The 54,937-nt window shown below is 71.2% G+C and carries 57 protein-coding genes (1 of these 57 only partly in view); 32 read left to right on the top strand and 25 right to left on the bottom strand.

The window, feature by feature from the left end:
• On the top strand, positions 1-485 hold the final stretch of the coding sequence (mycP, locus tag ACZ4N5_RS09580; RefSeq protein WP_467756534.1) for a type VII secretion-associated serine protease mycosin. It extends 913 nt beyond the left edge of the window; only the last 485 of its 1,398 coding nucleotides appear in the window; its start codon lies beyond the left edge, outside the window; it ends in the stop codon at positions 483-485.
• A gap of 152 nt (positions 486-637) precedes the next feature.
• Here the strand turns inward: mycP and ACZ4N5_RS09575 are convergent, their stop codons facing one another.
• On the bottom strand, positions 638-1,600 hold the full coding sequence (locus tag ACZ4N5_RS09575; RefSeq protein ID WP_467756533.1) for a serine hydrolase: 963 nt from the start codon (positions 1,598-1,600) through the stop codon (positions 638-640).
• Between the two features lie 149 nt (positions 1,601-1,749).
• Here ACZ4N5_RS09575 and ACZ4N5_RS09570 point away from each other — a divergent pair, with 149 nt between their 5' ends.
• Positions 1,750-2,481, top strand: coding sequence for an SseB family protein (locus ACZ4N5_RS09570; protein WP_467756532.1), 732 nt, complete (start codon positions 1,750-1,752; stop codon positions 2,479-2,481).
• Positions 2,482-2,551: 70 nt separating this feature from the next.
• On the opposite strand, the gene ACZ4N5_RS09565 is transcribed toward ACZ4N5_RS09570, so the two are convergent.
• Entirely contained in the window at positions 2,552-2,908 is a 357-nt protein-coding gene (locus tag ACZ4N5_RS09565; protein ID WP_261702877.1) for a DUF1844 domain-containing protein, read from the bottom strand.
• 413 nt (positions 2,909-3,321) lie between these two features.
• On the opposite strand from ACZ4N5_RS09565, the gene infC reads away from it, so the two are divergent.
• The 10 genes from infC to ACZ4N5_RS09515 all read left to right on the top strand — a co-directional run bounded on the left by infC (position 3,322) and on the right by ACZ4N5_RS09515 (position 14,935).
• A complete protein-coding gene (infC, locus tag ACZ4N5_RS09560; protein WP_467756728.1) occupies positions 3,322-4,068 on the top strand; it encodes a translation initiation factor IF-3 in 747 nt (248 codons plus the stop codon).
• A gap of 106 nt (positions 4,069-4,174) precedes the next feature.
• Positions 4,175-4,369 carry a 50S ribosomal protein L35 gene (rpmI, locus tag ACZ4N5_RS09555; protein WP_003947156.1) on the top strand — a complete coding sequence of 65 codons (195 nt, stop codon included), beginning with the start codon at positions 4,175-4,177 and terminating at the stop codon, positions 4,367-4,369.
• Positions 4,370-4,463: 94 nt separating this feature from the next.
• On the top strand, positions 4,464-4,847 hold the full coding sequence (gene rplT / locus ACZ4N5_RS09550; protein WP_003970214.1) for a 50S ribosomal protein L20: 384 nt from the start codon (positions 4,464-4,466) through the stop codon (positions 4,845-4,847).
• Between the two features lie 205 nt (positions 4,848-5,052).
• Complete coding sequence (locus ACZ4N5_RS09545; RefSeq protein WP_467756531.1) at positions 5,053-5,904, top strand: TrmH family RNA methyltransferase; 852 nt, start codon at positions 5,053-5,055, stop codon at positions 5,902-5,904.
• Between the two features lie 53 nt (positions 5,905-5,957).
• Entirely contained in the window at positions 5,958-7,130 is a 1,173-nt protein-coding gene (locus tag ACZ4N5_RS09540; RefSeq protein WP_467756530.1) for a sensor histidine kinase, read from the top strand.
• A 182-nt stretch (positions 7,131-7,312) separates the two neighbouring features.
• Positions 7,313-8,440, top strand: coding sequence for a phenylalanine--tRNA ligase subunit alpha (pheS, locus tag ACZ4N5_RS09535; protein ID WP_356781535.1), 1,128 nt, complete (start codon positions 7,313-7,315; stop codon positions 8,438-8,440).
• Positions 8,440-10,944, top strand: coding sequence for a phenylalanine--tRNA ligase subunit beta (gene pheT / locus ACZ4N5_RS09530; RefSeq protein WP_467756529.1), 2,505 nt, complete (start codon positions 8,440-8,442; stop codon positions 10,942-10,944). The genes pheS and pheT overlap by 1 nt, the downstream gene beginning before the upstream one ends.
• Positions 10,945-11,226: 282 nt before the next feature.
• On the top strand, positions 11,227-12,474 hold the full coding sequence (locus ACZ4N5_RS09525; protein ID WP_467756528.1) for a PP2C family protein-serine/threonine phosphatase: 1,248 nt from the start codon (positions 11,227-11,229) through the stop codon (positions 12,472-12,474).
• 386 nt (positions 12,475-12,860) lie between these two features.
• Positions 12,861-14,201 carry a transcriptional regulator gene (locus tag ACZ4N5_RS09520; RefSeq protein WP_467756527.1) on the top strand — a complete coding sequence of 447 codons (1,341 nt, stop codon included), beginning with the start codon at positions 12,861-12,863 and terminating at the stop codon, positions 14,199-14,201.
• Between the two features lie 188 nt (positions 14,202-14,389).
• On the top strand, positions 14,390-14,935 hold the full coding sequence (locus tag ACZ4N5_RS09515; RefSeq protein ID WP_467756526.1) for an NUDIX hydrolase: 546 nt from the start codon (positions 14,390-14,392) through the stop codon (positions 14,933-14,935).
• A gap of 22 nt (positions 14,936-14,957) precedes the next feature.
• Here the strand turns inward: ACZ4N5_RS09515 and ACZ4N5_RS09510 are convergent, their stop codons facing one another.
• Both ACZ4N5_RS09510 and ACZ4N5_RS09505 read right to left on the bottom strand, forming a co-directional pair.
• Entirely contained in the window at positions 14,958-15,215 is a 258-nt protein-coding gene (locus ACZ4N5_RS09510) for a hypothetical protein (RefSeq protein WP_355839733.1), read from the bottom strand.
• A gap of 203 nt (positions 15,216-15,418) precedes the next feature.
• Complete coding sequence (locus ACZ4N5_RS09505) at positions 15,419-16,321, bottom strand: 3-hydroxybutyryl-CoA dehydrogenase (protein ID WP_467756525.1); 903 nt, start codon at positions 16,319-16,321, stop codon at positions 15,419-15,421.
• Between the two features lie 130 nt (positions 16,322-16,451).
• Here ACZ4N5_RS09505 and ACZ4N5_RS09500 point away from each other — a divergent pair, with 130 nt between their 5' ends.
• Positions 16,452-17,699: a glycoside hydrolase family 10-like protein gene (locus ACZ4N5_RS09500; RefSeq protein WP_467756524.1), complete on the top strand. Its 1,248-nt coding sequence runs from the start codon at positions 16,452-16,454 to the stop codon at positions 17,697-17,699.
• A gap of 36 nt (positions 17,700-17,735) precedes the next feature.
• Here the strand turns inward: ACZ4N5_RS09500 and ACZ4N5_RS09495 are convergent, their stop codons facing one another.
• Together ACZ4N5_RS09495 and ACZ4N5_RS09490 are read right to left on the bottom strand one after the other, a co-directional pair.
• On the bottom strand, positions 17,736-17,930 hold the full coding sequence (locus tag ACZ4N5_RS09495) for a DUF1918 domain-containing protein (RefSeq protein ID WP_355978392.1): 195 nt from the start codon (positions 17,928-17,930) through the stop codon (positions 17,736-17,738).
• Between the two features lie 92 nt (positions 17,931-18,022).
• A complete protein-coding gene (locus ACZ4N5_RS09490; RefSeq protein ID WP_467756523.1) occupies positions 18,023-18,973 on the bottom strand; it encodes a DMT family transporter in 951 nt (316 codons plus the stop codon).
• Between ACZ4N5_RS09490 and ACZ4N5_RS09485 the strand changes: the two genes are divergently transcribed.
• Together ACZ4N5_RS09485 and ACZ4N5_RS09480 are read left to right on the top strand one after the other, a co-directional pair.
• Positions 18,972-20,408, top strand: a complete 1,437-nt coding sequence (locus ACZ4N5_RS09485; protein WP_467756522.1) for an aminotransferase-like domain-containing protein — start codon at positions 18,972-18,974, stop codon at positions 20,406-20,408. The two genes, ACZ4N5_RS09490 and ACZ4N5_RS09485, sit on opposite strands and share 2 nt — an antisense overlap.
• A gap of 400 nt (positions 20,409-20,808) precedes the next feature.
• Positions 20,809-21,402, top strand: a complete 594-nt coding sequence (locus ACZ4N5_RS09480; RefSeq protein WP_467756521.1) for a histidine phosphatase family protein — start codon at positions 20,809-20,811, stop codon at positions 21,400-21,402.
• Here the strand turns inward: ACZ4N5_RS09480 and ACZ4N5_RS09475 are convergent.
• The 4 genes from ACZ4N5_RS09475 to ACZ4N5_RS09460 form a co-directional block, all read right to left on the bottom strand.
• Positions 21,384-21,827: a DUF6314 family protein gene (locus tag ACZ4N5_RS09475; protein WP_467756727.1), complete on the bottom strand. Its 444-nt coding sequence runs from the start codon at positions 21,825-21,827 to the stop codon at positions 21,384-21,386. The genes ACZ4N5_RS09480 and ACZ4N5_RS09475 overlap by 19 nt on opposite strands.
• A gap of 155 nt (positions 21,828-21,982) precedes the next feature.
• Positions 21,983-22,435 carry a carboxymuconolactone decarboxylase family protein gene (locus ACZ4N5_RS09470; RefSeq protein WP_467756520.1) on the bottom strand — a complete coding sequence of 151 codons (453 nt, stop codon included), beginning with the start codon at positions 22,433-22,435 and terminating at the stop codon, positions 21,983-21,985.
• Positions 22,432-22,851: a MerR family transcriptional regulator gene (locus ACZ4N5_RS09465; protein ID WP_467756519.1), complete on the bottom strand. Its 420-nt coding sequence runs from the start codon at positions 22,849-22,851 to the stop codon at positions 22,432-22,434. The genes ACZ4N5_RS09470 and ACZ4N5_RS09465 overlap by 4 nt, the downstream gene beginning before the upstream one ends.
• A gap of 198 nt (positions 22,852-23,049) precedes the next feature.
• Positions 23,050-23,874 (bottom strand): LysR family transcriptional regulator substrate-binding protein, encoded by an 825-nt coding sequence (locus ACZ4N5_RS09460; RefSeq protein WP_467756518.1) that lies wholly within the window; start codon positions 23,872-23,874, stop codon positions 23,050-23,052.
• Positions 23,875-23,989: 115 nt separating this feature from the next.
• Here ACZ4N5_RS09460 and ACZ4N5_RS09455 point away from each other — a divergent pair, with 115 nt between their 5' ends.
• Positions 23,990-24,382, top strand: coding sequence for a DUF5997 family protein (locus ACZ4N5_RS09455; protein ID WP_467756517.1), 393 nt, complete (start codon positions 23,990-23,992; stop codon positions 24,380-24,382).
• Positions 24,383-24,405: 23 nt separating this feature from the next.
• Here the strand turns inward: ACZ4N5_RS09455 and ACZ4N5_RS09450 are convergent, their stop codons facing one another.
• The 4 genes from ACZ4N5_RS09450 to ACZ4N5_RS09435 form a co-directional block, all read right to left on the bottom strand.
• A complete protein-coding gene (locus ACZ4N5_RS09450) occupies positions 24,406-24,732 on the bottom strand; it encodes a hypothetical protein (RefSeq protein WP_467756516.1) in 327 nt (108 codons plus the stop codon).
• 126 nt (positions 24,733-24,858) lie between these two features.
• Positions 24,859-25,806, bottom strand: a complete 948-nt coding sequence (locus ACZ4N5_RS09445) for a SecDF P1 head subdomain-containing protein (protein WP_467756515.1) — start codon at positions 25,804-25,806, stop codon at positions 24,859-24,861.
• A 268-nt stretch (positions 25,807-26,074) separates the two neighbouring features.
• Positions 26,075-26,596 (bottom strand): P-loop nucleotide/nucleoside kinase family protein, encoded by a 522-nt coding sequence (locus ACZ4N5_RS09440; RefSeq protein WP_467756514.1) that lies wholly within the window; start codon positions 26,594-26,596, stop codon positions 26,075-26,077.
• A 79-nt stretch (positions 26,597-26,675) separates the two neighbouring features.
• Positions 26,676-27,059 carry a VOC family protein gene (locus tag ACZ4N5_RS09435; protein WP_467756513.1) on the bottom strand — a complete coding sequence of 128 codons (384 nt, stop codon included), beginning with the start codon at positions 27,057-27,059 and terminating at the stop codon, positions 26,676-26,678.
• A 391-nt stretch (positions 27,060-27,450) separates the two neighbouring features.
• On the opposite strand from ACZ4N5_RS09435, the gene argC reads away from it, so the two are divergent.
• From argC to ACZ4N5_RS09410, 5 genes are read left to right on the top strand one after another with little or no spacing between them, the layout of a single operon-like run.
• Positions 27,451-28,479: an N-acetyl-gamma-glutamyl-phosphate reductase gene (gene argC, locus ACZ4N5_RS09430; RefSeq protein ID WP_467756512.1), complete on the top strand. Its 1,029-nt coding sequence runs from the start codon at positions 27,451-27,453 to the stop codon at positions 28,477-28,479.
• Entirely contained in the window at positions 28,476-29,630 is a 1,155-nt protein-coding gene (argJ, locus tag ACZ4N5_RS09425) for a bifunctional glutamate N-acetyltransferase/amino-acid acetyltransferase ArgJ (RefSeq protein ID WP_467756511.1), read from the top strand. The genes argC and argJ overlap by 4 nt, the downstream gene beginning before the upstream one ends.
• Entirely contained in the window at positions 29,627-30,541 is a 915-nt protein-coding gene (gene argB, locus ACZ4N5_RS09420; RefSeq protein WP_467756510.1) for an acetylglutamate kinase, read from the top strand. Before argJ ends, argB begins: the two co-directional genes overlap by 4 nt.
• Positions 30,538-31,737: an acetylornithine transaminase gene (locus ACZ4N5_RS09415; RefSeq protein WP_467756509.1), complete on the top strand. Its 1,200-nt coding sequence runs from the start codon at positions 30,538-30,540 to the stop codon at positions 31,735-31,737. Before argB ends, ACZ4N5_RS09415 begins: the two co-directional genes overlap by 4 nt.
• A gap of 22 nt (positions 31,738-31,759) precedes the next feature.
• Positions 31,760-32,296 carry an arginine repressor gene (locus tag ACZ4N5_RS09410; RefSeq protein ID WP_261702846.1) on the top strand — a complete coding sequence of 179 codons (537 nt, stop codon included), beginning with the start codon at positions 31,760-31,762 and terminating at the stop codon, positions 32,294-32,296.
• Between the two features lie 133 nt (positions 32,297-32,429).
• Here ACZ4N5_RS09410 and ACZ4N5_RS09405 read toward each other — a convergent pair whose 3' ends face one another.
• The 5 genes from ACZ4N5_RS09405 to ACZ4N5_RS09385 all read right to left on the bottom strand — a co-directional run bounded on the left by ACZ4N5_RS09405 (position 32,430) and on the right by ACZ4N5_RS09385 (position 37,354).
• The gene (locus tag ACZ4N5_RS09405; protein ID WP_467756508.1) at positions 32,430-33,221 is read right to left on the bottom strand and encodes an FAD:protein FMN transferase; all 792 of its coding nucleotides are present in this window, start codon (positions 33,219-33,221) and stop codon (positions 32,430-32,432) included.
• Entirely contained in the window at positions 33,214-34,014 is an 801-nt protein-coding gene (locus ACZ4N5_RS09400; RefSeq protein ID WP_467756507.1) for an FMN-binding protein, read from the bottom strand. Before ACZ4N5_RS09400 ends, ACZ4N5_RS09405 begins: the two co-directional genes overlap by 8 nt.
• Before the next feature lie 19 nt (positions 34,015-34,033).
• The gene (locus ACZ4N5_RS09395) at positions 34,034-35,371 is read right to left on the bottom strand and encodes a ferredoxin reductase family protein (RefSeq protein ID WP_467756726.1); all 1,338 of its coding nucleotides are present in this window, start codon (positions 35,369-35,371) and stop codon (positions 34,034-34,036) included.
• Positions 35,372-35,496: 125 nt separating this feature from the next.
• Positions 35,497-35,985: an FMN-binding protein gene (locus tag ACZ4N5_RS09390; protein WP_467756506.1), complete on the bottom strand. Its 489-nt coding sequence runs from the start codon at positions 35,983-35,985 to the stop codon at positions 35,497-35,499.
• 7 nt (positions 35,986-35,992) lie between these two features.
• Positions 35,993-37,354 (bottom strand): ferredoxin reductase family protein, encoded by a 1,362-nt coding sequence (locus ACZ4N5_RS09385; RefSeq protein ID WP_467756505.1) that lies wholly within the window; start codon positions 37,352-37,354, stop codon positions 35,993-35,995.
• Positions 37,355-38,158: 804 nt separating this feature from the next.
• Here ACZ4N5_RS09385 and ACZ4N5_RS09380 point away from each other — a divergent pair.
• Both ACZ4N5_RS09380 and ACZ4N5_RS09375 read left to right on the top strand, forming a co-directional pair.
• Positions 38,159-38,848: a response regulator transcription factor gene (locus ACZ4N5_RS09380; RefSeq protein ID WP_467756504.1), complete on the top strand. Its 690-nt coding sequence runs from the start codon at positions 38,159-38,161 to the stop codon at positions 38,846-38,848.
• Between the two features lie 8 nt (positions 38,849-38,856).
• Positions 38,857-40,368 carry a sensor histidine kinase gene (locus ACZ4N5_RS09375; RefSeq protein WP_467756503.1) on the top strand — a complete coding sequence of 504 codons (1,512 nt, stop codon included), beginning with the start codon at positions 38,857-38,859 and terminating at the stop codon, positions 40,366-40,368.
• A gap of 125 nt (positions 40,369-40,493) precedes the next feature.
• On the opposite strand, the gene ACZ4N5_RS09370 is transcribed toward ACZ4N5_RS09375, so the two are convergent.
• From ACZ4N5_RS09370 to ACZ4N5_RS09360, 3 genes are all read right to left on the bottom strand, one after another.
• A complete protein-coding gene (locus ACZ4N5_RS09370) occupies positions 40,494-41,192 on the bottom strand; it encodes a L,D-transpeptidase family protein (RefSeq protein ID WP_467756502.1) in 699 nt (232 codons plus the stop codon).
• Positions 41,193-41,195: 3 nt separating this feature from the next.
• Positions 41,196-41,783, bottom strand: coding sequence for a pyridoxamine 5'-phosphate oxidase family protein (locus ACZ4N5_RS09365; RefSeq protein ID WP_467756501.1), 588 nt, complete (start codon positions 41,781-41,783; stop codon positions 41,196-41,198).
• A gap of 136 nt (positions 41,784-41,919) precedes the next feature.
• Positions 41,920-42,768, bottom strand: coding sequence for a hypothetical protein (locus ACZ4N5_RS09360; RefSeq protein ID WP_467756500.1), 849 nt, complete (start codon positions 42,766-42,768; stop codon positions 41,920-41,922).
• 284 nt (positions 42,769-43,052) lie between these two features.
• Here ACZ4N5_RS09360 and ACZ4N5_RS09355 point away from each other — a divergent pair, with 284 nt between their 5' ends.
• The 5 genes from ACZ4N5_RS09355 (at position 43,053) to ACZ4N5_RS09335 (ending at position 49,169) form a co-directional block, all read left to right on the top strand.
• Positions 43,053-44,246 (top strand): argininosuccinate synthase, encoded by a 1,194-nt coding sequence (locus tag ACZ4N5_RS09355; RefSeq protein WP_467756499.1) that lies wholly within the window; start codon positions 43,053-43,055, stop codon positions 44,244-44,246.
• A gap of 133 nt (positions 44,247-44,379) precedes the next feature.
• Positions 44,380-45,813, top strand: coding sequence for an argininosuccinate lyase (argH, locus tag ACZ4N5_RS09350; protein ID WP_467756498.1), 1,434 nt, complete (start codon positions 44,380-44,382; stop codon positions 45,811-45,813).
• 208 nt (positions 45,814-46,021) lie between these two features.
• Positions 46,022-46,993 carry an aldo/keto reductase gene (locus ACZ4N5_RS09345; RefSeq protein WP_467756497.1) on the top strand — a complete coding sequence of 324 codons (972 nt, stop codon included), beginning with the start codon at positions 46,022-46,024 and terminating at the stop codon, positions 46,991-46,993.
• Positions 46,994-47,103: 110 nt separating this feature from the next.
• Complete coding sequence (locus ACZ4N5_RS09340; RefSeq protein ID WP_467756496.1) at positions 47,104-47,655, top strand: TetR/AcrR family transcriptional regulator; 552 nt, start codon at positions 47,104-47,106, stop codon at positions 47,653-47,655.
• A complete protein-coding gene (locus ACZ4N5_RS09335; protein ID WP_467756495.1) occupies positions 47,652-49,169 on the top strand; it encodes an MFS transporter in 1,518 nt (505 codons plus the stop codon). The genes ACZ4N5_RS09340 and ACZ4N5_RS09335 overlap by 4 nt, the downstream gene beginning before the upstream one ends.
• 501 nt (positions 49,170-49,670) lie before the next feature.
• Here ACZ4N5_RS09335 and ACZ4N5_RS09330 read toward each other — a convergent pair.
• On the bottom strand, positions 49,671-50,342 hold the full coding sequence (locus ACZ4N5_RS09330; RefSeq protein ID WP_467756494.1) for a lysophospholipid acyltransferase family protein: 672 nt from the start codon (positions 50,340-50,342) through the stop codon (positions 49,671-49,673).
• A 408-nt stretch (positions 50,343-50,750) separates the two neighbouring features.
• Here ACZ4N5_RS09330 and ACZ4N5_RS09325 point away from each other — a divergent pair, with 408 nt between their 5' ends.
• The 3 genes from ACZ4N5_RS09325 to ACZ4N5_RS09315 all read left to right on the top strand — a co-directional run bounded on the left by ACZ4N5_RS09325 (position 50,751) and on the right by ACZ4N5_RS09315 (position 53,112).
• The gene (locus ACZ4N5_RS09325) at positions 50,751-51,914 is read left to right on the top strand and encodes a glycerophosphodiester phosphodiesterase (protein ID WP_467756493.1); all 1,164 of its coding nucleotides are present in this window, start codon (positions 50,751-50,753) and stop codon (positions 51,912-51,914) included.
• 144 nt (positions 51,915-52,058) lie between these two features.
• Positions 52,059-52,553 (top strand): sigma-70 family RNA polymerase sigma factor, encoded by a 495-nt coding sequence (locus tag ACZ4N5_RS09320; RefSeq protein ID WP_467756492.1) that lies wholly within the window; start codon positions 52,059-52,061, stop codon positions 52,551-52,553.
• Positions 52,554-52,608: 55 nt separating this feature from the next.
• On the top strand, positions 52,609-53,112 hold the full coding sequence (locus tag ACZ4N5_RS09315) for a GNAT family N-acetyltransferase (protein WP_467756491.1): 504 nt from the start codon (positions 52,609-52,611) through the stop codon (positions 53,110-53,112).
• Positions 53,113-53,137: 25 nt separating this feature from the next.
• Here ACZ4N5_RS09315 and ACZ4N5_RS09310 read toward each other — a convergent pair whose 3' ends face one another.
• Entirely contained in the window at positions 53,138-53,647 is a 510-nt protein-coding gene (locus ACZ4N5_RS09310) for a hypothetical protein (RefSeq protein ID WP_467756490.1), read from the bottom strand.
• Position 53,648: 1 nt separating this feature from the next.
• Positions 53,649-54,008 carry a hypothetical protein gene (locus tag ACZ4N5_RS09305; RefSeq protein ID WP_467756489.1) on the bottom strand — a complete coding sequence of 120 codons (360 nt, stop codon included), beginning with the start codon at positions 54,006-54,008 and terminating at the stop codon, positions 53,649-53,651.
• 69 nt (positions 54,009-54,077) lie between these two features.
• On the opposite strand from ACZ4N5_RS09305, the gene ACZ4N5_RS09300 reads away from it, so the two are divergent.
• Entirely contained in the window at positions 54,078-54,725 is a 648-nt protein-coding gene (locus tag ACZ4N5_RS09300; protein ID WP_467756488.1) for an HAD family hydrolase, read from the top strand.
• Positions 54,726-54,937 lie beyond the last annotated feature (212 nt).

Genomic DNA, 54,937 nt, shown 5'->3' with positions numbered 1-54,937 from the left:
ACGCCTCCTTCTCCACCCGCCGCTGGTACGCCACCGTCAGCGCCCCGGGCGTCGACGTCGTCATCGCCGACCCGGACGACCGGTACTACGAGGGCTGGGGCACCAGCGCGGCGTCCGCGTTCGTCTCCGGCGCGGTCGCGCTCATCAAGGCCGCCCACCCGGGTCTTTCCCCGGCCCAGATCAAGCAGCTCCTCGAGGACACCGCCCGCAACGTGCCCTCAGCGGGTCGCGACGACTCCCGTGGCTTCGGCTTCATCGACCCCGCCGCCGCCATCAAGGCGGCCGGCCGGCTCAAGCCACAGGGCCTCAAGGCGGCGGCGTACGGCCAGAAGTACTTCGGCGCCGGCCCCGACGCCCCTGACAACGGCGGCAGTTCGGCCGACTGGGCCGGTCCCCTCGCGGGTGCTCTGGGCCTGGCCCTGCTCGGGGCAGCGGTGTTCCTGTGGCGCGGCCGCAGAAACCCGCACCCGTTCGACCGGCCTTAGCCGCAAACACCGTTCGCAGCACGCCCTCGCACTCCCCGGTACGCACAACCCGGTGAGCCCTCGGGCGCTCAGCCTTCGATCCTCGGCCTTCGATCCTCGGCCTTCGATCCTCGGCCTTCGATTCTCGGCCTTCGATTCTCGGCCTTCGGCCCTCAGCCCTCGGCCGTGTCCTGGAACGCGGACAGTGCGGCCTTCGACACCGCTTCCACCAGCGAAATGCCCTTCGCCTGCGTGGAGTTCCCGTTCGACAGCGTCGCCACGAGATAGTCGTGGCCGTCGACCGAGATCCGCCCGATGCTGTTGACGTCCCACAGCCCCGTGGTGCTGCGCGCCAACCACCCGTTCTTCAGGGCCCATTGGGAGCCGTCGGCCGCGGCCGACACTCCCCACTGCTGGTCGGTCTCGATCTTGCCCATGAGTCCCTGGAGGTAGGACCGGGAGGCTTTGCTCAGTTTCGAGTCGTCCCCGAACACCTGGCGCAGCAAGGTCAGTTGGTCGCTCGCCGTGGTCTGGGTCAGGCCCCACAGCTCGCCGTCGCCGCCCTGCGTGTCCGTCAGGCCGAAGCGCTTGTTCGCGGTGTCGAGTCCGTCGGCCCGGCCCATCGCGGCCCACAGCGCGGTCGCCGACGCGTTGTCGCTGTTCTCGATCATCGCGGTGGCGTACGTCTTCTCCTGCGCGGTGAGATGCCGGTCGGCGTCCTGCGCCTGGAGGAGCAGCGTGGCCAGGATGTTCACCTTGACGATGCTCGCGGTGTCGAAGGCGGCGTCACCGTGGGCGACGCTCTCACCGGAGTCGAGGTCGAGGACGGCCACCGCCGTCTTCACGCCGTCCGCCACCGGGACCGCCTTCAGCGCCTTCGCGAGCAGCGCGTCCCGGTCCACCGAGGGCTCCGCGACGGGTTCCACCGATGCCTCCTCGCTCACGGCCGGCGACGAAGAGGGCGATGCCGACGCCGCCGACGATACGACGGCCGGGCCGTCGTGCGCCTGTGCCTTCATGTACACCGTCCCGGCCGCCGTGGCACCGACGAGGACGACGGAGGCCACCGCGGTGGAGAGGAGAGGCTTGCGTCGGGAGGGCCGGGCGCGACGCCCGCGTGCTCTGTGACGGTCCATTCGGCGATGCTGGACGGCCGGGCTGTGTCCGCGGTTAGACGCGTGTTAGAGGTGTGTCAGGGAAGGCTGAGAAACACATGAGTTCCGTCAACTCCGGGTTTCAGGGGCCGCACAGGCGCAGCAGCATCCCCCCGATAGGGTCGGGGACCGTGGCGAACAAGAACATTCCCGACTCCGGCTTCTCCGACGACGACGGCTCCGCCGACCCCCGGCTGAGCGCGGCGCTCGCCGCCTGGTCCGCGGACCGCACCGCCGTGCCGCCGGTCCTGGAGGCACTCACGGGTGCCCGGCTGCTCGTACCCGTCGTGGCAATTCTCGGCGAGGTCGAGGAGGACGAGAACGGGCTGCGCCGCGAGAAGACCAGCGACATGGCGGTCCCGACGCTCAAGGCGGGGAACCGTACGGCCCTGCCCGCCTTCACCTCCACGGACTCGCTGGCCCGCTGGGACCCCGAGGCCCGCCCCGTCGCCGTACGTCTGCCTCAGGTCCTGGAGGCCGCGGCGCACGAGAAGGCCGACACGATCGTGCTGGACCTGGCCGGGCCCGTGTCCTACGAGCTCACGGGTTCCGCCCTGCTGGCGCTCGCCGAGGGACGTACGACCGCCGACCCGCTCGCCGATCCCGCCGTGGTCGAGGCGGTACGGGCCGCGGTCGCCGCCGAGCCCCTGGTGGTCCGCGCCCATCTCGGCCCCGGGTCGGCGGACGGCACCCTCGCCCTCGTGCTCGACCCGTCGGCCGCCCCCGCCGAGACCGCTCGCGCGGTGGCACAGCGGCTCGCGGCCGACGAAACACTGAGGGCCCGCCTGGTGCGCGGCCTCGACCTGGCACTTCTGCCGGCCGAGGCGACGCCTCCGGGCGAGCCCCTGTACGTACGCGGGTAGTACGCGGGTGTACGGACGCGGACAGGTCCGTACCCGACGCGTCCGTACCCGTACGACGTGAGGACGCGGGTCAGCCGTAGACGGGGCCCGTGTACTTCTCGCCGGGGCCCTGGCCCGGCTCGTCCGGGACGAGCGACGCCTCGCGGAAGGCGAGCTGGAGCGACTTCAGACCGTCGCGCAGCGGCGCCGCGTGGAAGGAGCTGATCTCGGTCGCGCTCGCGTCGAGCAGCCCGGCGAGCGCCGTGACCAGCTTGCGCGCCTCGTCCAGGTCCTTGTAAGCGTCGCCCTCCTCGGTGAGACCGAGCTTCACGGCGGCGGCGCTCATCAGGTTCACGGCGACCGTCACGATGACCTCGACCGCGGGGACCTCGGCGATGTCGCGGGTCATGGTGTCGTAGTCGGGGTTCTGGGGAGGGGTGTCACTCATGCCTCACACGATAGGCCCCGGCGCGCGCGCCCCCGCCCGCGGGAGCCTTCCGCCGGGACCGCGGCAGCCTTCCGCCGGGTGAGCGGCGGCGAGGAGGCCGCCGGTTAGCGCGTACCCGGCGGAACTGCTAACCTTGTGTAACGACCGGTCGGACACGTATGTGCTCGGCCCACAAGTGGAGGCTCCGATCTCCCACCCGACTGTCCTCCGGGACGGCGGGTCACCCGGTCAGGCGGCCCCCACCGTTCCGTACGGACGGTGGAGTCGCCCGAATGTGCGCCCCGCGGTTGACCGCGGCGGTGCTCCGGTTACCCATGGAGCCCCGCCTGTGTCCCGTCCGGGGCATTTTTCATGTGCCACGGCGGTTGGTCCCATTGTCATCAGAGACATACGCGGCTGTCCGCCAGACCGCCGTGTGGTGCTACCGAGGAGGATCCATCAGCACCGAGCCCCGCATCAACGACCGGATTCGCGTTCCCGAAGTGCGACTTGTCGGTCCCAGCGGCGAGCAGGTCGGGATTGTTCCGCTTGCCAAGGCCCTTGAGCTTGCTCAGGAGTACGACCTCGACCTGGTCGAGGTGGCGGCGAGCGCTCGCCCGCCCGTCTGCAAGCTCATGGACTACGGGAAGTTCAAGTACGAGTCGGCCATGAAGGCCCGTGAGGCGCGCAAGAACCAGGCGCACACGGTCATCAAGGAAATGAAGCTCCGGCCGAAGATCGACCCGCACGACTACGACACCAAAAAGGGTCACGTCGTCCGGTTCCTCAAGCAGGGCGACAAGGTCAAGATCACGATCATGTTCCGTGGTCGCGAGCAGTCCAGGCCGGAGCTCGGCTACCGACTGCTGCAGCGTCTCGCCACGGACGTCGAGGACCTCGGGTTCATCGAGTCGAACCCGAAGCAGGACGGCCGAAACATGATCATGGTTCTCGGTCCGCACAAGAAGAAGACCGAGGCGATGGCCGAAGCCCGTGAGGCTCAGGCGGCTCGCAAGGCGGAAGCGAAGGCCAACCCGGGTCGCTCGCAGAACGCCGCCGATGACGACATCGCCGAAGGTGAGATCGCCGACGGTGAGGTCACCGAAGACGAGGTCGCCGAGGGCGAGTCCACCGAGGCCGAGTCCGCCGAGGCCCCGGCCGAGGCATCAGCCGAGGCCTGATCCCAGGGCTGCTGCCCCGGGATGTCAATCGATACATATGACGTTCCACCGTGCCCGGTCCAGCGACCGGGCACCGGAACGCCACTGACGAGGAGAGAACGGCGCTATGCCGAAGAACAAGTCGCACAGCGGTGCCAGCAAGCGCTTCAAGATCACCGGCTCCGGCAAGGTGCTCCGTGAGCGTGCCGGCAAGCGCCACCTGCTCGAGCACAAGTCGTCTCGTCTGACGCGTCGTCTCACCGGCAACGCCGAGATGGCCCCGGGCGACGCCAAGAAGATCAAGAAGCTTCTCGGCAAGTGATGTACCGGCGCCCAGCGCCGCACGTCTGAACCGGGACCCAATCGATTTCGGGTCGTGTGAGTCCAACCACGGCCCCGCTACAAGGAGTTAAAAAGTGGCACGCGTCAAGCGGGCAGTCAACGCCCACAAGAAGCGCCGGGCAATCCTCGAGGCGGCCTCCGGCTACCGCGGTCAGCGTTCGCGCCTGTACCGCAAGGCCAAGGAGCAGGTCACCCACTCGCTGGTCTACAACTACAACGACCGCAAGAAGCGCAAGGGCGACTTCCGTCAGCTGTGGATCCAGCGCATCAACGCTGCGGCCCGCCAGAACGGCATGACGTACAACCGCCTCATCCAGGGTCTGAAGGCCGCCAACATCGAGGTGGACCGCAAGATCCTCGCGGAGCTGGCCGTCAACGACGCCAACGCGTTCGCCGCGCTCGTCGAGGTCGCGCAGAAGGCGCTGCCGTCGGACGTCAACGCGCCGAAGGCCGCGTGACGCTGCGCTGGCTTTAGCCGACGTGACTGAAGGACCCGCAGGTTTTAGCCTGCGGGTCCTTTGCTGCAGAAGCCCGCGGAGGCCGTCCGTTCAGGTGCCGACCGTGGGGGGCCGATCGCGCCCACGCGGCGGAGCCGCAGATCGACACGGGCCCGCGCCCCCAGGGGGTTGCAGTCGTCCCCAGATATCGAAGGTGAACCAGAACATGCCCCCCGCCAGCCCCGAGCTGATCTCGCCCCGTTCCCCCCGTGTCTCCGCCGCGCGGCGGCTGGCCCGGCGGAACTTCCGCGGGAAGGAGCGGCTGTTCCTCGCGGAGGGGCCGCAGGCCGTGCGGGAGGCGGCGGCGTACGGCGGCGACACGCTCGTCGAGCTGTTCGCCACCGTGGAGGCCGCTGAGCGGTACGCCGACCTCGTCGCGGAGGCCCGCACCGCCGGAGCCCGGGTCCACCTGGCCGACGAGCAGGTCATCGCGGACATCTCCACCACCGTGACCCCGCAGGGAATCGTCGGCGTCTGCCGGTTCGTCGACACGCCCTTCGAGGAGATCCTCAAGGCCGGACCCAAACTCGTCGCCGTGCTCGCGCACGTCCGCGACCCAGGGAACGCCGGGACCGTGCTGCGCTGCGCGGACGCCGCGGGCGCCGACGCCGTCGTCCTCACCGACGCCTCCGTCGACCTCTACAACCCCAAGGCCGTACGGGCCTCCGTCGGGTCCCTGTTCCATCTGCCCGTCGCCGTCGGCGTGCCCGTCGAGCAGGCCGTCGCGGGACTCAAGGACGCGGGCGTCCGCATCCTCGCCGCCGACGGCGCGGGCGAGGACGACCTCGACGACGAACTCGACAAGGGGACCATGGGCGGCCCCACCGCCTGGGTGTTCGGCAACGAGGCCTGGGGGCTTCCGGAGGAGACCCGTGCGCTGGCCGATGCCGTCGTGCGCGTTCCGATCCACGGAAGGGCCGAGAGCCTGAACCTGGCCACGGCCGCGGCCGTATGTCTCTACGCGTCAGCCCGTGCACAGCGCGCCTCCACAGGGTGCCGTTCCGTGACCGGCAGCTAGTAGGGTGACGGGCTCGGGGGCCCTCTGCGCCAGACGAGAGGTGGGGTACGGGGATGAGTGTCGGCACGGGCGGTGGGCAGAGCGCGCTGCGAGCACGAGACGTGCGTGGCACATCCGCGTCCCGGCACGATGACACCGCCGGAGCCGGTCCCGGTCTCGGCATAGACCCCGACGACCTGCCCGACGGGATCGTGGTCGCCGACGAACACGGCCGGGTGATCTGCTTCAACGCCGCCGCCGCCCGGATCACCGCGGTCCCCGCCGCCGAGGCACTCGGCCGTCGGCTCGAATCGGCGCTCCCCCTGGAGGACCTGGAAGGCCGCCGCTGGTGGCAGCTGACCGACCCGTACGGCGGTCTCGCCATCCGCAACAGCCAGCCCGAGCGGAATCTGCTGTTGCCCGGTGGCCGTGAGGTCCTCGTCTCCGCGCGCTATGTGCGGACCCGGCCCACCGGACCGGTCCGCCGGGTCGTCGTCTGCCTGCGCGACACCGAGGCCCGCCGCCGCACCGAGCGCAGCCACGCCGAGCTGATCGCCACGGTCGCCCACGAACTGCGGTCGCCGCTCACCTCCGTCAAGGGCTTCACCGCGACCCTGCTCGCCAAGTGGGAACGCTTCACCGACGACCAGAAGAAGCTGATGCTGGAGACCGTCGACGCCGACGCGAACCGCGTCACCCGGCTCATCGCCGAGCTCCTCGACATCTCACGCATCGACTCCGGACGACTCGAGGTGCGCCGTCAGCCCGTCGACATAGGCGCCGCCGTCGGCCGGCACATCCAGGCGTACGTCGCCTCGGGCCAGCCCGCCGACCGTTTCCTGCTGCGCATCGAGCAGCCCCTCCCCGCCCTCTGGGCCGACCCCGACAAGGTCGACCAGGTGCTCAGCAATCTGATCGAAAATGCGGTGCGGCACGGCGAGGGAACCGTCACCATTGACGTGGCACCCTCGGCCTCCCCGCGTGAGCGGGACGACGAGGGCACGGCGAACGCCGTCACGTCGGTCACCGTGAGCGACGAGGGCACCGGAATCCCGGAGGAGTCCATGAACCGCGTCTTCACCCGCTTCTGGCGGGGCAGCAAGCGCGGCGGCACCGGCCTCGGGCTCTACATCGTCAAGGGCATCGTCGAAGCCCACGGCGGCACCATCACGGTCGGCCGCGCCCCCGGCGGGGGAGCGGAGTTCCGATTTACGTTGCCCGTGGGCACCCCGGCGTATCTTCTGTAACGCCGCAGCGGCCCCCACGGGCTCATCCGCACGGGAGCACCGCGAGGACGCCCAGTCCTGGGCAGGCCCCCACCCCCGTTAGACTCGGCCTTTGGCACCTTTGCGTCCACTCATCTGCGGACGATTCGTCTCCGAGTCGATGACGGGGACCCTCAGCCAGCCAACCGGAAGCACGGGAAGAGATGTCGGCACCTAATAAGTCGTACGACCCTGTAGAGGTCGAGGCCTTGAAACCGGAAGAGATCGAGCGCATGCGGGACGAGGCGCTCGCCGCCTTCGCGGCCGCCGGTGACCTCGACGCGCTCCAGGAGGCCAAGGTCGCCCACACCGGCGGCACCTCTCCGCTGGCCCTCGCCAACCGCGAGATCGGCGCACTGCCCCCGCAGGCCAAGGCCGCGGCCGGCAAGCTCGTCGGTCAGGCCCGCGGCGCCGTGAACAAGGCCCTCGCAGCCCGCCAGACCGAGCTGGAGGCCGACCGTGACGCCCGCGTACTGGTCGAGGAGGCGGTGGACGTCACACTGCCGTACGACCGCGTACCGGCCGGCGCCCGGCATCCGCTGACCACCATGATGGAGCGGGTCGCGGACGTCTTCGTGTCCATGGGATACGAGGTCGCCGAGGGCCCCGAGGTCGAGGCGGAGTGGTTCAACTTCGACGCCCTCAACTTCACGCCCGACCACCCGGCCCGGCAGATGCAGGACACCTTCTTCGTCCAGGGCCCCAAGGGCACCGAGGGCGACGAGTCCGGTGTCGTGCTGCGCACCCACACCTCGCCGGTGCAGGCCCGCGCCCTGCTCGACCGGGAGCCGCCCGTCTACGTCGTGTGCCCCGGCCGCGTCTACCGCACGGACGAGCTCGACGCCACGCACACCCCGGTCTTCCACCAGATCGAGCTGCTGGCCGTCGACGAGGGCCTGACCATGGCCGACCTCAAGGGCACCCTGGACCACATGGTCCAGTCGCTCTTCGGCTCGGACATGAAGACCCGGCTGCGCCCGAACTACTTCCCCTTCACCGAGCCGTCCGCCGAGATGGACATGCTCTGCTACGTCTGCAAGGGCGAGTCCGTCGGCAACCCCGACCGCCCCTGCCGGACCTGCTCCTCCGAGGGGTGGATCGAGCTCGGCGGCTGCGGCATGGTCAACCCGCGGGTGCTGGTCGCCTGTGGCGTCGACCCGGAGAAGTACAGCGGATTCGCCTTCGGGTTCGGCATCGAACGGATGCTGATGTTCCGTCACAACGTAGAAGACATGCGAGACATGGTCGAGGGTGACGTCCGGTTCACCCGGCCGTTCGGGATGGAGATCTGATGCGGGTCCCGCTTTCTTGGCTGCGGGAGTACGTCGACCTGCCGGCGACGGAGACCGGGCGCGACGTCCAGGCCAAGCTCATTTCGGCAGGCCTCGAGGTCGAGACCGTCGAGCCGCTCGGCGCCGACCTCAAGGGCCCCCTGGTCGTCGGCCAGGTGCTCACCATCGAGGAACTGACGGAGTTCAAGAAGCCCATCCGCTTCTGCACCGTCGACGTCGGCACCGCCAACGGCACCGGTGAGCCCCAGGAGATCGTCTGCGGCGCACGCAACTTCGCCGTCGGCGACAAGGTCGTCGTGGTGCTGCCCGGCGCCGTGCTGCCCGGCAACTTCGCGATCGCCGCGCGCAAGACGTACGGCAAGACCTCGCACGGCATGATCTGCTCCGGCGACGAGCTGGGCATGGGCGACGACGGCAGCGGCGGCATCATCGTGCTGCCGCCCGAGGTCGAGGTCGGCACCGACGCGATCGAGCTGCTCCAGCTCGTCGACGAGGTCCTCGACATCGCCGTCACGCCCGACCGCGGCTACGCCCTGTCGATGCGCGGTGTGGCCCGCGAGGCCGCCATCGCGTACGGCCTGCCGCTCCGCGACCCCGCGCTGCTCGACGTACCGGCCCCCAACGCGTTCGGTTACCCGGTGCAGATCTCCGACCCGATGGGCTGCGACCGCTTCACCGCCCGTACGGTGACCGGCCTCGACCCCGACGCCAAGTCCCCGATCTGGCTGCGCCGCCGGCTGCAGAAGGCCGGCATGCGCCCGGTCTCGCTCGCCGTCGACATCACGAACTACGTGATGCTGGAGCTCGGCCAGCCCCTGCACGCCTACGACCGCAGCCGGGTCGAGGGCACGATCGGCGTGCGCCGGGCCGAGCAGGGCGAGAAGCTCACCACCCTCGACGGCGTCAAGCGCACGCTGGACGCCGGAGACCTGGTGATCACCGACGACCGCGGCCCCATCGGCCTCGCGGGCGTCATGGGCGGTGCCCACACCGAGATCGACGACACCGAGGGCACCACCACCGAGGTCGTCATCGAGGCCGCGCACTTCGACGCGATCTCGATCGCGCGCACGGCCCGCCGCCACAAGCTGGCCTCCGAGGCGTCCAAGCGCTTCGAGCGCGGCGCCGACCCCGAGGCCGCGTCCGCCGCGGCCCAGCGGACCGTCGACCTGCTCGTGCTCCTCGCGGGCGGCACCGCCGACGCCGGGGTCACCGAGGTGATCGCGCCGTCCGCGCCGCACACCATCACCATCCCGGCGAACCACCCGGACAAGGTGGCCGGTGTCGACTACGGCCGCGAGACCGTCGTCCGCCGTCTCCAGCAGGTCGGCTGCGACGTCTACGGACAGGACGAGCTGATCGTCACCGTGCCGTCCTGGCGGCCCGACCTGACGGACCCGAACGACCTCGCGGAAGAGGTCATCCGCCTCGAGGGCTACGAGAACCTGCCCTCCACGCTGCCCAAGCCGCCGGCGGGCCTCGGCCTCACGGACCGGCAGCGGCTGCACCGCAGGATCGGCCGCGCGCTGGCCGGCGCCGGATACGTCGAGGCGCTGAACTACCCGTTCATCGGCGAGCACGTCTTCGACCAGTTCGGCCTCGCCGACGACGACCCGAAGCGCAAGGTCGTCAAGCTGGTCAACCCGCTCTCCGACGAGGAGCCCGCGCTCCGTACGACGCTGCTGCCGGGCCTGCTGCACGCCCTGCGCCGCAACGACGGACGCGGCAGCCACGACCTGGCGCTCTTCGAGACCGGCCTGGTCTTCCACCCGCAGGAGGAACTGCGCGTCGCCGGGCGGCTGCCCGTCGACCGCCGTCCCACCGACGAGGAGATCGCGTCCCTGACGGCCGCGCTTCCCGTCCAGCCCCGACACGCAGCCGTCGTCCTCGCGGGCGCCCGCGAGCAGGCCGGCTGGTGGGGCAAGGGCCGCCCGGCCGACTGGGCCGACGCGATCGAGGCCGCGCGCACGCTGGCCCGCGAGTCCGGGACCGAACTCCTCGTCCGCTCCGGCCAGTACGGGCCGTGGCACCCGGGCCGCTGCGCCGAGCTCGCGGTCGTCGTGGACGGTGCGGAGCAGATCATCGGGTACGCCGGTGAGCTGCACCCCGGTGTTCTGAAGACGCTGGGCCTGCCCGCGCGCACCTGCGCGATGGAGCTGGACCTGGACGCGCTGGAGCGGGCGAGCTCGGGCCACCCCAAGGGCCCGAAGATCTCGACCTTCCCGGTCGCCACGCAGGACGTCGCGCTGGTCGTCGACAAGACCGTCCCGCACGCGGACGTCGAGGCGGCGCTGCACGAGGGCGCGGGTGAACTCCTCGAGTCCATCCGGCTCTTCGACGAGTACGAGAGCGAGCAGCTCGGCGAGGACAAGAAGTCCCTCGCCTACGCGCTGCGGTTCCGTGCCGCCGACCGCACGCTGACCGTCGACGAGGCCTCCGCGGCCCGCGACGCGGCGGTGGCGCTGGCGGCCGAGCGCACGGGAGCCGTGTTGCGCGGAGCCTAGAAGCTCCACCGGTTGTGCCGGGGAACTGTGCGCCGTTCGGTGGCCGCGGATCGTTCGCGGCCGGGCGCGCGGTTCCCCGCCCCCTTTTCCCGGGGGTTCCCGGCCCCCGCCCAGGGGTTTCCCCGGCCGCTGCCTGCATAAATGCGGGAGTCCGAACATGCCTCACTCATTCGGGTGACATGTCCGGGCGATCCGACCCGGCCGGGCCGGGCGGTCGACAGAATCGGACCGGTCTCTCCGAGGCCGGTTGCGCTGTCAGTGCCTATTGGGGGGCCAATCGGCATGATCCGTATCAAGGCTGGGGCTCCCCGCAGGGCGACGCTCCGCACGCATTCGCGGAACCCGGCCAGAGCGGCCCTCGGGCCGCGGCGCCGGGGTGAGCGGCTGAGGGCCGGCTTCGACCGGGCGGTGCGCGGCCGCAGACCCCGCATCGGGTTCACCCGTGAGGAGTGCGGACCCGGCACACACGGCCGCCTCGGACACCGGGTCCGCCGCACCCCCGACCGGCTGCCGCTGCGCCGGGCGGTGAACCTGGGGTTGCCCGCGGTCTGGGGCGCGCTGGCGATCTCGTACAAGATGGCCTGTCCGCTCGCACAGCAGAACGGGCTCGGTGCCCGCGTCGTCACCAGCGCCGTCTTCCTCGCGGTCGGCGCCGGTCTGATACTCCAGGTCAGAAGAGCGCTGCTGCGCGAACTCCGGCAGATCCGCAAGGTCGCGGGGGCCGCGCAGAACGTCCTGCTGCGCCCCCTGCCACCGCGCATCGACGGGCTGAACATCGCCGCGGCCCAGCTCTCCGCGGACCACGGCGCGACCATCGGCGGCGATCTGTACGAGGCGATCGCCACCGAACACGGAGTGCGGGTCGTGATGGGGGACGTCCGCGGGCACGGACTCGGCGCCATCGGGACCGTCGCCGCCGTCCTCGGCAGCTTCCGCGAGGCCGCGCACGACGAACCCGAACTCGGCGGCGTCCTCAGAAGACTCGAGCGGGCACTGGCCCGGCATCTGCGCGAGCGGGACCGGGCCGAACATCTCTCGGCCGGGCTCGATCCCGACAGCCCGGCCGCCGAGGAGTTCGTGACCGTTCTGCTGCTGGAGATCCGCAGCGACGGCGAGGTGCACGCCCTCAACTGCGGCCATCCCTGGCCGTATCTGCTCGGCAGGGGCCGCGTCCGGCCCCTCGTCCGTGCCGAACCGCTGCCCCCGCTCGGGCCGTTCCCGCTCCCGGCCGCTCTCCCGGCCGAGCCCTGCGGCCGACTCCGGCCCGGCGAGGGTCTCTTCCTGCACACCGACGGTGTCGAGGACGCGCGGGACACCCGGGGGCGGTTCTTTCCGCTGCTCCCGGCACTCACGGCGGCCGTCCGCGACGGGCCCGTCGTACCGCAGGCCGTCCTGCGCGCGGTCTTCACCGGCCTGCTGCGCCACACCGGCGGCAGGCCCGACGACGATGTGGCCCTTCTGGTGCTGCACAACGACCGTCGGCCCGTCGCCCTGAATCAGGGTCGCGTGTCCCATCACGTGCCTCGCTAGACAGGTCCCGGGAGCGGCGGTTGCGGCTCCGCGTTCCCGGGGACGACCGGCCACGGGACCCGCACCCGGACGACCGGAGTCCCGCGGTCGCCCCGGCCGGGCCGGCTCTGCCGTCCGCCCGGCCATGGAGTGTCGGGCAGGCAGCCGGGCGGACGGCGCGGAGCGGGCCGCCGCACTGTACGAGGGGGAGCCGGCGGCCCGGCCGGCCTCTTGCGAGGCATTTCAGTCAACCGGTACGAAACTCTCCGCGACAGCGCGCGTACAGCGCGGATACGGGCATTCCCATCACACCCCGTGTGAAAGGGGACGCACTACTCTCTCTGGTGCGGTCGGGCCCGGTCGGGCAGGATCGGCGCCGACGGCAACGAGCCACTCGGGGGCCTCCCATGCAGCCCAACACTCTGCTCGACGCGATTCTCGACGAGGCAGGCATCTCGCACGCGGGACTCGCCGCCCACGTCAACCAGGCGGGGCGGGCGCGCGGTCTCGCGCTGCGCTACGAACACACCGCCGTGGCACGGTGGTTGAAGGGTCAGCGACCGCGCGGCCAGGTGCCCGACCTGATCTGCGAAGTGCTCGCGGGGCGACTGCACCGGCCCGTCACGCTCGACGACATCGGCCTCGGGGTCCCCGGCGAACCCTCCACCCCGCACGCCGGCACGCTCTCCGGCTTCGTCGAACGCGCCACCGCCCTGTGGCGTTCCGACGAACAGCAGCGTCCGCACATACTCGGCGCCCCGGCCGTCACCGGAACACCCGCGGTGATGCCCGTGTGGGAGTGGGAGAACCCGCCCGAGGACGTGGACGTCTCCCGCGGCGGCCGCCATCACGTCAGCATGGCCGACATCGAGATGCTGCGAGCGGCGCGGGCCCACTACGAGCAGATGTACCGCAAGGCCGGGGGCATAGCGACCAGAACCCGGATCGTCGGCTTCCTCAACTCCGAGACCGCGCCCCTGCTGCGCGGCGGCTACACCGACGCCACCGGCCGCCAACTCCACCGCGCCACCGGCGGGTTGGTGGCCATCGCGGGCATCTGCGCCTACGACTCCGACGCGCACGGACTCGCCCAGCGCTACTTCCACCAGGCGCTGCGGCTGGCGAAGGCCAGTGGGGACAGGGGACTTGGCGCCTACGTCATAGCTCTGCTCGTCAACCAGTCGCTGTTCATGCGTGAGTACCGGCAGGCGGTCGCCTTCGCCGAGGCCGCGCTGCGCGCCGCGGGACGCCACATCACCCCGGCCCTCGCCTCCGACCTCTACGCGATGCAGGCGAAGGCGTACGCACACCTCGGCGACGGCAGCAGCGCGCTGTCCTGCATACGGCGTGCCGAGCAGGCCGCCGATCGCATCCGGCGCGGTTACGAGCCCGACGAGACCGGCTATGTCCAGCCGGGACTGGTCAACGTGCAGGTGGCGGAGGCGCTGCTCAGCCTCGGCGACCTGGTGGCCGCCGCCGAGCACGCGGTGGCCGCCGTCGACACTCCGGCGCACGACCGGGGGCGCGTGCACCGGCTTGCCATGCTCAGCCAGATCGAACTGCGCCAGGGCAATGCCGACAAGGCGGTGGCGACGGCCGTCCAAATGGCGGAGCAGGCGCGGGGGATGGAGTCCCAGCGGCTGCGCGACAGACTTCGCGCGGTACGCGAGCACCTGGTGCGCAGCGGTTGTGCGGGCACGACCGAGGCCGCTGAACTCATCGACGGCGCACTGCGCGTACCGCTGTAGGGAGCACCCGGACAGCCGCTTCACCGGCCGCACCGGGCAGCTGCTTCACGAGCCGCACCGGAACGCCGGCCACCGCTCCGCCGGACCCTGTTCACCGCCACTGCGCCGCGCCCCGACCCCTGTGAGCCCTGCTGTCAGGACGCTGCTGCTGCGATATTGCCATCTACTCGGCGGAAGGTGGCAGAACCGTGCAGTGGACGAAACAGAACGAACAAACTGTGTATGAAAACCGCTGGTTCAGCGTCAATCTCGCAGATGTGGAGCTGCCGGACGGGCGGCATCTCGATCACTTCCTGATCCGGCTGCGGCCCGTCGCCGTGGCCACGGTGGTGAACGAGGCCAACGAGGTGCTGCTCCTGTGGCGGCACCGCTTCATCACCGACAGCTGGGGATGGGAGCTCGCTGCGGGCGTCGTGGAGGACGGCGAGGACATCGCCGTGGCGGCGGCCCGCGAACTGGAGGAGGAGACCGGGTGGCGACCGGGACCCCTGCGGCATCTGATGAGTGTCGAGCCCTCCAACGGGCTCACCGACGCCCGGCATCACATCTACTGGGCCGACGAAGGCGCGTTCATCGGACACCCCGTGGACGACTTCGAGTCCGACCGCCGGGAATGGGTTCCCCTGAAACTCGTCCCCGACATGGTCGCCCGTGGTGAGGTCCCGGCCGCCAACATGGCGGCCGCGCTGCTCCTTCTGCACCATCTCAGGCTCGGGCAGGACGCGTTACCCTGATCGGCTCCCCCTCGCAGCTCCCTCAGCGGCCCAGAGCCTGCCAGACCGCGACGGCCAGTGCGCCCACGGCCGCGACGACGGCGACGGTGGGCAGTGGCCAGCGGGTGTGTTCGAGCGCGACGATCCGGGTGCTGAGGTCATCGAGATCCTTGGCCGTCTGGTCGTCGCGCTGAGTGAGCAGTGCCAGTCCTCCCTCGATGCGGGTGAACCCCACTTCGAGAGACCGGCGTAACTCCGCGAGTTCCTTCGGTGCCACGGGATGCTGAGGGTCGGCGGTCACGAGTCCGTTCCTTTCCGTAGTCGGCACATCCCTTGTCCGTGCACGGAAAGTCAACTCGCCTGGTGGGTGCGTGGGGAGCGTGTGCGCGCGGCATATGCGGGCCCGGCGCGCACACGGCGTGTGAACGGCGCGGGCCCGGCACCGGAAAAGGTGCCGGGCCCGCGCCCGCCCGAACTCCGTGGAACGGAGCCCGCGTTCCGCTATTACTGGCCGTAGGTGTAGAACCCCGAGCCGGACTTCCGGCCGAGGCGTCCCGCGTCCACCATGCGCTGGAGCAGCGGGGGAGCGGCGTACAGCGGCTCCTTGTACTCCTCGTACATCGAATACGCGACCGAGGCCACCGTGTCGAGACCGATCAGGTCGGACAGCTTGAGCGGGCCCATCGGGTGGGCGCAGCCCATCTCCATGCCGTTGTCGATGTCCTCGCGGCTCGCGATACCCGACTCGAACATCCGGATCGCGGACAGGAGATAGGGGATCAGCAGCGCGTTGACGACGAAGCCCGAGCGGTCCTGGGCGCGGATCGCGTGCTTGCCGAGCGCCTTCTCGGCGAACAGCTGGGCGCGGCCGATCGTGCCCTCGGAGGTGGTCAGCGCCGGGATCAGCTCCACGAGCTGCTGCACCGGGGCCGGGTTGAAGAAGTGGATGCCGATGACCTGGTCGGGACGCGAGGTCGCGACGGCCAGCTTCACCAGCGGGATCGAGGAGGTGTTGGAGGCGAGGATCGCGTCCGGCCTGGTCACCACCTGGTCGAGCACCTGGAAGATCTCGGTCTTCACCTGCTCGTTCTCGACGACGGCCTCGATCACCAGGTCGCGGTCGGCGAACTCGCCGAGGTCCGTGGTGAAACTCAGCCGGTCCTGAGTGGCCTTGAGCTCGTCCTCGGAGATCTTTCCGCGCTCGGCCGCCTTGGAGAGCGAAGTGAAGAGCCGGGTCCGGCCGATCTCCAGGGCTTCGCCGGTGGTCTCGGCGACCTTGACGTCCAGGCCGGCGCGGGCGCACACCTCGGCAATGCCCGCTCCCATCTGGCCGCAGCCCACCACTCCGACGCGTTCGATGTCGGTCACATCGTCCCCTTCGCTGATCCGTACTGCCTGGCAGGTCATCCGTTGTTCGGTCCCTGCTCCGAACGTGCACGCTACTCCCAAGTATCGATGATCGATCGGCGGGGTCGTGCATGCTGGGCGACGGGACGGTCAGTGACCGTGAGGATCCGTAGCGTAAGGGGATAGGGATATGGGGCGACTGCCACGCCGGGCGTTCGCGGCGGCCGCGCTCGCGACGCTGTCCGGCTTGGGTACGGCGGGGGACGTCGCGGCCGCCCAGGGGCCGGCCCCGTCGCGCCGGTCGGCGGCCCCGCGCGCCGTGCGGGGCATGTGGCTCGCGACCACCTCGCACCGCGACTGGCCCTCCCGCACCGGTCTGAGCCCCGCGCGTCAGCGCGCCGAACTGCTCGACCGGCTCGACACGGCGGTACGCCTGCGCCTCAACACCGTGATCTTCCAGGTCCGTCCCGCCGCGGACGCGCTGTGGCCCTCGCCGTACGAGCCGTGGTCCCAGTACCTGACCGGCGTCCAGGGCAAGAACCCCGGCTGGGACCCGCTGGGCACCGCGGTGCGGGAGGCCCACGCGCGCGGCCTGGAACTGCACGCCTGGTTCAACCCGTACCGCGTCTCGGGACAGCCGGACCCCCGCAGGCTCGCCCCCTCGCACCCCGCCCGTGTCCACCCGGACTGGATCGTGCGGTACGGCGGGATGCTCTACTACAACCCCGGGCTGCCCCCGGTCCGGACGTTCGTCAGGACCGCGATGCTCGACGCTGTGCGCCGGTACCCGGTCGACGGCGTGCACTGGGACGACTTCTTCTATCCGTACCCGGTGGCCGGCGAGGACTTCGACGACGACGCCGCGTACGCCGAACACGGCGCGGGCTTCCCGGACAGAGCGGCCTGGCGGCGCGACAACATCGACCGGCTGGTGCTGGAGATGGCGGCGGGCATCAAGAAGGTCCGGCCCGGGGTCCGTTTCGGGATCAGCCCCTTCGGGGTCTGGCGCAACGCGTCGACCGACCCGCTCGGCTCGCCGACCCGGGCCGGCGTCGAGACGTACGACGATCTCTACGCCGACACCAGGAAGTGGGTCAGGGAGCGCTGGGTGGACTACATCTGCCCGCAGCTGTACTGGAACATCGGCTTCGCCGCCGCCGACTACGCGAAGCTGCTGCCCTGGTGGGCGCGGGTCGCCCGGGGAACGGGCGTGCAGCTGTACGCGGGTGAGGCGCTCTACAAGGCGGGCGACCCGGCGCAGCCCGCGGCGTGGCAGGACCCGGCCGAACTCTCCCGGCACCTCACGCTGGCCGCGAAGCATCCCGAGGTGAAGGGCCACGTCTTCTTCGCCGCCAAGGAGGCCGGCGCCGACCGCATCGGAGCGATGGCACGGGTCGTCGCCGACCACTACCGGCAGCCGGCGAAGCCCCCGCTTTGAGAGTCCGCCGGCCTCCCGGCGTTCGTCGCGCTCGTCCTACTGCGGCATGTCCCGGTGGCGGATCTCGGAGTCCGGGCCCGGTGAGCACACGGCTTCGTGACCGTCCTCGAACCGCACGCGGTAGGGGGGAGAGCCTTCCGCTCCCATGACCTCGGTGATTTCCGCGACCTTGTCGTGCTGGCCGACGGTCCTGCCGTGCTGCACCAGCTGGTCGCCTTTGGTTGCGTGCATCTGAACGGTCTCCTCGTCCTGTACGGGAGTAACGGTTCGTGGCCTCAAGTCTACGGCCGGGGGCACGGGTTGGCCCGGCCCGTGCGTGCGGGTCAGCTCCGCGCCCGCTGGGTGAGGGCGATGCAGACGAGGACGGCGGCCGCCGTCAGGGGTGCCGCCGGGGTGAGCCGCTCGCCCAGGAGCAGTACCGACCACACCAGTGTGAGCAGCGGCTGGGCCAGCTGCAACTGGCTGGCCCTCGGAATCCCGATCGACGCCATCCCCCGGTACCAGACGACCAGACCGAGGAACTGCGAACCGGCGGCGACCCACAGCAGCCCGGTCACGCTGTGCGCCGTCAGCCGCACCGGCTCGTACGACAGCGCCACCAGCGCGCCGGGCACGCTGAGCGGCAGACACAGGACCAGGGCCCAGCCGATGACCTGCCAGCCCGGCACCAGGCGGGCGAGCCGACCACCCTCGGTGTAGCCCGCCGCGCAGATCAGCAGCGCCCCGAACAGATAGGCGTCCGCACCGGTCAGGGCGCCACCGCTCTGCTGCACGGTGAACGCGATCACGGCGGCCGCACCCGCGCAGGCCGCCAGCCAGAACATCCGCGAGGGCCGTGCGCCGGTGCGCAGCGACGAGAACAGCGCCGTCGTGAGCGGCAGCAGTCCGACGACCACGGCGGCGTGGGCGGTGGTCGATGTCCGCAGGGCGAGAGTCGTCAGCAGTGGGAAGCCGAGGACGACACCCGCGGCGACGACGGCGAGGCCCGCCAGGTGTCGCCGGTCGGGCAGAGGGACCCGCAGCGCGAGAAGGCAGGCGCCCGCGACGACCGCCGCGAGGACACAGCGCACGGCCACCAGCGACCAGGGGCCGAAGCCCTCCAGGCCCCAGGCGGTCGCGGGAAAGGTGAGGGAGAAAGCGGTGACGCCGAGGGCCGCCTGCAGGGTGCCCGAGCGGCGGTCCTTCGACGCGGGGCTCCGGAGCGGGAGGCCGGCCGCGGGCTCGGTGCTGACCGCTATCCCGGTCCACTCGATAGCGCTACTCTCAGTTCTCATGCAAGAGCGTAGCAGTGTGGGCGATCTGGCGAATCAGCTGCGGCGGGAACTGAACCGCTACTCTCCAGGTGGAAAGCTGCCGTCGAGCAGGGCGCTCGTCGAGCGATTCCGTGTGAGCCCGGTGACCGTGTCCCGGGCGCTGGCGCAGCTGGCAGCAGAGGGGCTCGTGGTCACCCGGCCCGGTGCGGGAGCCTTCCGGGCGCGGCCCCGGCCCGCCATCACGTCCACCGGGGACACGTCCTGGCAGGAGGTCGCGCTCAGCGCGGACGCCGCGGCCGAGGTCGTCCCCCGCACGGTGGACGCGTCCGGCGTTCTCGTCTCGCTCGCCGCGCCACCGCCCGGTGTCGTCGAGTTCAACGGCGGCTATCTGCACCCCTCGCTCCAGCCGGAACGGGCGATGGGCGCGGCCCTCTCCCGGGCGGGCCGCCGACCCGGCGCGTGGTCCCGGCCGCCCATGGAGGGTCTGCCCGAACTGCGTGAGTGGTTCGCGCGGGGGATCGGCGGGGCGATCGGCGCCGCCGAGGTGCTCGTCGCGGCGGGCGGCCAGTCCGCCCTGACGACCGCCCTGCGCGCGCTCGCGCCGCCCGGCGCCCCGGTCCTGGTGGAGTCACCCACGTATCCGGGCATGCTGGCCATCGCCCGCGCCGCCGGTCTTCGCCCCGTTCCGGTCCCGGTGGATTCCGACGGGGTGAAGCCCGAGCTCCTCGCCGACGCCTTCAGGGCGACCGGCGCCCGGGTCTTCGTGTGTCAGCCGCTGTTCCAGAATCCGACCGGTGCCGTGCTCGCGCCCGAGCGGCGGGGCGAGGTGCTGCGCATCGCGCGGGACGCCGGAGCCTTCGTCGTCGAGGACGATTTCGTACGCCGCCTGGTGCACGAGGACGCGGGCCCGCTGCCGCGTCCGCTGGCAGCGGAGGACCCGGACGGAGTCGTGGTGCACGTCGGTTCCCTGACCAAGGCGACCTCGCCGAGCTTCCGGGTGAGCGCACTGGCCGCGCGCGGTCCGGTGCTCGAACGGCTGCGTGCCATCCAGGTCGTCGACACCTTCTTCGTACCGCGCCCGCTCCAGGAAGCCGCGCTCGAACTCGTCGGCTCGCCGGCCTGGCCGCGCCATCTGCGTACTGTTTCCGCCGAGTTGAAGGCCCGACGCGACACCATGACCGCCGCACTGCGGCTACGGCTCCCCGAACTGGCCCTGCCCCACATCCCGTTCGGCGGCTACCACCTGTGGGCCCGGCTGCCCGACGGCACCGACGAGTCCGCGCTCGTCGCCGCCGCCCTGCGGGCGGGGGTGGCCGTGACCCCCGGCCGCCCCTACTACAGCGCCGAACCCCCGGCCGCCCAGATCCGGTTGAGCTTCGCGGCGGTGGCCGGGACGGAGGAGATCACGGAGGGTGTACGGAGACTGACGGCGGCGTACGACGAGGTGCGGGCCTGAGCCGGGCGCGCCCGAACTCCACGCCGGGTGGAGCCGAACTCCACGCCGGCCGGAGCCGAACTCCACGCCGGGTGGAGCCGAGCCCTGACTCGGCCGGAGCCGAGCTCCGCGCCGGGTGGAGCCGAGCCCTGACTCGGGCGGAGCCGAGCACCGCGCAGGCCGGAGTCGGGCCCTGACCCGGGCGGAGCTCCGACCTCGCGTGTCTCCGGCCGCGCGGCACGCACGGGCCACGCTCGCGGTGCCTGCTGGGGCGCTCGGCAGGGACCACGGCGGCGCGAAGATCGAATCCGGAGTGTCCGGACTGCCGGAGCACAGGGCGGAAGCTGATGCTTCGGTGAAACATTTGGATACTCTGCGTAACCCCCTTGACCTGCGGAGTCCCGCGCTCCACGATCTGCGCATGCATCTTCGGGTCACGTTCGTCGCCGCCGCGCGCAGCTCCTCGCTGCTCGCTGAGCGCTTCGAGGACGACCGGCCGCTGGACCAGGCGGGCTGGGAAGAAGTGCAGCGCGCCGCCGCCGGGCTGCTGCCGCTGGCGGCGGCCGAGCTTCGCTACTGCTCGCCGACGCCGCGCAGCCGGGCCACCGGTGACGTCCTCGGCTACGCCCCCCTGGTCCAGCTCGCACTGCGCGACTGCGACATGGGCCGCTGGCGGGGCTTCACCCTGGGCGAGGCCATGGCCCGCGAGCCCGAGGCCGTGGACTCCTGGCTGGCCGACCCGCGCTCCACGCCCCATGGCGGCGAGAGCCTGCTGTCCTTCATCGCCCGCGTCGGGGCCTGGCTCGACACCCGGCCGGGGGACGACGGCGGCAGCATCGTCGCGGTGGCCGAGCCGTCGGTCGTCCGGGCCGCGCTGGTCTACGCGCTGAAGGCGCCACCGTCGACGTACTGGAACATCGACGTCCGGCCGTTGTCGGCGATCAGTGTGACGGGCCGGTCGGGCCGCTGGAATCTGCGCTTCGACGGGGCGATCGCTCAGGCCAGGCGTGCGTAGCCGGTGGAGAGCACCAGGTCCTTCGCGGGCCCCCGCACCCGCCAGACGGACCGCCAGTGATGGTCGTCGCGGACGGTGAACTCGCCCCGGTAGAGGTCCGCCGCGCACGGATGGTCGGCGACATACCGCCCGCTCGTCAGATCCAGGTCATGGAACGGTCGGCCGTCGGAGAACCGTACGAGAGCGGTCCCGGGGTCCTGTCCCGGCAGGAACCGCAGGGTCCGCTCGGCGGGCCGGGCGACTCCCTGCCACACAAAGGTGCCCGACTCCTGGTGCAGCAGTCCCGCGTCCTCCTGCGGCCCGAAAACCGTCGTGCCGGTGAAGCGCCCCTCCGCGTCGCTCGCGAGGTCCCGCACGGTGCGCTCCACGCGCCAGCTTCCGGTCAGGTACGTGAGTACGTCCCGCACCGGCCAGAACTCACCCATGCCGTCCTCGTCTCCGTCCTGTCCGGAGCCGCGCGACCCCTCCACGCGCTCCGGCCTCTTCCTGTCTTGCCGTTCGAAGTGTCGATTCTTGGCGTTCGAAGCATCGGCCAAAGTCTGACATCTCGAACGGTGCGCCATCGACTCATTCCTGGGGATCAGGCGGCGGCAGCGTCGGCCGTGGGCCGCTGAGCGACCGGCAGCAGCCCACGTTCGCCGAACACCTTCTTCGCGACCAGGGTCGCGTTCATGGCCTTCGGAATGCCGCAGTAGACGGCGGAGTGCAGCAGTGCCTCGACGATCTGCTCCGGGGAAAGCCCGACGTTCAGCGCCGCGTTGACGTGCACCTCCAGCTGGATCTCGCAGCCGCCGAGGGCGGTGAGCATGCCGAGGGTCACCAACTGGCGGTCCCGCGGGGCGAGTCCTGGCCGGTCGTAGATGTCCCCGAAGCCCCAGGCGACGATCTGGTGGCCCAGCTCGGGGTTGATGTCACCGAGCGCGTCGACCACGCGTCGGCCCGCTTCGCCGTCCACCCGGTCAAGGACCTTCAGGCCGTGCTCGAAACGCTCCTCGCGGGTGGTGGACCCAGGGTTCTTCACGGTGTCGCTCATGTCGGGTCGTCCGATCCCGGCTGCTCCAGCAGCCGTTCGTAGTGGTCGATCTTGTCGTCGCGGGCGGACGCGTTCCGGCGCAGCGCGCGGATCCGGTTCTTCAGGTCGGCGCTGTGTTCACGGAGCATCGCCAGCCGGTCGGGGACCGTCGCGTCGCCCCGGGAGCGCAGCTCCGCGAACCGCTGCATGTCCGCGATCGACATGCCGGTCTCCCGCAGCCGGATCAGGAACTCCAGCCAGGCCAGGTCCGCCGCCAGGTAACGCCGCTGGTTCCCGGTGGTCCGGCCGACCCGCTCGATCAGGCCGGCCTTCTCGTAGTAGCGCAACGTGTCGTGCGAGAGGCCGGTGCGGTCGACGACCTGGGCGATCGTGAGGGTCGGTTCCGCGGTGTGCGGGAGGGGCTGTCCGCTGGTCATGGAGAAACCGTAGAACCTGGAGCGCGCTCCAGGTCAAGCGCTGCCGGGGAGTGCGTCAGCGCCGATGCGGGTCAACATGTCGACTCGGCCGGAGCCCAGTCGGCAGCCGGAGCCGGAGCCGGAGCCGGAGCCGGAGCCGGAGCCGGCGTCGAATCGTGAATTACCGGGAACGGAACCGGAACCGGAGCCCGAATCGGATCAGGAGCTGCGGCGGGGCTTGCCGCGCTTCGCGCCGCCCTTCGGGCCGCCGGTACCGCTGCTGCGGGGGTTCCGGGCCGTGGCCTTGCCGCCGCCCTTGCCGCCCGCCTTGCCGGGCGTGGGCTTGCGCCGCGTGCCGCCGGCCGAGTCCGATTTCCGGGAAGCGGACTTGGCCGCGCCCCGCTCCTTCTGCTGCGCCGCGGCCGGGGTCTGGGAACGCCCTCGCGTGCTGTTCACCGTGCGGCCGCGCACGATGCCGATGAAGTCCTCCACCAGGTCGGTGGTCCGCTCCTCGGGCCAGGCCAGCGCGACGCGTGACTCGGGGGCGTCCGTGACCGTCCGGTACGTGAGGTCCTTGCGGTGGTGGAGACGCGCGAGCGACTGCGGAACCACCACGACCCCGATGCCCGCCGCGACCAGCTCGACGGCATCCTCCGTACCGGCGGGCCGCTCCAGCGCGGGCTTGCCCGGCAGTCGCTCCCAGTCCAGCGGGTCGTCGAGGGGGTGCAGCACGATGTCGTCGGCGAGATCCTCACCGGAGACCTGCTCGACCGCCGCCACGATGTGATCCTTCGGGACCACGACGACCGTCGTCTCGGTGTAGAGGGGGATCGCGCTGAGGTCGTCCCGGTCGACCGGCAGCCGGACGAAGCCCGCGTCGGCGTCGCCGCGCCGCAGGACGTCGTACACCTCGGCGGCGGACACCGGAACGAGGGCCAGGGGTACGCCGGGCATCCGCTCGTTCCAGATCCGCACCCACTTCGAGGGCGTCACCCCGGGAACGTAGGCGAGCCTGAACGAGGGGGATGCTTCGGAGCCGGTCACCACGTCAGATTACCCGGCGTGGCCGTGGGCGCCGCACCGGCGATGATCGGCGTGGCCATGGGTGCCGTACCCCGCGATGGTCGGCGGGGGCCCGGGCGGTCGATACCCTTGACCCATGAGTTCGCACCAGACCGCCCAGACGATGAAGCCCGCCACCGCGGCGAAGAAGCTGGGTGTGTACCTCGAGGCCACCCCCGCCGAGTTCCAGGAGGGTGTCGTCTCCCGTGCCGAGCTGAACGCGCTGCAGACCGACCCGCCCGAGTGGCTCCAGGAGCTGCGCCGCACCGGTCCGCACCCGCGGCCGGTCGTCGCGGCCAAGCTCGGAGTCTCCATCGCGGGTCTCACCCGCGGCGGCGTCAGCGAGGCCCTCACCACCGAGCAGATCGAGGCGCTGAAGACCGAGGAGCCCAGCTGGCTGCGCCGTGAGCGCGCCACCCAGGCCGAGGCCCGCAAGGAAGCGGCACGCATCAAGGAGAAGCACGCGGAGCGGGACGCCAAGCGTTCCTGACCCGGGGCGCCCCGCCGGGGATCTCAGCCGTCGATCCCCGGGGTGCCGCGGCCGTCGGATCCGCCCGGGCCGGGCGAGGAACCCTGGCCGCCCGCGTGGCCGAACGCCTTGACGAGCAGGTAGATCACCGCGCCCGGCGGGATCAGGAAGATGACGACGGGGAACTGGAACGTGCCCGTCGTCTGGTGGGCGACGTACCACCCGTAACAGACGAGGAAGATCCCTCCCAGGGCGGCCCAGACGCGGTCCTTGACCGAATTTCCGGGCACGAAGGTCGCTCCGATCAGGATGATTCCCGACAGCACGGCGAAGATCTCGTATGCGCTCCAGTGAGCGGACGACGATGACAAGGTCGGTCCTCCAGGGGTTTTTGGGGCGAGGTCCCTTCAGCCGTCCGTGCGGCGACCGTCGGGTGTGGGCGGGCTGGGGCCGGTCCGGCGGGTCGCCGCGGGTCGGCGGGAACGGGCGGACAGGCTCTAGGTGTGTGGGAGCCGGGTCACACTGGTGAGGGCCAAGGGGGCCGGTAGCGCTCCCGAGTCGAGGGTGGCGGCGAACTGCTCGGCCGACTCCCGGGTGAAGCTGCCGGAGATGTCCGCGGTGCCGCCGCCGAGTCGCCGGCTGACGGACGGCGCGGAGATCACGGCGCCGTCCAGGACGATGGCGAGCTGGTTCTGCGGCGCGGTGTTGATGGACAGGTCTCCCGTGAGGGCGGAGAACTGCCGGGCGCCGACCGAGTCGAAGTCCAGCCGCACGATCCAGTTCCCGATCTGCTGGTCGCGCAGCGCCTTGGCCGACGCGACATGGGCGCCGTCGACGGCTGTCGGACCCAGCAGGTACTTGGCGCGCGGGGAGGATGCGCTGCCGTCGGCTCCGCAGGCGACGACGGACTCCTGAGCAGGGGCGTCCCGCTCTGTCTCGGGCCGCTTCCGCTGCGAGCAGTCCAGTGCCGCGAAGCGCTGCTGGAGCGCCGTGTCCTGAGCACCCCCCTCGACCGGGGCCGGCACGGCACTGGCACTCGCCGATCCGGCGGCACGAGGGCGCAGCCCTTCGGTGACGGCACGCCCCTGCGCGGGGTCGGAACTGGCGCTGGGGGACGGTTGCGGTGCCTGCGGCGTGCCGAGCGTCTCCTCCGCCAGAACGGGACGGAAACCGAGCCGGCCGGACACGCCCAGCTCCATCAGGCGCTTCTCGTCGACGCTGGGACCCGTGACGGTGATGGCGCGGTCGTGCGCCTCGACGCGCACGTCCGTGAGCCCCAGCGCCCTGGCACGCGCCCGCATCCGGTCCGTGGTCCGGCGCAGATCCGCGGCTCCCAACGGCGACGCTTCGGTGAAGGTCAGCACGGACTGCCGGGAGTCCGCCGCGACGGAGGGCGCGGAACTGCTGCCACGGACGGACCCCGGGACACCCGACGAGCGCTCCACGGAGCCGGAGCCGGAGCCGGAGCCGGATCCGGAGCAGCCGGTTAGTGTCGCCGCGGCGACGCAGAGGAGGAGAGCCGTGTGCGGGGCCCGGGGGAGACGCATGCGGGGGATGCTCCCAACCCGGTGATGCCCGGCGAGGCCGATGCAAGGGATTGATCGGAACTCATCCGGCGGGCCCGTGCTTTTCCTTCAGGTCCGATCACGTGGTGTCCGAGTGGACGCCTGGCCGAACCGCAGGCCGCGCACTCCGCCACACGTCGCGTGGACCTCAACCCATGACGACCTCCGCGATCTGCAGGGCGGCCTGGGCGGGCGTGAGGTGGGTGGTGTCAATGACCTCGGCCTCGTCGTGCAGCCACGTGCGGGCCGCCTCGGCGTAGGGCTCAAGGTATTGGAGACGGAATCGGGAGGGGCCAAGAAGAGTGTCCCCCTCGATGCGCCCGCGGAGGGTGTCCTGGTCGGCGTGGAGGACGAAGTGCCGTACCGGAATGGCATGTTGGGCCAGGCCCGTGCTGATCTCGCGCCAGTACTCCTCGACCAGGACGGTCATGGGCATCACCAGAGTGCCGCCGGTGTAGTCGAGTACGCGGCGGGCGGTCTCGACGACGAGCTGCCGCCACGGCGGCCAGTGCTGGAAGTTGTCCGTCCCGGGCAGCCCCGGCGTGATGTCCATGAGTGTCTCGCCGACCTTCTCGGCGTCGAACACCCGTGAATCCGGGATCAGTTGCTGTACGAGTGGACCGGTCGTCGTCTTGCCCGCGCCGTGGGTGCCGTTGAGCCATACGATCACGGGACCCCACGTTAGCGCTGTGTGGGCCGCAGGCACGGGCCGAAAGCTCCTCGAAAACTGGAGTAGGGCCCCAGGGCCGTCAGAGTGGGTCGAGGCGGGGCTTGAGCAGGCAGAACTCGTTGCCTTCCGGATCGGCGAGGACGTGCCAGGACGCATCCGCGGGCTGACCGATGTCGACGGGTTTCGCCCCGGCGGCCAGCAGGCGTTCGAGCTCGGCGTCCTGATCGCGGTCGGTGGCGTTGACGTCGATGTGCAGGCGGGCATGCCCGTTCTTCGGGTCGTCGTCGCGGATGAGGAAGATCGTCGGCTGCGGGCCGCCGAACCCTTCGCGCGGACCTATCTCGATGTAGCCCTCGTTCTCCGCGCGATCGAGCACGACGAAGTCCAGGACCTCGCACCAGAACCGCGCCAGCACCTCGGGGTCGTGGCACTTGAGCACGAGCTCACTGATACGGCATGCCATCGATGAAACCTACTCTCGGCGTCGGAACTGCCAGGTGGCCGCACGCGGATCTCATGGGCTCCCTGCGGTGAGAACACTTTCGCGACCGTACCGGGCGGGGTGAGCGGGGTCGAATCGATTTCAGGCCCTCCCCGATCATGTTTTCAGGCCCTCCCCGAACAGGTACTGAGCCGCCGAGAAGACCTGGGCACTCCCCCCGACCACGCCTGGGAATGTGGCAGTACCCGCTGTTCACGCGTCCTCCAGGCGCCGTCTGCAGCCGGGGGCGCATGCAGCTCGACCCGGCCGGTGGCCACCCCACCGGGTGGCTCCGCGCGACACCGTCCAGCGGCGGGCGATTGCATAAACGTGCAGCGATACGTATAGTCATGCCATCTAGGAGGAGGGTTCCATGGTGATGCGCGCGGCGGTGGCGGGAGCGAGTGGGTACGCGGGCGGCGAGCTGCTGCGTCTGCTCCTGGTGCACCCCGAGATCGAGATCGGCGCCCTCACCGGCAACTCCAACGCGGGCGGGCGGCTCGGCGCGCTCCAGCCCCATCTACTGCCGCTCGCGGACCGCGTCCTCACGGAGACCACCCCCGAGGTGCTGGACGGCCACGACGTCGTGTTCCTCGCGCTGCCCCACGGGCAGTCCGCCGCGGTCGCCGAGCAGCTCGGCCCCGACGTTCTCGTGGTCGACATGGGCGCCGACTTCCGGCTGGAGAACCCGGCCGACTGGGAGCGGTTCTACGCCTCCGCGCACGCCGGGACCTGGCCGTACGGCCTCCCCGAACTGCCGGGTGCCCGCGCCGCGCTGGAGGGGTCCAAGCGCATCGCGGTGCCCGGTTGCTATCCGACGGCCGCCTCGCTGGCCCTCTTCCCGGCGTACGCGGCCGGGCTGGCGGAGCCCGAGGCCGTGATCGTCGCGGCCTCCGGCACCTCGGGTGCCGGCAAGGCGCCCAAGGCGCACCTGCTCGGCAGTGAGGTCATGGGGTCGATGACCCCGTACGGCGTCGGCGGAGTCCACCGGCACACCCCCGAGATGATCCAGAATCTCAGCGCGGCCGCCGGAGAGCCCGTCACCGTCTCCTTCACGCCCACCCTCGCGCCCATGCCCCGGGGCATCCTCGCCACATGCAGCGCCAAGGCGAAGCCCGCGGTCACCGCCGAGTCCGTACGGGCCGCCTACGAGAAGGCCTTCGCCGACGAGCCCTTCGTCCACCTCCTTCCCGAGGGGCAGTGGCCCGCCACGGCGTCCGTCTACGGTTCCAACGCTGTTCAGGTCCAGGTCGCGTACGACGCCGCCGCGCACCGCATCATCGCGATCAGTGCCATCGACAACCTGACCAAGGGCACCGCGGGCGGTGCCGTCCAGAGCATGAACCTCGCCCTCGGCCTCCCCGAGGAGCTGGGGCTTTCCACGATCGGAGTCGCACCGTGAGTGTCACGGCAGCACAGGGATTCAGCGCGGCCGGAGTCGCCGCCGGAATCAAGGAGAACGGCAACCCGGACCTGGCCCTCGTGGTCAACAACGGGCCCCGCCGCGCCGCCGCGGGCGTCTTCACCTCCAACCGCGTGAAGGCCGCGCCGGTCCTGTGGTCGGAACAGGTCCTCAAGAGCGGCCAGTTGAGCGCGGTCGTCCTCAACTCTGGCGGCGCCAACGCCTGTACGGGACCCAAGGGCTTCCAGGACACCCACGCCACCGCCGAGAAGGTCGCGGAGGCGCTCGGCGACACGGGAGCGGGCAGTGTCGCCGTCTGCTCGACCGGCCTCATCGGTGTGCTGCTGCCGATGGACAAGCTGCTTCCGGGCATCGACCTGGCCGTCGCCCAACTCGGCGCGCACGGCGGCGAGAAGGCCGCCATCGCCATCAAGACCACCGACACGGTCCACAAGACGTCGGTCGTGACGAAGGACGGCTGGACCGTCGGTGGCATGGCCAAGGGCGCCGGCATGCTCGCCCCGGGCCTCGCCACCATGCTCGTCGTGCTCACCACCGACGCGGACGTGGACAGCGGGACCCTCGACCGGGCGCTGCGCGACGCCACCCGTACGACCTTCGACCGCGTCGACTCCGACGGCTGCATGTCCACCAACGACACCGTGCTGCTGCTCGCCTCCGGAGCCGCCGGCATCACGCCGGAATACGCGGAGTTCGCCGAGGCGGTCCGCGCGGTCTGTGACGACCTCGGCCAGCAGCTCATCCGCGACGCCGAGGGTGCCAGCAAGGACATCAAGGTGGAGGTCGTGGGCGCCGCGACCGAGGACGACGCCGTCGAGGTGGGCCGCTCCATCGCCCGCAACAACCTCCTCAAGTGCGCGATCCACGGCGAAGACCCCAACTGGGGACGGGTGTTGTCCGCGATCGGCACCACGAAGGCCGCCTTCGAGCCGGACCGGCTCAATGTCGCCATCAACGGCGTCTGGGTCTGCAAGAACGGCGGGGTCGGCGAGGACCGCGAACTCGTCGACATGCGCTACCGCGAGGTGCACATCGTCGCCGACCTCGCCGCGGGCGACGCGACCGCCACGATCTGGACCAACGACCTCACCGCCGACTACGTCCACGAGAACAGCGCGTACTCCTCATGAGCAACCTGACCCGCAAGCACACCGCTCTGCCCAAGGCGCAGATCCTCATCGAGGCGCTGCCCTGGCTGACCCGGCACCGCGGCAAGACCGTCGTCGTCAAGTTCGGCGGCAACGCCATGATCGACAGCGAACTGAAGGCGGCCTTCGCCCAGGACATCGTCTTCCTGCACCACGCCGGCCTCAAGCCGGTCGTCGTGCACGGCGGCGGTCCGCAGATCAGCGCGGCCCTCGACCGGCACGGCATCATCAGCGAGTTCAAGGCGGGCCTGCGCGTCACCACCGAGGACGCGATGGACGTCGTCCGCATGGTGCTGGCCGGACAGGTCCAGCGCGAGCTGGTCGGACTCCTCAACGAGCACGGACCGCTCGCCGTCGGTCTCACCGGCGAGGACGCGCACACCATCACCGCGACCAAGCACCAGCCCACGATCGACGGCGAGTTGGTCGACATCGGGCGGGTGGGCGAGATCACCGCGATCAACACGGGCGCGATCGAGGCGCTCCTCGCCGACGGCCGGATCCCGGTCGTCTCCTCGATCGCCCGGAGCCAGGACGACGGACATGTCTACAACGTCAATGCTGATACGGCGGCTGCGGCACTCGCTGCCGCACTGGATGCCGAAACGCTCATGGTCCTCACGGACGTCGAAGGTCTCTACGAGGACTGGCCGAACAGCGACGAGGTGATCAGCCGCCTCACCGCATCCCAGCTGGAGAAACTCCTTCCCGAGCTGGCCAGCGGCATGGTGCCGAAGATGGAGGGCTGTCTGCACGCCGTACGCAACGGCGTCACCACCGCCCGGGTCATCGACGGCCGGGTCCAGCACTCGATCCTGCTGGAGATCTTCACCGACGAAGGCATCGGCACGATGGTCGTGCCGGACGACGAGGAACCGGGGGACGTCGCATGACCGCCAACGAAGAGCTCACCCAGCGGTGGCAGGGCGCGCTCATGGACAACTACGGCACCCCGCGACTGCCGCTCGTCCGCGGTGCCGGAACCAAACTGTGGGACGCCGACGGCAACCAGTACCTCGACTTCGTCGGCGGCATCGCGGTCAACGCGCTCGGACACGGCCACCCCGCGATCGTCGAGGCCGTGAGCCGGCAGATCCGCTCCCTCGGCCATGTCTCCAACCTCTTCGTCGCCGAACCGCCCGTCGCGCTCGCCGAACGGCTGCTCCAGCTCTTCGGGCGCGAGGGCCGGGTGTACTTCTGCAACTCGGGTGCCGAGGCCAACGAGGGCGCCTTCAAGATCGGCCGCTTGACCGGCCGGACCCACATGGTCGCCACCACCGGCGGCTTCCACGGCCGGACCATGGGCGCCCTCGCGCTCACCGGCCAGCCCGGCAAGCGGGAGCCCTTCCTGCCGCTGCCCGGCGACGTCACGCACGTCCCCTACGGCGACGCGCAGGCCCTCGCCGAGGCGGTCACCGAGGACACCGCGCTGGTGATCATCGAGCCGATCCAGGGCGAGAACGGCGTGGTCGTACCGCCCCCCGGCTACCTCAAGGCCGCCCGCGCGATCACCGCGGCCAACGGCGCCCTGCTCGTGCTGGACGAGGTGCAGACCGGCATCGGCCGCACCGGCCACTGGTTCGAGTACCAGGCCCACGAAGGTGTCCTGCCCGACATCGTCACGCTCGCCAAGGGCCTCGGCGGCGGACTGCCGCTCGGTGCCACCGTCGCCTTCGGCCGCGCCGCCGGACTGCTGGGGCCCGGCCACCACGGCACGACCTTCGGCGGCAATCCCGTGGTCTGCGCCGCCGGACTCGCCGTGCTCGACACGATCGAGTCCGAGGGACTCCTGGAGAACGTGAAGCGCGCCGGCGAGAAACTGCGGGACGGAATCGAGGGCACCGGCGACGGTTCCGGCCATCCGTTGATCGACCATGTCCGAGGTGCGGGGCTGCTCCTGGGTATCGTGCTCACCGAGCCGCTCGCGCCCCAGGTGCAGCAGGCGGCTCAGGACGCCGGTTTCCTGGTGAACGCGCCCGCCCCCGATGTCGTACGGCTGATGCCGCCGCTGAACCTCGGCGATGACGAAGTGGACGCGTTCCTCCAGGCCCTTCCCGGCATCCTCGACGCAGCCAACGGGGACGGATGATCCCGGGAATGGGACGACGACGATGAGTCAGGCGCAGGACCACGAGCACGCAGGGCCTGCCGTGCCGCAGACCCGCACCGCACGCCACCGCCGGATCGTGGACATCCTCAACCGGCAACCGGTGCGCTCGCAGAGCCAGTTGGCGAAGCTTCTCGCCGACGACGGGCTGAACGTCACCCAGGCGACGCTCTCCCGGGACCTCGACGAGCTGAACGCGGTGAAGATCCGCAACAACGACGGCGACCTCATCTACGCGGTGCCGAGCGAGGGCGGGTTCCGCACCCCGCGCGCGCCGCTGGGGGAGTCGGCGAAGGAGGAGCGGATGCGCAGGCTCTCCTCGGAGCTGCTGATCTCCGCGGAGGCCTCGGCGAATCTCGTGGTCCTGCGCACCCCGCCCGGGGCCGCGCAGTTCCTCGCCTCGGCGATCGACCAGGCCGAGCTGCACGACATTCTCGGGACGATCGCCGGGGACGACACCCTGCTGCTGATCAGTCGTGGTCCGACGGGTGGGCAGGCGCTCGCCGACCATCTGCTGCGGCTCGCGCAGAACGATCACTGACAGATACGACGACACGTACGACGGTGGAGGCGCGCCCCGGAGCGGGGTGCGCCTCCACCGTCGTATGCCCTGACGCGAGTGCGAGTGCGGCGCGTCCGTGCCGTTGTCCGCGCTGCCGCCGCTGGGACGCCGGTCACCCCAGGCGCTGTGCGAGCCCTCCCGTGCATCTGACCTCGTCGCCCGCCGTGATGAGCAGCGCCTCCACGTCCGGGAGCGACTCCAGCCAGTCCAGGCCGGCCCGCGAGCCCATCGCGAAGGCCGCCGTCGCCCAGGCGTCCACCCAGGTCAGGCGGGGGCCCACCACGGTCACGGCCAGCAGGTCGGTGACCGCGGACCTGCCGGTGCGCGGGTCGACGATGTGGGCGCCGCGTTCGGCGGTGCCGGAGGTCGCGACGGCCAGCTCGTCGACGCCGGCCGCGGAGACCACGGCGGCGAGGGAGCCCGGACGGAGCGGGTCGGACACGCCCACCCGCCAGGGGCGGTGCGGCCCGGGGATGCCGCACAGCTGGACGTCGCCGCCGCCGTTGACACTCACCCCGGTCGCCCCTGCCGCGGCGAGGTGCAGGGCCGCGCGTTCGGCCGCCCAGCCCTTGACGATCCCCGTCGGGTCGAGCTGTCCCTCGTACCGCGTGCTGAACCAGCCGTCGCTGACCCGTTCCGCCTCGGCGCCCAGACCGAGCACCTCGGCGACCTCCGGGTCGCACTCCTCGACGGTGAGCTCGCCGCGCACCAGCCGCGAGATCTGGCTGTCCTCACGGTAGGTGCTGAACACCTCGTCCACACGGTGGAGTTGGACGATCGCCTCCTGCAACGCCGTTTGCACGGCTTCGGGTTCCCCGCCGCGCACGTCGAAGGAGAAGACGGTGCCCATCACTTCCTCGGCATGGCGCAGCGCCTGCGGTGCGTCCTCCGCCGGCTCAGACACCGGCCTTGTCCAGGGCCGACTGCAGGGACTTCTTGTAGCCGCCGCTGGTGTAGGTGGCGCCGGAGACCGCGTCGATCTGGGCACTGCCCGCCTTGACGGCTTCCTGGTTGAGCTTGGGTACCGCGTCGTTGGTGACCTCGGTGCTGTGTCCGCCGGACGGGGCCTGGACCGCCTCGGCCTTGGTGATCTTCTTGCCGGTGAGGGTGAGCCTGACCTGGACGGGGCCGTACTGGGTCTGGGCCACGGTCCCGGTGACGACGCGCGCCTGCGCTGCCGGGGCCGGCGCCGACGAGGACGCCCCGGCCTTGCCCGCGGACCCCGACGTGCCGCCGGCGGCCTTCGCCTTGTCCAGGGCCGACTGCAGGGACTTCTTGTAGCCGCCGCTGGTGTAGGTCGCCCCCGAGACGGCGTCGATGTCTGCGCTCTGTGCCGCGACGGCTTCCTGGTTGAGCTTGGGCACCGAGAGAGCGGTCTTCTGGTCGCTGGTACCGCCCTTGGGCGCCTGGACCGCGTCCGCCTTGGTTATCTTGCCGCCGCTCATGGTCAGCTGCACCTGGACCGGCCCGTATTCGGTCCGCACCACGTCACCGGTGACGGTCTCGGTACCCGACTGCTGAGCGGTGCCGCCCTGCGCCGCGCCCTGCGCGGCCGCCGTCTGCTGGGGCGCCGCACCGGCCTGCTCCGACGCGGCGGCCGGGTCGGACGCCGGTTTGAGCGCCAGCAGCAGCACGATTCCGGACACGGTGGCGGCACTCGCGAGCACGAACCGCCGAATGGGGTGACTCTTCTTCATCGTTCCTGACTCCCGTCGCTCACATCTCGAACGACTCGTGATGGATGCGGCGGGCGGGGACCCCCGCGCCGCGCAGTGCGTCGTACACCTGCTGCGCGAAGCCGGGCGGCCCGCACATGAAGACGTCGTGGTGGTCGATGTCGGGCAGCTTGCGGCGCAGGGATTCCGCCGAGATGTCCGGGCGCTCGCCGTCGGGGCTGTTCACCGCGTACATCAGACGCGCCCCGCGCTCCTTGGAGATGGCCGCGAGCTCGTCCCACAGGGCCAGGTCCTGGGTGGTGTTGGCGCGGTAGAGCAGCGTCAGGTCGCCGGACGCGCCGGGCAGGGTCTCGAACAGCGCCCGCATCGGGGTGATGCCGACACCGCCCGCCACCAGGAGCACCTTGCCGCGACTGCGCTTGCCGGCGGTCAGCGCGCCGTACGGGCCCTCGGCCCAGACCCGGGTGCCCGGCTCCAGATCACGCAGGGCCGCACTGTGGTCGCCGATCGCCTTCACGGTGATGCGCAGCATGTTGGGGCGGGGTGCCGCCGAGAGCGAGTACGGGTGGGAGCTGAAGCGCATCCCGGGCGCCAGGAAGCGCCAGCGGAAGAACTGCCCGGCCTCCGCACCCATCCGGTGCAGCTTGCGCCCGCTGATCAGCACCGACACGATGCCGGGCGTCTCCTCGATGACCGCCTGGACCCGCATCCGGTGCTTCAGGTTCAGCCGGATCGGAGAAAGGATTCGGTACCAGAGGACCAGCGCGGTCACCGATCCGTAGAGCCCGTACCAGACGGTCTTGGCGACGGGTTCCACGGCGAAGTCGTTGCCGGTGGACAGCTGGTGCCAGAAGGTCAGGAACACCGCGGCGTACGTCAGCAGGTGGACGTGATACCAGGTGTCGTACGGGATCAGCCGGCGGAGCCAGCCGACGGAGATGAACCCGATGAGCACGAGCAGACCCGTGCCGATCGCGGCTTTGCCCATGTCGGGCAGCGTGTTGACCGAGTCGATGGTCTGCTGCACGATCCCGCCGAGCCCCTTGCCGGACTGCAGGGCATAGCCCCACATCGTCAGGAAGAGGTGGGCGAGGACCAGGCAGATGGTGTAGCGGCCTGTCATGGCGTGCCAGCGCGCCACCCGGTCGGATCCCACGCGGCGTTCGAGGGCGGGGACGCGGGCCATCTGCAGCACGACGAGCGCCATCAGATATCCGGCGAGCAGCCCGGTGATACGCCCGGCGTTGAGGATCCTGCCGTTGTTGTCCGCGATGGACGGGGTGTCCATCCACCACAGCCAGAGGACCGCGGCGGCTCCCGCCCAGACGGCGAGCAGCAGCGGGACGGCGGGCGAGCGGCGAGGGCGGATTCGGCGCATGGTCTGGCGCCGCGCGGCGCGGCCACCGGCGATCGTGGACACGGTTCCTCCGTGTTCGTCCTGGAGAGACGGGGTGAGGGGAGTGGCTCCCTGGCCCAGAGATACGGTCCACGACGCCCGTGCGTTCAGAGGCCCGCCGAGTCGAGTGCGGACTGGAGCGACTGCTTGTATCCGCCGCTCGTGTAAGTGGCACCGGACACCGAGTCGATCTGGGCACTCTGCGCGGCCAGCGTCTCACGCCTGAGCTGGGGAATCGCGTAACTGTTGATCTCCTGGTCCTTGGGATTGTCCGAAGGATAGGCGACCGCGGTGGCATCCGTGATCCTGCCGTTCTTCAGCGTGATCCGCACCTGGACCGGACCCCAACGGGTCTGCACCGTATCGCCCGTGACGGTCTTGGTCCCCGTGCTCTTCGAACCCCCGGACGTGCCCGAGGTGCTTCCCGATGAGCTCCCCGAGGAGGAGGAAGAGGGCTGACTGACGGACGAGGAGGCCGAGGCCGGTGTCGGCGGTGTGTGCGGCTTCAGCGAGAGCAGCAGGACGAAACCGGTGACCGTGGTGGCGGCGGCCAGGGTCACCCGGCGCAGCGGACGGTTCTTCTTCAGGGCGTGCACGGCGGCCTCACAGCTCGAACGACTCGTGGTGGATACGGCGGTCGGGGACACCCGCTGCGTGCAGCTCCCCGTACAGGTCCCGCGCCATGGCGGGAGGTCCGCAGAGATAGACGTCGTGCTCGGCGATGTCCGGCACGGACTCGCGCAGCGACGCGGCGGTGAGCTGCGGGCGCGAGCCGTCGGCGGCGTTCACCGCGTACAGGACGCGTGCCCCGCGCCACCGCGCGATGTCCTCCAGCTCGCTGCCCAGTGCCAGGTCCTCGGCCGTGCGCGCCCGGTAGAGGAGCGTGACCCGGCCGGGCAGCTCCTCGAACAGGGCACGCAGTGGTGTGATGCCGACGCCGCCCGCGATCAGCAGCGACTTCGACGATGTGCTCCGGTCGGCGGTCAGTGAGCCATAGGGGCCCTCCGCCCACACACGGGTGCCGGGACGCAGCAGCCCCACGGCCGCACTGTGGTCACCGAGGGCCTTCACGGTGATCCGCATCCGGTCCGGCCGGGGCGGCGCCGACAGCGAGTACGGCGTCGAGGTCCACCGCATCCCGTCCGCGAGGAACCGCCAGCGGAAGAACTGGCCCGACCGGGCGTTCAGCTCGTCCAGGCCCTCCCCGCGGATCACGATGGAGAAGACCCCGGGGGACTCCCGGTACACGGACTCGACGCGCAGCCGGTGGCGCAGGTTGAGCCGTACCGGGGCAAGGAGCCGGAACCATACGACCAGCGCGGCCGTGCCGAGGTAGAGCGCGTACCAGGCGGCCTGCGCAGCCCGGTTGCCGACGAGGTCGGAGCCGAGCGCGAGCTGGTGGAAGAAGGCCAGGAAGACCGCCACGTACGTCAGCAGATGCACGTAGTACCAGAACTCGTGGCTGATCCGGCGGCGGGCCAGGCGCGCCGAGGTGATCCCGACGGCGAACAGGATGACCGTGCCGGTCGTCGCCATGAGCATGTCCGGGTAGTCGAACACCACACTCAGCGTCTCGTGCACGATGCCCGCTCCGTCCTGGGCGGCGTAGCCGAAGAGGATCAGGGCGACGTGTGCGACCAGCAGGCAGATCGTGTAGCGGCCTGCCATGGCGTGCCAGCGGGCCACCCGGTCGGAGCCGATGCGCCGCTCCAGGAGCGGGACCCGGGCCATCAGCGCCACCAGGACGGCGCAGCTGTAGCCGCACAGCAGCCCGGCGATCCGCCCGGCGTCCGTCAGCCAGCCGGCCAGGCCCACCACCGACTGTGTGTCGGTCCACCACAGGGCGATGACCGCGGCCGCTCCCGCCCACAGCAGGGCCAGCAACGGTCCGGCGGGCGAGGGGCGCGGTCGCCTGCGTCCTCGTGTCGTGCGCGGGTCCGCCGCCCGCTCGTACACCGTGGTCATGTTTCCGTCCTTCGTCCGGCACTCCGGGAGGAAACTCTGCGTCCGGAACCTCTGAGGAGGCTCTGAACCGGCCCGTTCGGAGTGGACTCACAGCAAACTGAGAGCGACGGGGAAGGAGAGAAGAAGGGGGAGAGACGGGGAGGACAGAGGAAACAGGGTTCTCGGGGGAGAGGCGACTCAGAGGAAACTCAGAGGCCGCGAGGCAGAGAGCGACCGTCGGGAGGAGCGATGCTGGAAGGCGACATGAACACTTCCACCCCAGACCCCGGCACCCCCGGCGACCAGGGCACCGACGCTGCCCGCGACGCGGACACCAGCGCCCCCCGTGTTCCGGAGCCCGATGCTTACCCCGTGAGGGACACCGGCGCCGCCGGCCTTCCGGCCACCGGCACCGCCGCCGTCCGGGAGCCGGATGCTTCCCGCGTCCGGGACGGCGGTGCTCCCGGCCTCCCGGGCACCGGTGCTGCCCCGGTACCGGAGCCGGATGCTTCCCGCGTCCGGGACGATGCTTCCCGCACTCCAGGTTCCGCTGATCCCCGCGTCCGGGACGGTGCTTCCCGCACTCCGGGGTCCGCTGATGCGCGCACCGCGGAGTCCGGTGCTCCCCACATCCCGGGGTCCGCTGATCCCCGCACTGCGGAGTCCGGTGCTCTCCGCGCCTCGGAGTCCGGTACGGACGACGTCCCGGTGTCCGGTACGGACGACGTCCCGGTAACGAGTGCCGACGGCGGCCCGAGCACCGGCGCTGTCCGGTCCCGAGGGACCGCCAGGCCGCCCTCGCTCACCCGGCCCGACGGCACCCCCGTGCGTGTCCTCGTCGTCGACGACGATCCGGACCTGGCCGAGGTCCTCTCCGGTGCCCTGCGCTACGAGGGCTGGGAGGTCCGTACCGCGGGCGACGGCGCCTCGGCGGCCGCCGAGGCGCGCGAGCTGCTGCCCGACGCCGTCGTCCTCGACGTGATGCTCCCGGACACCGACGGCTTCGCGGTGCTGCGCGACCTGCACACCGTGCTGCCGGGGGTCTGCGTCCTCTTCCTCACCGCCAGGGACGCCGTGGAGGACCGCATCGCCGGTATCACGGCCGGCGGCGACGACTACGTCACCAAGCCGTTCAGCCTGGAGGAGGTCGTCGCCCGGCTGCGCGGACTGCTGCGCCGGGCCGGCATGGCCCGCCGGATCGACGAGGGCCCGCGGCTCATCGTCGGGGACCTGGCGATGGACGAGGAGGCCCGCGAGGTGACCCGGAGCGGTGACCTGATCGAGCTGTCGCCGACCGAGTTCGAGCTGCTGCGGTTCCTGATGCGCAACCCGCGCCGCGTCCTCAGCAAGGCACAGATCCTCGACCGTGTCTGGTCCTACGACTTCGGGGGCCAGGCCCATGTCGTCGAGCTCTACATCTCCTACCTGCGCAAGAAGGTCGACGCGGGCCGCGAGCCGATGATCCACACGGTCCGGGGCGCCGGGTACGTCATCAAGCCCTCGGCGGGCCGGTGAGCGCGAGCATGCGGACCAGGGCCCGCGCGCTGGGCAGGCGCTGGTGGCTCCGGCTGGCGGCGGCCCTGCGCGCGCTGCCGCGCCCGCGCACGATGCGAGCCCGCCTCACCGCCGGACTCGTGGTGCTGCTCGCCGTCAGCTGCGCGGCCGTCGGCGTGGCCGCGGTGTACGAACTGGACGGCTTCCTGACCGGCCGCCTCGACCAGCAGTTGCAGGACGCCGGGGCGCGGTTCCCGGCGAGCCTGGAGCACGGCTCGTCGAGGCCGTCCGACAACGACGGTGACGAACGCGGCGACACCCGTCGGCAGGGCACCGGCACCTTGGGAGCGCGTCTGGTCGGCGAGGACGTCACCAATGCCGCGGTCGTGCCGCCCGGTGCCGGCACGGCCGTCCGGAACGTGCGTCTGACCGCCCGCGACGAGGCGCGGCTGGCCGCGGTCCCGGTGGACGGCCGTGCCCACGCCGTCTGTCTGTCGGCCCTGGGCGACTACCGCGTGCTGGCGACGCCCGGCAAGGACGGTGACGTGCTGATCACCGGGCTGCCGACGGAGCCGGTCGACGCGGCCGTCCACCGTCTCGAACTCGTCGCCGCCCTGGTCCTGGGCGTGGCCCTCGTGGTCGCCGGAGTCGCCGGGGCCCTGTGGGTGCGCTGGTCGCTCCGCCCGCTGAACCGGGTCGCCGCGACCGCCACCCGGGTCAGCGAACTCCCGCTCGCCAGCGGCGAGGTGGCACTGCCCCCGCGGGCGCCCGAATCCGACCCGCGCAGCGAGGTGGGCCGTGTCGCCAGCGCCTTCAACCGCATGCTCGGCCATGTCGAGGACGCGCTCACCAAGCGGCACGCCAGTGAGGAACGGCTGCGCAGCTTCGCCGCCGACGCCAGCCACGAGCTGCGCACCCCGGTCGCCTCGGTCCGCGGCCATGCCGAGCTCGCGCTGCTGCACCCCGGCCCGGTGCCCCCGAAGGTGACCCGCGCCCTCGAACGGATCGCCGCCGAGTCGGCGCGCATGGGCGAGATGGTCGACGAGCTGCTGCTGCTCGCCCGCCTCGACGCCGGCCGCCCCCTGGAGCGGCTTCCCGTCGACCTCACCCACCTCGTCCTCGACGCGGTCACGGACGCCCGCGCGGCGGGCCCCGGCCACCGCTGGGTCCTGGAGCTGGCCGAGGAGCCGGTGACGGTCGCGGGCGACGCCCACCGGCTCCAGCAGGTGCTGGCCAACCTGTTGGCCAACGCCCGTGTGCATACGCCTGTCGGCACCCGGGTGGCGGTGTCCTTGGAGGAGGTCGGCGCGGAGGCCGTGCTGAAGGTCCACGACGACGGGCCCGGGGTTCCCGAGGACGTCCGGCCCGGTGTCTTCGAACGCTTCACCCGGGCGGACCGCCGCCGCGCGGACGGCGTCGGCGCCGGTGCGGGGCTCGGCCTGTCGATCGTGGCGGCCGTGGTCGAGGCACACAACGGCACGGTCACCCTGGAGAGCCGCCCGGGAGCGACCACGTTCACGGTCCGGCTCCCCGCGGCCTGAACCGCGGTCCGTCGGTCCGCCGTCCGTTGGCCCGCCGGTCCGCCGGTCCGCCGGTTCCTCGGGTCTGCCGGTCCGAGGGTTCCTGGGTCCGCCGGTCCTCAGGTCCTTCGGTGTCATCCGGTCCGTCAGTACCGGGTGACCGCCGTCGCCCCGTTCGCCGTGCCAATGGCGATGTGCGGCCCGCGCGCCGGATCGGCCCACGCGAGGATCCGGCGCATCGCGTCCGCCGGAACGGACACGCAACCGGCCGTGGGCCCGCTCCCGTTGACGTGCAGGAAGATACCCGCGCCACGCCCGCGCACCGGCCGGTCGTAGTTGAACCCGATGACGAAGGCGTACGCGTACTGCTTCTCGTAGGCGATCAGATGCTCGGACTCCGCGGCCCGGCAGTCCCCGGGGCGCGGCTCGGTCCACCGGTTGTACGACCGGGACGCGTTGTCCTGGCACCACCAGGAGTCCTGACCCACCCGGCGGTACGGCATCAAGGTCCCTTCCGGCGCGGCCCGGGTCCCGAACGCGTACGGCAGCTCGTACAGCCCGGTGGGTGTGGTGTTCGTGCCCTGGCGCCGCACCCGGCCCTCGACCAGTCCGCGCGCCCCGAACCGCGCGGCGGCGGAGCCGGCCCGCACCCAGCGCCCGTTCCGCAGGTCCCACCAGGAGAGCGTCCCGGCCGTCGTGTTCTCGCGCGGTGCCTCAGCGGTGATCAGCTGGGTTCCGCCGCCGGTGTCGGCCAGCCGCGCGGGAAGCTCGGCAAGGGGCGGCGGCCCGCCCGGGGCCAGGGCGAGCAGGGACGCGGACGCGAGGGCGGCGGCTCCGAGGCGCATGGCTCAGACCGTACTGGGGGGCAACGGAAGCGGCAGCCCGGGCAGTCCGTCCAGGCTCGTCGCGATGTGCTCCTTCTTGGTGAAGTACTCGCTCAGTGAAGTGTCGTCCTCGCGCGCGAAACGCCTGGCGTGCAGATCGCGGTCCTCGTCGTAGGACATGAACGGCACCGCGTAGCCGCAGGTGTCGCGGACGAGTTCGGCGGTCACGACGATGATCGCGCGAAGCCCGTGCGACGTCGGATCGATGGCGGTGAAGTGGGTGAGGAGTCGCTTGAAGCGCGGGTCGTCGCGGAAGACCGGTTCGCCGCGGCCGTGCACCCGGACGATGTTGGGCGGGCCCTGGAAGGCGCACCACATCAGGGTGATCCGGCCGTTCTCGCGCAGATGCGCGATCGTCTCCGCGTTGCTCCCGGCGAAGTCCAGATAGGCCACGGTCCGCTCGTCGAGTACGGCGAACGAACCGCTGAGCCCTTTGGGGGAGAGGTTGACCGTGCCGTCCTCGGACAGCGGTGCGGTCGCGGTGAAGAAGAGGGGCTGTGCCTCGATGAACGTACGGAGGCGGCCGTCGATGCGCTCATAAGTCTTTCCCATGTCTAACGATTATCCGGGAAAGCCTTTCGCCTGTCTAAGGAATTGCGGGTTCCGGCGGCGTCGTTCAGGGGCGCCGCCGGAAGCCGTGACAGGCGCCCCGGCCGCCATCGGCGAAACGGCCGGGGCGCCTGTCACGTCACTTGGTGAGCGTGCAGGCGGCGAGGGAGTCCAGCCCGGTCGGCTTGGCGGCGGTACGGCCGATGGAGATCGCGATGCGGTCGATGGTCGAGGTCCGCTTGTCCTTCAGGGGACCGAGGATCGCGTTCTGGACGAAGTTGGGCCCGCCCTGTCCGACGCTGTTGGCCAGCCTGGTGTTCGCCTCGGCGATCTGGGTGCTCAGGAGCGCCAGATTGCGGTCGACCTCGGCCTTCGCGGAGGCCGGGACGGCGGGCAGCTGCGACGCGACGTCCGGGCACGTGATGGTGCCGGCGGCGGTGGCGGCGCCCGTGTCGCCGGCGGCCCCGCCCGCCTGGGCGGTGGCCGTGGCGCTGGGTGCGGCGCCGCCGGTGGCCGCCCCGCCCGCGGCGGCGCCGCCCACGGCGTTGAGCGCGCAGGGCGCGAGCGAGTCCAGGCCCTGCGGCTTGGCGGCCGTGCGCCCGATGGCCGTCGCGATGCGGTTGATGGTGGCGACGCGCTTGTCCTTGAGGGGGCCGAGGATCGCGTTCTGGACGAAGTTCGGGCCGCCCTGTCCGACCGTGTCGACCAGTCGCTTGTTCGCCTCCGCGATCTGGGTGTTCAGCAGGGTGAGGTTGCGGTCGACCTCGGCCTTCGCGGAGGCCGGGACCGCCGGCAGGCTCGGCGCGACGGCCGGGCAGTTCACCGTGCTCGCCGGGGCGGCCTTCGTCGTGGCGTTCTGCGCGCCGCTGCCGTGTGTCTCGCCGGCCAGGGCGCTGCCGGCGATCACCGCGGCTGACAGCACCACGGCGGAGGCTCCGCCGATCATCACGACGCGCCGCTTGTTGTACTTCGGAAGAGCCCTGGACATGCGGAATCCTCATTCGGGTCGGGGGGCGGACGACCGCCCGGTGATCGTCCGGGCGGTCCGTTGTCCGTGTGCCTGCCGTACGCGAACGCGGCGCCTGCGTTCAGCGGGAGATACGGGAAAGCGGTTTCAGGTGTTCAAGCGCCCGGAAGATTCCGTCGCCCGGATGTCCGGAGGTCCCTCGCCCGGGTGTCCGGACGTCCGCGTCGTCGCGGGCCGCGATTGACGAACCATACGGAGTCCTGCATACTCATGCATGTCAGCGAATGCACTGTGAGGAGAATCCCGTGACCGAGCGCGTCGTACTCGCCTATTCAGGCGGTCTGGACACCTCCGTCGCCATCGGCTGGATCGCCGAGGAGACGGGCGCCGAGGTCATCGCCGTAGCGGTCGACGTCGGCCAGGGCGGCGAGGACCTGGACGTCATCCGCAAGCGCGCGCTCGCCTGCGGTGCCGTCGAGGCCGAGGTCGCGGACGCCAAGGACGAGTTCGCCGACGAGTACTGCCTCCCGGCGATCAAGGCCAACGCCCTCTACATGGACCGCTATCCGCTGGTCTCCGCCCTCTCCCGGCCGACGATCGTCAAGCACCTCGTCGCCGCCGCCCAGAAGCACGGCGCCACCACGGTCGCCCACGGCTGCACCGGCAAGGGCAACGACCAGGTGCGGTTCGAGGCCGGCATCGTCGCCCTCGCCCCCGACCTCAAGTGCATCGCCCCGGTCCGTGACTACGCGATGACCCGCGACAAGGCGATCGCCTTCTGCGAGCAGAAGCAGCTCCCGATCGCCACCACCAAGAAGTCCCCGTACTCCATCGACCAGAACGTCTTCGGACGCGCGGTCGAGACGGGCTTCCTGGAGGACATCTGGAACGCGCCGATCGAGGACATCTACGAGTACACCTCGAACCCGGCCGAGCACCGCGAGGCCGACGAGGTGATCATCACCTTCAAGCAGGGCGTCCCGGTCGCGATCGACGGCAAGCCCGTCAGCGTGCTCCAGGCCATCCAGCAGCTCAACGAGCGTGCGGGCGCCCAGGGCATCGGCCGGATCGACATGGTCGAGGACCGGCTCGTGGGCATCAAGTCCCGTGAGGTGTACGAGGCTCCGGGCGCGATCGCGCTGATCACCGCGCACCAGGAGCTGGAGAACGTCACGGTCGAGCGTGAACTCGCCCGCTACAAGCGGCAGGTCGAGCAGCGCTGGGGCGAACTGGTCTACGACGGCCAGTGGTTCTCCCCGCTGAAGCGGGCCCTGGACGGTTTCATCGACGAGGCCAGCCAGCACGTCAACGGCGACATCCGGATGACCCTCCACGGTGGCCGCGCGGTCGTCACGGGCCGGCGCTCCGACACCTCGCTCTACGACTTCGACCTGGCCACGTACGACACGGGCGACACCTTCGACCAGGCCGCGGCCAAGGGCTTCATCGACATCTACAGCCTGTCGTCGAAGATCGCCGCCAAGCGGGATCTGGCCTGAGCCGTACGGCACCCGGCGCGGACCGTGTCGTGTCCGCCGCCTCGAAGCCTCCCGAGCACTAGCCTGACTGCCGCCTCCTCACTCACGCGTGGGGAGGCGGTGGCACATCCAGACCTTTCGAGGAGTAACGCAAGTGAGCAGCAACAGCGGTGACGTACGGCTCTGGGGCGGACGTTTCGCCGACGGTCCCGCCGAGGCCCTGGCCAAGCTGTCCGCGTCGGTCCACTTCGACTGGCGCCTCGCGCCGTACGACATCGCCGGTTCTCGCGCCCACGCGCGCGTGCTGCACGGGGCGGGCCTGCTCACCGAGGACGAGCTCACCCGGATGATCGCGGGACTCGACGGGCTGGAGGCCGACGTCGCCGACGGTTCCTTCGTGGGCACGATCGCCGACGAGGACGTGCACACGGCTCTTGAGCGCGGCCTCCTTGAGCGCCTCGGTCCCGACCTCGGCGGCAAGCTGCGCGCCGGCCGCTCCCGCAACGACCAGGTGGCCACGCTCTTCCGTATGTACCTGCGCGACCACGCCCGGATCATCGGCGGTCTCATCGCCGATCTCCAGGAGGCGCTGATCGGCCTGGCGGAGGCGCACCCGGGCGTGGCGATGCCCGGCCGTACGCACCTCCAGCACGCCCAGCCGGTGCTGTTCGCGCACCATGTCCTGGCCCATGTCCAGTCCCTGTCCCGGGACGCGGAGCGGCTGCGCCAGTGGGACGAGCGGACGGCCGTCTCGCCGTACGGCTCCGGTGCCCTGGCGGGTTCCTCCCTCGGCCTGGACCCGGAGGCGGTGGCGAAGGACCTCGGCTTCGAACACGGCAGTGTCGCCAACTCCATCGACGGCACGGCCTCCCGCGACTTCGTGGCGGAGTTCGCCTTCATCACCGCGATGATCGGCGTCAACCTCTCCCGGATCGCCGAGGAGGTCATCATCTGGAACACGAAGGAGTTCTCCTTCGTCACCCTCCACGACGCGTTCTCCACCGGCTCGTCGATCATGCCGCAGAAGAAGAACCCGGACATCGCCGAGCTCGCGCGCGGCAAGTCGGGCCGTCTGATCGGCAATCTGACCGGGCTGATGGCCACGCTCAAGGCGCTGCCCCTCGCGTACAACCGTGATCTCCAGGAGGACAAGGAGCCGGTCTTCGACTCCTGCGACCAGTTGGAGGTCCTCCTCCCCGCCTTCACCGGCATGATGGCCACGCTGACCGTGCACCGGGAGCGTATGGAGGAGCTGGCCCCGGCCGGTTTCTCGCTCGCCACCGACATCGCCGAGTGGCTGGTCAAGCAGGGCGTGCCGTTCCGTGTCGCGCACGAGGTCGCCGGTGAGTGCGTGAAGGTGGCCGAGGCGGACGGCAAGGAACTGGACGAGCTGACCGACGAGCAGTTCGCGAAGATCTCGGCGCATCTGACGCCCGAGGTGCGGTCCGTCCTCAACGTCCCGGGCGCCCTCGCCTCCCGCGACGGCCGCGGCGGTACGGCGCCCAGCGCGGTCGCCGTCCAGCTCGCCGAGATCAAGACGGACGTCGCCGCCCAGCAGACGTGGGCCGTGGCGAAGCGGAAGAAGTAGCCTCCGCGCGGACGCCCGGGGGAAGCGCAAGCCGGACCGGACCCGGAACGTACGCGCCGCGGGACCGGATCGAGGCCGGGGGTGGCCGCCTCTCCCGGGCGCGGAAGAGCGGACGCGGTTCGCGTACGGGGGCGGGTGCCGTTCGGCGGAGGGTGTCGCGGGTTACGTTGGTCGGGTGCCGTAAAGGAGCCGACCGAACGGAGCCGCGATGCCCTTCGCACGCCTCGCCTCAGCCACGACTCCCACCGCCCACCTCGGCCTGGGGCTCGCCGCCGTCGGCCGCCCCGGCTACATCAACCTCGGCCGCGAGGAGGACCTCCCGGCCGACCGCAGTGTCGACGCCCTGCGCGAGCGCACCCATGAGCTCCTCGAAGCCGCCTACGCCCAGGGCGTGCGCTATTTCGACGTGGCGCGCTCCTACGGCCGTTCCGAGGAGTTCCTCGCCGACTGGCTGCGCGGCCGCCCGAACATCGACGACATCGTCGTCGGCAGCAAGTGGGGCTACGCGTACACCGCGGACTGGCGCACCGACGCCGAGGCGCACGAGGTCAAGGACCACGGCCTCGCCATGTACGCGCGGCAACGCGCCGAGACCGCGGAGCTGCTCGGCGACCGGCTCGACCTCTACCAGATCCACTCGGTGACCCCGGAGAGCCCGGCCCTCACCGACAAGGAGCTGCACGCGGCACTCGCCGAAGCGGCCGCCGGAGGCCTGTCGATCGGCTTCTCCACCAGCGGACCCGAGCAGGCGGAGGCGATCCGTGCCGCGCTCGCCGTCACGGTCGACGGTGAGCCGCTCTTCCGCACCGTCCAGTCGACGTACAACGTCCTGGAGACCTCGGCCGCCACGGCGCTCGCCGAGGCCCACGACGCCGGACTCACGGTGATCGTCAAGGAGGGTATGGCCAACGGCCGGCTCGCCGGGCCCCATGCGCCGGAAGCGATGCGCGCCGTCGCCGCGGAGACCTCCCTCGGCTGCGACGCGGTCGCCCTCGCGCTGATCCTGCGGCAGCCCTGGGCGGGTGTCGTGCTCTCGGGGGCGGCCACCGCCAACCAGCTCGCCTCGAACCTGCACGCCGCGGTCGTCGACCTCGACGACGACCAGCTGCACCGGCTCGCCGCCCTGGTGGAGGAGCCGCGGGCGTACTGGGAGCGACGCGGGCAGTTGCCCTGGCACTGAGCGCCAGGAGCTGCGTGAGAAGGGCTTCGAGCACCTCCCGAACAGGGAAGGCGTGAGACGCGTGCGCTCCTAATGAGACAATGATGTCTCATCTGGGGTACTGTTGTCTCATGGCTGTCGACCGTGACCACGTGCTGCGCAGCGCAGCCGCCCTGCTCACCCGGAAATCCACCGCGACCATGGACGAGGTCGCCAAGGCCGCCGGGATCAGCCGGGCCACGCTGCACCGTCAGTTCGCCGGCCGCGACGCGCTCGTCCGCGCGCTGGAGGCACTGGGCATCGAGGAGTGCGAGGCCGCGCTCGACGCGGCCCGCCTCGACGACGGCACCGCCCAGGAAGCCGTGCGCCGCCTGGTGCGGGAGCTGGAGAAGGTGGCCGGCCTGCTCGCCTTCCTCTACACGGAGAACCAGCTGTTCGAGGGCGACGGGCAGCACGAGGGCTGGGCCCGGCTCGACGCCCGGATGGCCGCGCTGTTCCGGCGCGGCCAGCAGAGCGGCGAGTTCCGCATCGACCTCACCCCGGCCTGGCTCACCGAGGCGCTGTACGGGCTGATGGCCTCGGCCGCCTGGGCCGTGACCGAGGGGCGGGTCGCCGCCAAGGACTTCCACCACATGATCGTCGAGCTGCTGCTCGGCGGCGCACTCAGGAGAGAGGAACCATGACCAGCACGCTGCGGCCGGCACTCGTGACGGAGGTGCAGAAGCGCCCGGGCCGTTGGCTCGCGCTCTGCGTCCTCGTCCTCGCCGTGCTGCTGGTGGCCGTGGACGCGACCGTCCTCGGGCTCGCGACCCCGTACATCAGTGAGGACCTGAAGCCCTCCGGCACCCAGCTCCTGTGGATCGGTGACGTCTATTCGTTCGTCATCGCCGGTCTGCTCGTCTCCATGGGCAGCCTCGGCGACCGCATCGGCCGCAAGAAGCTGCTGCTCGTCGGCGCGACGGCGTTCGGCCTGATATCCGTGCTCAACGCCTATGCCACGACACCCGAGTTGATGATCCTGGCGCGGGCGCTGCTCGGTGTCGCGGGCGCGACTCTGATGCCCGCCACCCTCGCCCTGATCCGCAACATCTTCCACGAACCGCGCGAGCGCAGCCTCGCCATCGGCATCTGGGGCGCGACGGCCTCCGCGGGCACGGCGGTCGGTCCCGTCGTCGGCGGCTTCCTGCTCGAACACTTCTGGTGGGGTTCGGTCTTCCTCATCAACCTTCCGGTGATGGTGGTCCTCGTCCTCGTCGGCCGCAGGCTGCTCCCCGAGTCGAAGAGCCCGAACCCCGGACCCTGGGACCTGGTCAGCGTCACGCTCTCGCTCGTCGGTGTGATCGGCGTGGTGTACGCGGTGAAGGAGCTCGCCGCGCACGGACCGAGCGGCGAGGCATTCGCCGCGGGCCTGCTGGGCGCCGGCGCGCTCCTCTGGTTCGTGCGCCGCCAACTGACGCTTCCCACGCCGCTGTTGGATGTCCGGTTGTTCCGCAACCGGGGATTCTCCGGTGCCGTGCTCGCCGACCTGTTCACGGTGCTCGGCATGTCCGGACTCGTGTTCTTCCTCTCTCAGTACCTGCAACTCGTGCAGGGCCGGGGGCCGTTCGAGGCGGGGCTCGCCGAAGTCCCCGCCGCCGTGGGCGCGGTGGCGGCGGGCTTGGTCGCGGGACGGTTCGCGCGGCGGTTCTCCGTGCGTACCGTCGTCTCCGCCGGACTCGCCGCGGTGGGCCTCGCGCTCGGGACGCTGACCGTGCTCGACCGGTCCACCGGATATCCGTTGCTCGGCGCCGCCCTGCTGGTGGTCGGTATCGGCGCGGGCTTCTCGTTCACCGTCACCGCCGACGTCATTCTCTCCGCCGTGCCCAAGGATCAGGCGGGCGCCGCGTCCGCCGTCTCCGAGACGGCCTACGAACTCGGCGCGGCTCTCGGCATCGCCCTGCTCGGCTCCGTCGTGACCGGCGTCTACGCGGGCTTCACCGGCCCCGCGGGCACACCGGCCGAGGCGCACGACTCGCTGGGCGGAGCGGTGGAAGCCGCCGGGAGTCTGCCCGAGCACACCGCCGAGACCCTGCTCACAGCGGCCAGGGAGTCCTTCGTGGACGGTCTGGCGCTGGCCTCCGGCGCGGGCGCGGCGGTCCTGCTCGCCACCGCGGTGGCGGCATGGTTCCTCCTGCGCGGCCAGAAGCTGGAGGCGTAGGGGGGCCGTTCGGGCCACCTGGGTCGGCCGTCCCGGGGTCGGACTGCCCGGGGTCGGATCGCCCGGGATTGGCCGCCCGGGGTCGGACCGCCCGGGGTCGGACCGCCCGGGGTCGAACTGCCGGGGTCGGCCGCTCGGGGTCGGACTGCTCGGGGTCGAGCTGCGCTGGGTCGGATCGCTCGGGGTCGGCTGCCCGGGTTGGATCGCTCGGGGTCGAACTGCCCGGGTCGGATCGTTCGGGGTCGGACTGCGTGGGGCTGGACTGCGCGGGGTCGGACTGCCCGAGGTCGGACCGATGAGGTCGGATCGGCGGCGTCCGGGCCACCGGGGTGGGGCGCCCGCTGTGGCACGGCGCGGCCCGATTCGGGGCGGCTCCGAACGAACCCGTCGGAACCGCGCAAAAGGGTGGCCCCGGCCGGCAACTGCCGGTCGGGGCCACCCGTGTGCGATCTCACGGGGCGGCCGGGCGAGGAGCCCGGCGCCCTTCGCGCGGCCGAAGTGCTAGGCGGCCTTCGCCTTGGTGGCGTACATGTCGACGTACTCCTGGCCGGAGAGCCGCATGACCTCGGTCATCACGGAGTCGGTCACGGCGCGCAGCACGTACCGGTCGCGGTCCATGCCCTCGTAGCGCGAGAACTCCATGGCGGGACCGAAGCGGACGGTGACCTTGCCCGGCCGCGGCATCCCCGCGCCGCCCGGCTGAAGCTTGTCCGTGCCGATCATCGCGAAGGGAACCACCGGGGAACCGGTCATCAGGGTCAGCCGGGCGATGCCCGTGCGGCCGCGGTACAGACGGCCGTCGGGGGAGCGGGTGCCCTCGGGGTAGATCCCGAAGACCTTGCCCTCCTCCAGGATGCGGCGCCCGGTCATCAGCGCGGCAACGCCGCCGTTGGCGCCGTCCCGGTCCACCGGGATCATGCCGACACCGGTGAAGAACCACGCCATCAGGCGGCCCTTGAGGCCCTTGCCCGTGACGTACTCGTCCTTGCCGATGAAGAGCACCTGCCGGTCGCAGACCAGCGGAAGGATCATCGAGTCGATGAACGTGAGGTGGTTGCCGGCCAGGATCACCGGACCGTCGCCCGGGATGTGCTCCACGCCTTCCACCCGTGGGCGGAACATCAGGCGCATGATCGGTCCGAGCACTGCCTTGATGAGCGCGAAGCGGGACAACGGGCCCTCCGGTGTCAAGGGATCGGTATGGAGTATGTGCAGGTGAGGACGATACTCGCGGTTCCCGGATGATTGCACATCGGGTTCATCGACTGGATACGCACTGTTGACCTACGTTTACCTGCGGTTGCGTGCCTGTGAGGGGCAGACATCGGGGCGACACGATGTGACGGACATCGCGCGCCGTACCGGCGAACGGGTGATCCCGTCATGAATCGCCGTCCGTTCGCCGCAGTCTCACGCCTACCCCCGACCGCCCGGCCGATGCCGACGGACCGTCATGTTCCGCATCCCGCACGACATCCGGGGTCACCCACTGTTCCGCCGCGGGCCTCCCTCCCGTCACACGGGGGCACCTACGATCGTCCCGCTTCGACAGGCAGGGCACCTACGGCGGGAGGAGCGTTCATGGGAGCGCAGGAGTCGAACGGTCAGGAGCGGGGCACGGCGCGACGGACGCTGCTCGGGGCGGCGGTGCTCGGGGCGGGCGGGGCGGTCCTCGGCCTTCCGGGCGCCGCGAGCGCGGACGAGCGCCACGGGGGCGCCGGCTACCGGAGCCTGCCCAGACCGACCGTCATCGGCCACCGCGGAGCCAGCGGCTACCGGCCGGAGCACACCTTCGGCTCGTACCAGCTGGCCCTCGACCTGGGCGCCGACGTCGTCGAGGCCGGCGACCTGGTGCCCACCAGGGACGGCCACCTCGTATGCCGTCACGAACCGGAAATCGGCGGGACCACGGATGTCTCGGCGCACCCCGAGTTCGCCGGCCGCAAGACCACCAAGACCCTCGACGGGGTCCCCACCACCGGCTGGTTCACCGAGGACTTCACGCTCGCCGAGCTGAAGACCCTGCGCGCCGTCGAGCGCATCCCCGCCAACCGCCCGCACAACACCCTTTACGACGGCCGCTGGGAGATCCCCACCTTCGAAGAGGTACTCCGCTGGCAGGACGAGCAGACCCGCAAGCGTGGCAAGCAGGTCTGGATCTACCCCGAGACCAAGCACCCCACCTACTTCCGGGCGCTCGGCCTCGGCCTGGAGGAGCGGGTCGCGAAACTGCTGCGCAAGTACGGCAAGGACAGGAAGGACTCGCCGGTCATCCTCCAGTCCTTCGAGCCGAGCAGCATCCAGCGGCTGAACAAGCTCGTCGGCAACCCGCTCGTCGTCCTGCTGTCCGCCGCGAACACCCGGCCCTGGGACTTCGTCGCGGCGGGCGACCCCCGCACGGTCGCCGACCTCGTCACACCCGAGGGCCTGGAGTGGATCGCCTCGTACGCGCAGGGCATCGGCCCCACGCTCGACCTGGTCATCCCGAAGGACGCGGACGGCAACCTCACCAGTGCGACCACGCTCGTCGCCGACGCGCACCGCGCGGGCCTGATCCTGCACCCGTACACCATGCGCAACGAGAACCCCTTCCTGCCCACGAGCTTCCGCAAGGGCACCGCCGCGGACGCCTACGGGGACCCCTTCGGCGCCTTCAAGGTCTATTTCGAGACAGGCATCGACGGCGTCTTCTCCGACAACGCGGACACCGCGGTGCTGGCCCGCGCGGACTTCCTCAAGGGTTGAGCCCGCCTCCCGGTCCGTCGACGGACCGGTCCGAGGAACGAGACGGGTGTCCACATCTGTCAACGCGTGACCTCGTCACGCCGGATGGGATGACAACCGGCCGCCCCGGCAACCTCCCGCCCGGGCGGCCGCGTCGTGCCGCACATGACCCACGAGCTGGTTTCCACGCTGCGGCCGCTGCTCACCGCCGAGGCGTCGGCGGAGGCCCACGCCTCCGGCGCCGAGCGGAACGACCTGGAACAGGCCGTCTGGCTGCGCCTGCTGGAGCTCCTGGACACGACAGGACCGCCCGTCGACCCGCAGAGCTGGGTGCGCCGGGCCGTGCGCTCCGAGGCGCGCCGGAGCCGTCGCAGGGCACGCGTCGAGCGGCCGTACGCCGCCGAGCCCGCGGACGACAGCGGCCCCTGCCCCGAGCAGCAGGCGATGGCCGCCGCCCGCCGTCGCGAGCTGCACGACGCCGTGCGCCGGCTGCCCGGCCGCTGTCCGGGCCTGATGGCCGCCCTGCTCTCCCCGAAGGACCTCACCTACCGGGAGATCGCAGGTGAGTTGGGTATCTCACAGGGGAGTCTTGGTCCGGAACGTTCCAGATGTCTTGGATGTCTGCGTCGATTGCTGACGACGGAGGTTGCGGCCCGCTGACGACGGGGATAGGAGTGGGGGACGACCGGAACAGGTGAGCGGGAGGCATGCACACATGGGCATGAGCGTGACCATCTCGGCGGCGACCGAGCAGGATGCGGAACAGATCCTGAAGCTGCAGTACCTCTGCTATCAGAGCGAGGCCGAGCTCTACGGCGACTACGGCATCGAGCCGCTCACACAGCCGCTCGACTCGCTCAGGGCGGAACTGGCGGACGCCACGGTGCTGGTGGCCCGGCTCGGCGACGAGGTGGTGGCCTCCGTACGCGGCGCCGTCGACGCCGACGGCACGGCCCGCATCAGCAAACTCATCGTGCATCCGCGCATGCAGCGGCACGGCCTCGGCGGACGCCTGCTCGACGCGATCGAGACCCGCCTCGGCGCCGAAGGAACCGCCAAGTCCTTCCAGCTGTTCACCGGCCACCGCAGCGAACGCAACCTGCGCCTGTACCGCAAGCACGGCTACGCGCCGGTCTCGCAGGAGCAGGTGGGCGAGCGCATGACGCAGGTGACCCTCGCCAAGGGCGCCGACGCCGGCGCGTACGCCACCAGCGCCTGAGCGCGGCCGACTTCGGCAGCAGTCGTCAGCCGGCGGTCGTACGCGCCTTGCGCAGCCAGTACATCGCCGACAGCGGCAGCAGGACCGGGATGAAGAGATAGCCCATGCCGTAGTCCGACCACACCGTCGCGTCGGGGAAGGCGGACGGCTCGACCAGCGTCCAGGTCCCGACGATCAGTACACCCGCGAGCTCGGCGGCGCAGCACACCAGCGCCGCCCTGCGCGCCGTCTCACCGCCGCGCACGAGCGAGTACGTGATGAATCCGTAGACGAGACCGGCGACCGCGGAGAGCGAGTAGGCCAGCGGCGCCTTGTCGAACTGCGTGGAGATCTGCACGGCCGACCGCGAGACGGCGCCGACCACCATCACTCCGTACAGCCACAGCAGCAGGATGCCGGGGCCGCTGATGAGCCGCGTGCGCTTCTTGTCCGCGGGCTCCTCCGGCGGCTTCCCGCCCTGGCCGTCCCGCTCCTGCTCGTCCCGCTCGTCCTGCTCGTTCCGAGGCACGCTCGTGTTCTCCTCCGTGGCCGTCATCTCAGCCTCCCCAGATGTCGTAGAGCCGGACTTCGAGCACGGCGAGGACGACGCCGCCGGCCGCCACCGTGACCGAACCCCAGCGGGTGCGCTCCGCCAGCGACATGAAGCCGGCGGCGGGAATGCACGCGAAGGCGCCGATCAGATACGCCACGAAGATCGTCGTGCCCTGCTCCGGCTTCTCGCCGCGCGCCAGCTGGACGACGCCGATCACCAGCTGGACCAGGGCGAGCAGCGACACCACGGCCATGCCGATGAAGTGCCAGTCCTTGGTGGGCTGGTCACGGTGGGCGGCCCAGCCGCACCAGGCGGCGAGCGCGAGCGCGGCGACGGCCGTCGCGACCGTCAGGGCATCAAACATGCCGTGACCCTATTACGGGCCAAAAGACCTGATGCGCTCGCCCCCGGGCTGCCCCGTAGGGTCGACGGCATGAAGATCCACGCCGAAGCCCTCCTGTTCGACAACGACGGAACCCTCGTCTCGTCCCTCGAGTCGGTGAACCGCTGCTGGGCCCTGTGGGCCGAGGAGTACGGGATCACCGCCGAGGACTTCGCCCGGATCGCCCTGCACGGCCGCCCCGCCATCGAGATAGCCGCCGACCTGCTGCCCGCCGACCTCGTCCCCGAGGCACTCGCCCGCATCGAGCAGTTGGAGGTCGAGGACGTGCGGGGCGGGGTCGTGCCGCTGCCCGGCACCCTCGCGCTGCTCGCCGCGCTGCCCGCCGAGCGCTGGGCCGTCGTCACCTCGGCCACCCGCCGGCTCGCCGACGCCCGGCTCGACGAGGCCGGGATCCGCCCCAAGACGCTGATCACCGCCGACGACATCACCCGGGGCAAGCCCGACCCCGAGCCCTATCTGCTCGCCGCCCGCGAACTGGGCGTCGACCCGGCCCGCTGCGTCGTCTTCGAGGACGCCCCCGCCGGGCTCCGGGCCGGCCGCGCCGCCGGGATGGCCACCGTGGCGTTGGCCACAACGCACCAGGCCCACGAGCTGGACGCCGACCTCGTCGTCGAGAACCTCTCCGCCCTGTCCGTACTGGTGACGGACGCCGGAGTGGAGATCTCCGTCCGGGGCTGAGCGACGTCCACGGCTGTCCGCTATTCGGACAGCGGTGGCGGCCCCCGGCCCCCGGTCTGCTTTACTTCATTCCATGACCACGACGAGCAGCCGCATCCTTGCGACCGAGGCGACCACTACGCCCGGTGCTCGTTGTATGTGTCGAATGTGCGCCTTCTAGAGGGCCCTCGCACCACCGCCTGATCCCGCGCCCCGAAGCGGGATCGCCGCGC

Source organism: Streptomyces sp. NPDC026500, from assembly GCF_055567635.1.
This window is presented reverse-complemented; position numbering and strand designations above follow the sequence as displayed.

Coding starts and splice junctions, on each gene's coding strand:
- ACZ4N5_RS09575 (WP_467756533.1), bottom strand. CDS start 1,600: ATGGACCGTCACAGAGCACGCGGGCGTCGCGCCCGGCCCTCCCGACGC.
- ACZ4N5_RS09565 (WP_261702877.1), bottom strand. CDS start 2,908: ATGAGTGACACCCCTCCCCAGAACCCCGACTACGACACCATGACCCGC.
- rpmI (WP_003947156.1), top strand. CDS start 4,175: ATGCCGAAGAACAAGTCGCACAGCGGTGCCAGCAAGCGCTTCAAGATC.
- ACZ4N5_RS09545 (WP_467756531.1), top strand. CDS start 5,053: ATGCCCCCCGCCAGCCCCGAGCTGATCTCGCCCCGTTCCCCCCGTGTC.
- ACZ4N5_RS09540 (WP_467756530.1), top strand. CDS start 5,958: ATGAGTGTCGGCACGGGCGGTGGGCAGAGCGCGCTGCGAGCACGAGAC.
- pheS (WP_356781535.1), top strand. CDS start 7,313: ATGTCGGCACCTAATAAGTCGTACGACCCTGTAGAGGTCGAGGCCTTG.
- pheT (WP_467756529.1), top strand. CDS start 8,440: ATGCGGGTCCCGCTTTCTTGGCTGCGGGAGTACGTCGACCTGCCGGCG.
- ACZ4N5_RS09525 (WP_467756528.1), top strand. CDS start 11,227: ATGATCCGTATCAAGGCTGGGGCTCCCCGCAGGGCGACGCTCCGCACG.
- ACZ4N5_RS09520 (WP_467756527.1), top strand. CDS start 12,861: ATGCAGCCCAACACTCTGCTCGACGCGATTCTCGACGAGGCAGGCATC.
- ACZ4N5_RS09505 (WP_467756525.1), bottom strand. CDS start 16,321: ATGACCTGCCAGGCAGTACGGATCAGCGAAGGGGACGATGTGACCGAC.
- ACZ4N5_RS09500 (WP_467756524.1), top strand. CDS start 16,452: ATGGGGCGACTGCCACGCCGGGCGTTCGCGGCGGCCGCGCTCGCGACG.
- ACZ4N5_RS09495 (WP_355978392.1), bottom strand. CDS start 17,930: ATGCACGCAACCAAAGGCGACCAGCTGGTGCAGCACGGCAGGACCGTC.
- ACZ4N5_RS09485 (WP_467756522.1), top strand. CDS start 18,972: ATGCAAGAGCGTAGCAGTGTGGGCGATCTGGCGAATCAGCTGCGGCGG.
- ACZ4N5_RS09490 (WP_467756523.1), bottom strand. CDS start 18,973: ATGAGAACTGAGAGTAGCGCTATCGAGTGGACCGGGATAGCGGTCAGC.
- ACZ4N5_RS09480 (WP_467756521.1), top strand. CDS start 20,809: ATGCATCTTCGGGTCACGTTCGTCGCCGCCGCGCGCAGCTCCTCGCTG.
- ACZ4N5_RS09475 (WP_467756727.1), bottom strand. CDS start 21,827: ATGGGTGAGTTCTGGCCGGTGCGGGACGTACTCACGTACCTGACCGGA.
- ACZ4N5_RS09470 (WP_467756520.1), bottom strand. CDS start 22,435: ATGAGCGACACCGTGAAGAACCCTGGGTCCACCACCCGCGAGGAGCGT.
- ACZ4N5_RS09465 (WP_467756519.1), bottom strand. CDS start 22,851: ATGACCAGCGGACAGCCCCTCCCGCACACCGCGGAACCGACCCTCACG.
- ACZ4N5_RS09455 (WP_467756517.1), top strand. CDS start 23,990: ATGAGTTCGCACCAGACCGCCCAGACGATGAAGCCCGCCACCGCGGCG.
- ACZ4N5_RS09435 (WP_467756513.1), bottom strand. CDS start 27,059: ATGGCATGCCGTATCAGTGAGCTCGTGCTCAAGTGCCACGACCCCGAG.
- argC (WP_467756512.1), top strand. CDS start 27,451: ATGGTGATGCGCGCGGCGGTGGCGGGAGCGAGTGGGTACGCGGGCGGC.
- argB (WP_467756510.1), top strand. CDS start 29,627: ATGAGCAACCTGACCCGCAAGCACACCGCTCTGCCCAAGGCGCAGATC.
- ACZ4N5_RS09415 (WP_467756509.1), top strand. CDS start 30,538: ATGACCGCCAACGAAGAGCTCACCCAGCGGTGGCAGGGCGCGCTCATG.
- ACZ4N5_RS09410 (WP_261702846.1), top strand. CDS start 31,760: ATGAGTCAGGCGCAGGACCACGAGCACGCAGGGCCTGCCGTGCCGCAG.
- ACZ4N5_RS09400 (WP_467756507.1), bottom strand. CDS start 34,014: ATGAAGAAGAGTCACCCCATTCGGCGGTTCGTGCTCGCGAGTGCCGCC.
- ACZ4N5_RS09395 (WP_467756726.1), bottom strand. CDS start 35,371: ATGCGCCGAATCCGCCCTCGCCGCTCGCCCGCCGTCCCGCTGCTGCTC.
- ACZ4N5_RS09385 (WP_467756505.1), bottom strand. CDS start 37,354: ATGACCACGGTGTACGAGCGGGCGGCGGACCCGCGCACGACACGAGGA.
- ACZ4N5_RS09375 (WP_467756503.1), top strand. CDS start 38,857: ATGCGGACCAGGGCCCGCGCGCTGGGCAGGCGCTGGTGGCTCCGGCTG.
- ACZ4N5_RS09370 (WP_467756502.1), bottom strand. CDS start 41,192: ATGCGCCTCGGAGCCGCCGCCCTCGCGTCCGCGTCCCTGCTCGCCCTG.
- ACZ4N5_RS09365 (WP_467756501.1), bottom strand. CDS start 41,783: ATGGGAAAGACTTATGAGCGCATCGACGGCCGCCTCCGTACGTTCATC.
- ACZ4N5_RS09360 (WP_467756500.1), bottom strand. CDS start 42,768: ATGTCCAGGGCTCTTCCGAAGTACAACAAGCGGCGCGTCGTGATGATC.
- ACZ4N5_RS09345 (WP_467756497.1), top strand. CDS start 46,022: ATGCCCTTCGCACGCCTCGCCTCAGCCACGACTCCCACCGCCCACCTC.
- ACZ4N5_RS09340 (WP_467756496.1), top strand. CDS start 47,104: ATGGCTGTCGACCGTGACCACGTGCTGCGCAGCGCAGCCGCCCTGCTC.
- ACZ4N5_RS09335 (WP_467756495.1), top strand. CDS start 47,652: ATGACCAGCACGCTGCGGCCGGCACTCGTGACGGAGGTGCAGAAGCGC.
- ACZ4N5_RS09325 (WP_467756493.1), top strand. CDS start 50,751: ATGGGAGCGCAGGAGTCGAACGGTCAGGAGCGGGGCACGGCGCGACGG.
- ACZ4N5_RS09320 (WP_467756492.1), top strand. CDS start 52,059: ATGACCCACGAGCTGGTTTCCACGCTGCGGCCGCTGCTCACCGCCGAG.
- ACZ4N5_RS09315 (WP_467756491.1), top strand. CDS start 52,609: ATGGGCATGAGCGTGACCATCTCGGCGGCGACCGAGCAGGATGCGGAA.
- ACZ4N5_RS09310 (WP_467756490.1), bottom strand. CDS start 53,647: ATGACGGCCACGGAGGAGAACACGAGCGTGCCTCGGAACGAGCAGGAC.
- ACZ4N5_RS09305 (WP_467756489.1), bottom strand. CDS start 54,008: ATGTTTGATGCCCTGACGGTCGCGACGGCCGTCGCCGCGCTCGCGCTC.
- ACZ4N5_RS09300 (WP_467756488.1), top strand. CDS start 54,078: ATGAAGATCCACGCCGAAGCCCTCCTGTTCGACAACGACGGAACCCTC.